Annotated in this window: 56 protein-coding genes and 1 tRNA gene (2 of these 57 only partly in view); 19 read left to right on the plus strand and 38 right to left on the minus strand. The window is 70.1% G+C overall.

Annotated features, from left to right (window positions below; translation table 11 throughout):
- Positions 1-2,360 carry the 5' portion of a DNA-directed RNA polymerase subunit beta gene (gene rpoB, locus AC6CH0_RS01375; RefSeq protein ID WP_498097839.1) on the minus strand. It extends 1,132 nt beyond the left edge of the window, so the window shows 2,360 of its 3,492 coding nt (coding positions 1-2,360); its start codon is at positions 2,358-2,360; the stop codon falls past the left edge of the window.
- A 317-nt stretch (positions 2,361-2,677) separates the two neighbouring features.
- Here rpoB and AC6CH0_RS01380 point away from each other — a divergent pair, with 317 nt between their 5' ends.
- The 4 genes from AC6CH0_RS01380 to AC6CH0_RS01395 are packed head-to-tail and all read left to right on the plus strand — an operon-like array spanning position 2,678 to position 5,223.
- Positions 2,678-3,412 carry a spermidine synthase gene (locus AC6CH0_RS01380; RefSeq protein WP_498097841.1) on the plus strand — a complete coding sequence of 245 codons (735 nt, stop codon included), beginning with the start codon at positions 2,678-2,680 and terminating at the stop codon, positions 3,410-3,412.
- 39 nt (positions 3,413-3,451) lie between these two features.
- A complete protein-coding gene (locus AC6CH0_RS01385; protein ID WP_498097843.1) occupies positions 3,452-3,886 on the plus strand; it encodes a hypothetical protein in 435 nt (144 codons plus the stop codon).
- Positions 3,883-4,332, plus strand: coding sequence for a hypothetical protein (locus tag AC6CH0_RS01390; RefSeq protein WP_498097845.1), 450 nt, complete (start codon positions 3,883-3,885; stop codon positions 4,330-4,332). Before AC6CH0_RS01385 ends, AC6CH0_RS01390 begins: the two co-directional genes overlap by 4 nt.
- A 36-nt stretch (positions 4,333-4,368) precedes the next feature.
- Positions 4,369-5,223, plus strand: a complete 855-nt coding sequence (locus AC6CH0_RS01395; RefSeq protein WP_498097847.1) for a spermidine synthase — start codon at positions 4,369-4,371, stop codon at positions 5,221-5,223.
- 25 nt (positions 5,224-5,248) lie between these two features.
- Here the strand turns inward: AC6CH0_RS01395 and AC6CH0_RS01400 are convergent, their stop codons facing one another.
- From AC6CH0_RS01400 to AC6CH0_RS01415, 4 genes are all read right to left on the minus strand, one after another.
- The gene (locus AC6CH0_RS01400; protein WP_498097849.1) at positions 5,249-6,904 is read right to left on the minus strand and encodes a glycoside hydrolase family 10-like protein; all 1,656 of its coding nucleotides are present in this window, start codon (positions 6,902-6,904) and stop codon (positions 5,249-5,251) included.
- Positions 6,905-6,982: 78 nt separating this feature from the next.
- Positions 6,983-7,843: a 5-oxoprolinase subunit C family protein gene (locus AC6CH0_RS01405; protein ID WP_498097851.1), complete on the minus strand. Its 861-nt coding sequence runs from the start codon at positions 7,841-7,843 to the stop codon at positions 6,983-6,985.
- Positions 7,840-8,472: a 5-oxoprolinase subunit B family protein gene (locus tag AC6CH0_RS01410; RefSeq protein WP_498097853.1), complete on the minus strand. Its 633-nt coding sequence runs from the start codon at positions 8,470-8,472 to the stop codon at positions 7,840-7,842. The genes AC6CH0_RS01405 and AC6CH0_RS01410 overlap by 4 nt, the downstream gene beginning before the upstream one ends.
- Positions 8,469-9,230: a LamB/YcsF family protein gene (locus AC6CH0_RS01415; RefSeq protein WP_498097855.1), complete on the minus strand. Its 762-nt coding sequence runs from the start codon at positions 9,228-9,230 to the stop codon at positions 8,469-8,471. The genes AC6CH0_RS01410 and AC6CH0_RS01415 overlap by 4 nt, the downstream gene beginning before the upstream one ends.
- 107 nt (positions 9,231-9,337) lie before the next feature.
- On the opposite strand from AC6CH0_RS01415, the gene AC6CH0_RS01420 reads away from it, so the two are divergent.
- The 3 genes from AC6CH0_RS01420 (at position 9,338) to AC6CH0_RS01430 (ending at position 11,716) form a co-directional block, all read left to right on the plus strand.
- Complete coding sequence (locus tag AC6CH0_RS01420; RefSeq protein WP_498097857.1) at positions 9,338-10,498, plus strand: PQQ-dependent sugar dehydrogenase; 1,161 nt, start codon at positions 9,338-9,340, stop codon at positions 10,496-10,498.
- 66 nt (positions 10,499-10,564) lie between these two features.
- Positions 10,565-11,062: a SprT-like domain-containing protein gene (locus AC6CH0_RS01425; protein WP_498097859.1), complete on the plus strand. Its 498-nt coding sequence runs from the start codon at positions 10,565-10,567 to the stop codon at positions 11,060-11,062.
- A gap of 42 nt (positions 11,063-11,104) precedes the next feature.
- Positions 11,105-11,716 carry a CGNR zinc finger domain-containing protein gene (locus AC6CH0_RS01430; protein WP_498097861.1) on the plus strand — a complete coding sequence of 204 codons (612 nt, stop codon included), beginning with the start codon at positions 11,105-11,107 and terminating at the stop codon, positions 11,714-11,716.
- Between the two features lie 62 nt (positions 11,717-11,778).
- On the opposite strand, the gene AC6CH0_RS01435 is transcribed toward AC6CH0_RS01430, so the two are convergent.
- The 3 genes from AC6CH0_RS01435 to AC6CH0_RS01445 form a co-directional block, all read right to left on the minus strand.
- Positions 11,779-12,372: a 2-phosphosulfolactate phosphatase gene (locus tag AC6CH0_RS01435; protein ID WP_498097863.1), complete on the minus strand. Its 594-nt coding sequence runs from the start codon at positions 12,370-12,372 to the stop codon at positions 11,779-11,781.
- A gap of 102 nt (positions 12,373-12,474) precedes the next feature.
- Positions 12,475-13,419, minus strand: coding sequence for an N-acetylmuramic acid 6-phosphate etherase (locus AC6CH0_RS01440; RefSeq protein ID WP_498097865.1), 945 nt, complete (start codon positions 13,417-13,419; stop codon positions 12,475-12,477).
- A 142-nt stretch (positions 13,420-13,561) separates the two neighbouring features.
- Complete coding sequence (locus AC6CH0_RS01445; protein ID WP_498097867.1) at positions 13,562-14,815, minus strand: hypothetical protein; 1,254 nt, start codon at positions 14,813-14,815, stop codon at positions 13,562-13,564.
- A gap of 100 nt (positions 14,816-14,915) precedes the next feature.
- Between AC6CH0_RS01445 and AC6CH0_RS01450 the strand changes: the two genes are divergently transcribed.
- From AC6CH0_RS01450 to AC6CH0_RS01460, 3 genes are all read left to right on the plus strand, one after another.
- Entirely contained in the window at positions 14,916-15,449 is a 534-nt protein-coding gene (locus AC6CH0_RS01450; RefSeq protein ID WP_498097869.1) for a hypothetical protein, read from the plus strand.
- A complete protein-coding gene (locus tag AC6CH0_RS01455; RefSeq protein ID WP_498097871.1) occupies positions 15,446-16,075 on the plus strand; it encodes a DUF1684 domain-containing protein in 630 nt (209 codons plus the stop codon). The genes AC6CH0_RS01450 and AC6CH0_RS01455 overlap by 4 nt, the downstream gene beginning before the upstream one ends.
- Before the next feature lie 314 nt (positions 16,076-16,389).
- Positions 16,390-17,961 (plus strand): DEAD/DEAH box helicase, encoded by a 1,572-nt coding sequence (locus AC6CH0_RS01460; RefSeq protein WP_498097873.1) that lies wholly within the window; start codon positions 16,390-16,392, stop codon positions 17,959-17,961.
- Between the two features lie 102 nt (positions 17,962-18,063).
- Here AC6CH0_RS01460 and AC6CH0_RS01465 read toward each other — a convergent pair whose 3' ends face one another.
- The 17 genes from AC6CH0_RS01465 to AC6CH0_RS01545 all read right to left on the minus strand — a co-directional run bounded on the left by AC6CH0_RS01465 (position 18,064) and on the right by AC6CH0_RS01545 (position 36,629).
- A complete protein-coding gene (locus tag AC6CH0_RS01465) occupies positions 18,064-18,474 on the minus strand; it encodes a VOC family protein (protein WP_498097875.1) in 411 nt (136 codons plus the stop codon).
- Positions 18,475-18,484: 10 nt separating this feature from the next.
- Positions 18,485-18,925: a helix-turn-helix transcriptional regulator gene (locus AC6CH0_RS01470; protein ID WP_498097877.1), complete on the minus strand. Its 441-nt coding sequence runs from the start codon at positions 18,923-18,925 to the stop codon at positions 18,485-18,487.
- A gap of 79 nt (positions 18,926-19,004) precedes the next feature.
- Entirely contained in the window at positions 19,005-20,498 is a 1,494-nt protein-coding gene (locus AC6CH0_RS01475; protein WP_498097879.1) for an aldehyde dehydrogenase (NADP(+)), read from the minus strand.
- A gap of 61 nt (positions 20,499-20,559) precedes the next feature.
- Positions 20,560-21,561 (minus strand): proline racemase family protein, encoded by a 1,002-nt coding sequence (locus tag AC6CH0_RS01480; protein WP_498097881.1) that lies wholly within the window; start codon positions 21,559-21,561, stop codon positions 20,560-20,562.
- 28 nt (positions 21,562-21,589) lie between these two features.
- A complete protein-coding gene (locus AC6CH0_RS01485) occupies positions 21,590-22,507 on the minus strand; it encodes a dihydrodipicolinate synthase family protein (protein ID WP_498097883.1) in 918 nt (305 codons plus the stop codon).
- A gap of 52 nt (positions 22,508-22,559) precedes the next feature.
- Positions 22,560-24,074 (minus strand): FAD-dependent oxidoreductase, encoded by a 1,515-nt coding sequence (locus AC6CH0_RS01490; RefSeq protein ID WP_498097885.1) that lies wholly within the window; start codon positions 24,072-24,074, stop codon positions 22,560-22,562.
- Positions 24,071-24,394: a (2Fe-2S)-binding protein gene (locus AC6CH0_RS01495; protein WP_498097887.1), complete on the minus strand. Its 324-nt coding sequence runs from the start codon at positions 24,392-24,394 to the stop codon at positions 24,071-24,073. Before AC6CH0_RS01495 ends, AC6CH0_RS01490 begins: the two co-directional genes overlap by 4 nt.
- Positions 24,394-25,578, minus strand: coding sequence for an NAD(P)/FAD-dependent oxidoreductase (locus AC6CH0_RS01500; RefSeq protein WP_498097889.1), 1,185 nt, complete (start codon positions 25,576-25,578; stop codon positions 24,394-24,396). The genes AC6CH0_RS01495 and AC6CH0_RS01500 overlap by 1 nt, the downstream gene beginning before the upstream one ends.
- A 122-nt stretch (positions 25,579-25,700) precedes the next feature.
- Complete coding sequence (locus tag AC6CH0_RS01505; RefSeq protein WP_498097891.1) at positions 25,701-26,372, minus strand: GntR family transcriptional regulator; 672 nt, start codon at positions 26,370-26,372, stop codon at positions 25,701-25,703.
- A 39-nt stretch (positions 26,373-26,411) separates the two neighbouring features.
- On the minus strand, positions 26,412-27,890 hold the full coding sequence (locus AC6CH0_RS01510) for an aminopeptidase P family protein (RefSeq protein ID WP_498097893.1): 1,479 nt from the start codon (positions 27,888-27,890) through the stop codon (positions 26,412-26,414).
- The gene (locus AC6CH0_RS01515; protein WP_498097895.1) at positions 27,887-29,242 is read right to left on the minus strand and encodes an alpha/beta fold hydrolase; all 1,356 of its coding nucleotides are present in this window, start codon (positions 29,240-29,242) and stop codon (positions 27,887-27,889) included. Before AC6CH0_RS01515 ends, AC6CH0_RS01510 begins: the two co-directional genes overlap by 4 nt.
- Positions 29,239-30,087 (minus strand): ABC transporter ATP-binding protein, encoded by an 849-nt coding sequence (locus AC6CH0_RS01520; protein ID WP_498097897.1) that lies wholly within the window; start codon positions 30,085-30,087, stop codon positions 29,239-29,241. Before AC6CH0_RS01520 ends, AC6CH0_RS01515 begins: the two co-directional genes overlap by 4 nt.
- Positions 30,084-30,944, minus strand: a complete 861-nt coding sequence (locus tag AC6CH0_RS01525; protein ID WP_498097899.1) for an ABC transporter ATP-binding protein — start codon at positions 30,942-30,944, stop codon at positions 30,084-30,086. The genes AC6CH0_RS01520 and AC6CH0_RS01525 overlap by 4 nt, the downstream gene beginning before the upstream one ends.
- Positions 30,941-31,936 (minus strand): ABC transporter permease, encoded by a 996-nt coding sequence (locus tag AC6CH0_RS01530; RefSeq protein WP_498097901.1) that lies wholly within the window; start codon positions 31,934-31,936, stop codon positions 30,941-30,943. The genes AC6CH0_RS01525 and AC6CH0_RS01530 overlap by 4 nt, the downstream gene beginning before the upstream one ends.
- Entirely contained in the window at positions 31,936-32,895 is a 960-nt protein-coding gene (locus AC6CH0_RS01535; RefSeq protein ID WP_498097903.1) for an ABC transporter permease, read from the minus strand. The genes AC6CH0_RS01530 and AC6CH0_RS01535 overlap by 1 nt, the downstream gene beginning before the upstream one ends.
- 4 nt (positions 32,896-32,899) lie before the next feature.
- Positions 32,900-34,597 carry an ABC transporter substrate-binding protein gene (locus AC6CH0_RS01540; RefSeq protein ID WP_498097905.1) on the minus strand — a complete coding sequence of 566 codons (1,698 nt, stop codon included), beginning with the start codon at positions 34,595-34,597 and terminating at the stop codon, positions 32,900-32,902.
- A 43-nt stretch (positions 34,598-34,640) separates the two neighbouring features.
- Positions 34,641-36,629 (minus strand): glycoside hydrolase family 127 protein, encoded by a 1,989-nt coding sequence (locus AC6CH0_RS01545; protein ID WP_498097907.1) that lies wholly within the window; start codon positions 36,627-36,629, stop codon positions 34,641-34,643.
- Between the two features lie 221 nt (positions 36,630-36,850).
- Here AC6CH0_RS01545 and AC6CH0_RS01550 point away from each other — a divergent pair, with 221 nt between their 5' ends.
- Positions 36,851-37,354: a GNAT family N-acetyltransferase gene (locus tag AC6CH0_RS01550; RefSeq protein ID WP_498097908.1), complete on the plus strand. Its 504-nt coding sequence runs from the start codon at positions 36,851-36,853 to the stop codon at positions 37,352-37,354.
- A gap of 287 nt (positions 37,355-37,641) precedes the next feature.
- Positions 37,642-38,001, plus strand: a complete 360-nt coding sequence (locus tag AC6CH0_RS01555) for a nitroreductase/quinone reductase family protein (RefSeq protein WP_498097909.1) — start codon at positions 37,642-37,644, stop codon at positions 37,999-38,001.
- Here the strand turns inward: AC6CH0_RS01555 and AC6CH0_RS01560 are convergent.
- The gene (locus AC6CH0_RS01560) at positions 37,968-38,549 is read right to left on the minus strand and encodes an NUDIX hydrolase family protein (protein ID WP_498097910.1); all 582 of its coding nucleotides are present in this window, start codon (positions 38,547-38,549) and stop codon (positions 37,968-37,970) included. The two genes, AC6CH0_RS01555 and AC6CH0_RS01560, sit on opposite strands and share 34 nt — an antisense overlap.
- 36 nt (positions 38,550-38,585) lie before the next feature.
- Between AC6CH0_RS01560 and AC6CH0_RS01565 the strand changes: the two genes are divergently transcribed.
- Positions 38,586-39,239 (plus strand): alpha/beta hydrolase, encoded by a 654-nt coding sequence (locus AC6CH0_RS01565; RefSeq protein WP_498097911.1) that lies wholly within the window; start codon positions 38,586-38,588, stop codon positions 39,237-39,239.
- 65 nt (positions 39,240-39,304) lie between these two features.
- Here the strand turns inward: AC6CH0_RS01565 and AC6CH0_RS01570 are convergent, their stop codons facing one another.
- A complete protein-coding gene (locus AC6CH0_RS01570; protein WP_498100980.1) occupies positions 39,305-39,685 on the minus strand; it encodes a DUF5997 family protein in 381 nt (126 codons plus the stop codon).
- Positions 39,686-39,789: 104 nt separating this feature from the next.
- Here AC6CH0_RS01570 and AC6CH0_RS01575 point away from each other — a divergent pair, with 104 nt between their 5' ends.
- Both AC6CH0_RS01575 and AC6CH0_RS01580 read left to right on the plus strand, forming a co-directional pair.
- On the plus strand, positions 39,790-40,554 hold the full coding sequence (locus AC6CH0_RS01575) for a LysR family substrate-binding domain-containing protein (protein WP_498097912.1): 765 nt from the start codon (positions 39,790-39,792) through the stop codon (positions 40,552-40,554).
- On the plus strand, positions 40,551-41,300 hold the full coding sequence (locus AC6CH0_RS01580; RefSeq protein ID WP_498097913.1) for a glutamine amidotransferase: 750 nt from the start codon (positions 40,551-40,553) through the stop codon (positions 41,298-41,300). Before AC6CH0_RS01575 ends, AC6CH0_RS01580 begins: the two co-directional genes overlap by 4 nt.
- Before the next feature lie 116 nt (positions 41,301-41,416).
- On the opposite strand, the gene AC6CH0_RS01585 is transcribed toward AC6CH0_RS01580, so the two are convergent.
- The 4 genes from AC6CH0_RS01585 to AC6CH0_RS01600 all read right to left on the minus strand — a co-directional run bounded on the left by AC6CH0_RS01585 (position 41,417) and on the right by AC6CH0_RS01600 (position 43,797).
- Positions 41,417-41,689, minus strand: a complete 273-nt coding sequence (locus AC6CH0_RS01585) for a GlsB/YeaQ/YmgE family stress response membrane protein (RefSeq protein ID WP_498097914.1) — start codon at positions 41,687-41,689, stop codon at positions 41,417-41,419.
- A 158-nt stretch (positions 41,690-41,847) separates the two neighbouring features.
- Positions 41,848-42,663, minus strand: a complete 816-nt coding sequence (locus AC6CH0_RS01590; RefSeq protein ID WP_498097915.1) for a YidC/Oxa1 family membrane protein insertase — start codon at positions 42,661-42,663, stop codon at positions 41,848-41,850.
- A 105-nt stretch (positions 42,664-42,768) separates the two neighbouring features.
- Complete coding sequence (locus AC6CH0_RS01595; protein ID WP_498097916.1) at positions 42,769-43,062, minus strand: DUF6412 domain-containing protein; 294 nt, start codon at positions 43,060-43,062, stop codon at positions 42,769-42,771.
- Between the two features lie 69 nt (positions 43,063-43,131).
- Positions 43,132-43,797, minus strand: a complete 666-nt coding sequence (locus AC6CH0_RS01600) for a GNAT family N-acetyltransferase (protein ID WP_498097917.1) — start codon at positions 43,795-43,797, stop codon at positions 43,132-43,134.
- 37 nt (positions 43,798-43,834) lie between these two features.
- Here AC6CH0_RS01600 and AC6CH0_RS01605 point away from each other — a divergent pair, with 37 nt between their 5' ends.
- Positions 43,835-44,914 (plus strand): DNA polymerase IV, encoded by a 1,080-nt coding sequence (locus tag AC6CH0_RS01605; protein WP_498097918.1) that lies wholly within the window; start codon positions 43,835-43,837, stop codon positions 44,912-44,914.
- Between the two features lie 45 nt (positions 44,915-44,959).
- On the opposite strand, the gene AC6CH0_RS01610 is transcribed toward AC6CH0_RS01605, so the two are convergent.
- The 3 genes from AC6CH0_RS01610 to AC6CH0_RS01620 are packed head-to-tail and all read right to left on the minus strand — an operon-like array spanning position 44,960 to position 48,664.
- Complete coding sequence (locus tag AC6CH0_RS01610) at positions 44,960-47,326, minus strand: sulfatase-like hydrolase/transferase (protein WP_498097919.1); 2,367 nt, start codon at positions 47,324-47,326, stop codon at positions 44,960-44,962.
- A gap of 54 nt (positions 47,327-47,380) precedes the next feature.
- Complete coding sequence (locus tag AC6CH0_RS01615; RefSeq protein ID WP_498097920.1) at positions 47,381-48,349, minus strand: alpha/beta fold hydrolase; 969 nt, start codon at positions 48,347-48,349, stop codon at positions 47,381-47,383.
- 51 nt (positions 48,350-48,400) lie between these two features.
- A complete protein-coding gene (locus tag AC6CH0_RS01620; RefSeq protein WP_498097921.1) occupies positions 48,401-48,664 on the minus strand; it encodes a PLD nuclease N-terminal domain-containing protein in 264 nt (87 codons plus the stop codon).
- A gap of 193 nt (positions 48,665-48,857) precedes the next feature.
- On the opposite strand from AC6CH0_RS01620, the gene AC6CH0_RS01625 reads away from it, so the two are divergent.
- Complete coding sequence (locus AC6CH0_RS01625; protein ID WP_498097922.1) at positions 48,858-51,488, plus strand: winged helix-turn-helix domain-containing protein; 2,631 nt, start codon at positions 48,858-48,860, stop codon at positions 51,486-51,488.
- Here AC6CH0_RS01625 and AC6CH0_RS01630 read toward each other — a convergent pair.
- From AC6CH0_RS01630 to AC6CH0_RS01640, 3 genes are read right to left on the minus strand one after another with little or no spacing between them, the layout of a single operon-like run.
- On the minus strand, positions 51,460-51,678 hold the full coding sequence (locus tag AC6CH0_RS01630; protein WP_498097923.1) for a DUF8691 family protein: 219 nt from the start codon (positions 51,676-51,678) through the stop codon (positions 51,460-51,462). The genes AC6CH0_RS01625 and AC6CH0_RS01630 overlap by 29 nt on opposite strands.
- A 20-nt stretch (positions 51,679-51,698) precedes the next feature.
- Positions 51,699-51,860, minus strand: a complete 162-nt coding sequence (locus AC6CH0_RS01635) for a hypothetical protein (protein WP_498097924.1) — start codon at positions 51,858-51,860, stop codon at positions 51,699-51,701.
- Between the two features lies 1 nt (position 51,861).
- Positions 51,862-52,320 (minus strand): DUF6325 family protein, encoded by a 459-nt coding sequence (locus AC6CH0_RS01640; protein WP_498097925.1) that lies wholly within the window; start codon positions 52,318-52,320, stop codon positions 51,862-51,864.
- Positions 52,321-52,568: 248 nt separating this feature from the next.
- Between AC6CH0_RS01640 and AC6CH0_RS01645 the strand changes: the two genes are divergently transcribed.
- Entirely contained in the window at positions 52,569-52,958 is a 390-nt protein-coding gene (locus tag AC6CH0_RS01645) for an SHOCT domain-containing protein (RefSeq protein WP_498097926.1), read from the plus strand.
- A 61-nt stretch (positions 52,959-53,019) separates the two neighbouring features.
- Here AC6CH0_RS01645 and AC6CH0_RS01650 read toward each other — a convergent pair.
- Positions 53,020-53,109: transfer RNA gene (locus tag AC6CH0_RS01650), tRNA-Ser, on the minus strand.
- A 126-nt stretch (positions 53,110-53,235) separates the two neighbouring features.
- Here AC6CH0_RS01650 and AC6CH0_RS01655 point away from each other — a divergent pair.
- Positions 53,236-53,707 carry the 5' portion of an SGNH/GDSL hydrolase family protein gene (locus AC6CH0_RS01655; RefSeq protein WP_498097927.1) on the plus strand. Its footprint extends 323 nt past the window's final position, so the window shows 472 of its 795 coding nt (coding positions 1-472); it begins with the start codon at positions 53,236-53,238; its stop codon lies off the right edge, out of view.

Consider the following 53,707-nt stretch of genomic DNA (forward strand, 5'->3'; position numbering starts at 1 on the left):
CCGGGGCGAACCTCTGCGCCGATGCGGATGATGCCGCGCTCGTCGAGGTCGGCGAGCAGGTCGGGGCTGACGTTCGGGAGATCACGGGTGATCTCCTCCTTGCCGAGCTTCGTGTCGCGCGCGTCGACCTCGTACTCCTCGATGTGGATCGACGAGAGCACGTCGTCTTTCACGAGGTTCTGGCTGAGGATGATCGCATCCTCGAAGTTGTGACCCTCCCACGGCATGAACGCGACGAGCAGGTTCTTGCCGAGCGCGAGCTCGCCGTTGTCGGTCGCCGGGCCGTCGGCGACGACCTCGCCGACCTCGACGCGGTCGCCCGCGTTCACGAGCACACGGTTGTTGAAGCTCGTGCCCTGGTTGGACCGGTCGAACTTGCGCAGGAAGTAGGTCTGCGTGCCGCCCTCGTCGAGCTGCACGGTGACCGAGTCGGCCGAGACCTCTGCGACGACGCCCGCCTTGTCGGCGGTGATCACGTCACCGGCGTCGATCGCGGCGTAGCCCTCCATGCCGGTTCCGACGAACGGCGAGTCGCTGCGCAGCAGCGGCACCGCCTGACGCTGCATGTTGGCACCCATGAGGGCGCGGTTCGCATCGTCGTGCTCGAGGAACGGGATGAGCGAGGTACCCACCGACACCATCTGGCGCGGCGAGACGTCCATGTAGCCGATCGCGTCGGCCGGGAACAGGTCGACCTCGCCGCCCTTCTTGCGGGCGAGCACGCGCTCTTCGGCGAAGTGGGCGTCTTTCGTCAGCGGGGCGTTGGCCTGCGCGACGATGTACTCCTCTTCTTCCATGGCGGTGAGGTAGTCGATCTGATCGGTGACCTTGCCACCCTCGACCTTGCGGTACGGGGTTTCGATGAAACCGAAGGAGTTGATGCGCGCGAACGATGCGAGCGAACCGATCAGGCCGATGTTCGGGCCTTCCGGGGTCTCGATCGGGCACATGCGGCCGTAGTGCGAGGGGTGCACGTCTCGCACCTCGACGCCGGCGCGGTCTCGCGAGAGACCGCCGGGGCCGAGGGCAGAGAGGCGACGCTTATGGGTCAGGCCCGCGAGCGGGTTGTTCTGGTCCATGAACTGCGACAGCTGCGAGGTGCCGAAGAACTCCTTGATCGCGGCGACGACGGGTCGCACGTTGATCAGGGTCTGCGGGGTGATCGCCTCGATGTCCTGCGTCGTCATGCGCTCACGCACGACACGCTCCATGCGGCTGAGGCCGGTACGCACCTGGTTCTGGATGAGCTCGCCGACCGCGCGGATGCGACGGTTGCCGAAGTTGTCGATGTCGTCGACGTCGAGGCGCAGCTCGACGGCCTTGCCGGCGCGGCGGCCGGGCAGGGTCGTACGCTCGTCGTGCAGGGCGACCAGGTACTTGATCGTGGCGACGATGTCTTGCACCGTCAGCACCGAGTCGGTGAGGGGAGCCTCGAGGCCGAGCTTGTTGTTGATCTTGTACCGGCCGACCTTCGCGAGGTCGTAGCGCTTCGAGTTGAAGTAGAAGTTGTCGAGGAGCGCACGCGCGGCCTCGGCGGCAACCTGCTCGCCCGGACGGAGCTTGCGGTAGATGTCCTTGAGCGCCTCTTCCTTCGTGAGGATGTTGTCCTTCTCGAGGGTGAGGGCGATCGACTCGTAGCCGGCGAACTCCTCGAGGATCTCTTCCGAGGTCAGGCCGAGGGCCTTCAGGAACACCGTGACCGACTGCTTGCGCTTGCGGTCGATGCGAACGCCGACCTGGTCGCGCTTGTCGATCTCGAACTCGAGCCAGGCACCGCGGCTCGGGATGACACGAGCCGAGTAGATGTCCTTGTCGGAGGTCTTCTCAGGGGTGCGCTCGAAGTAGACGCCCGGCGAGCGAACGAGCTGCGACACGACGACACGCTCGGTGCCGTTGATGACGAAGGTGCCCTTCGGGGTCATCAGCGGGAAGTCGCCCATGAAGACGGTCTGCGTCTTGATCTCACCCGTGAGGTGGTTCATGAACTCCGCGTTCACGTACAGCGGTGCGGAGTAGGTCTTGGACTTCTCCTTGCACTCGTCGATCGTGTACTTCGGAGGCTCGAGCTCAGGGTTGGTGAACGAGAGCTGCATCGTCTCACCGAGGTCTTCGATGGGAGAGATCTCCTCGAAGATCTCCTCGAGACCGGTGGTCTCGGGCAGGTCTTGACGACCCGCCGCCTTGCCATCGGCGAGGCGTGACTTCCACGCCTCGTTCCCGACGAGCCAGTCGAAGCTCTCAGTCTGAAGAGCGAGCAGGTCGGGTACCGTGAGGGTATCGGTGACCTTGGCGAACGAGAGACGGCTTGCACCGCGTCCGTTCTTGGGGGTGGGCGTGGTTGCGTTGCGCGCAGCAGCCAAGTGAGTAACCTCCATGGCCCCGTCGGGCCGGTTCACTGTCGGTAGCGGAGAGTGGTACCCCACAGACGCATGCGAATGCCGAAATCGACGAGATCTCGACACGCACGAAAAGCCGACCGCAATATGAAGGCGTGGTGGGTCTGGGAGCGCAAAGGTTAACTATATGTCGCAAGACGCGCCGTGTCCAGTCGATTCTTGATTTGTCCGCGATTCTCCGGTATAACCCGATTTCAGGTGCCGCTTCCGGCCGAGATCGCCCGCTCGCGGTGCCGAACTGGCACTCCACCGGCCCGCGACATCCGTGACACCATGCCGTCATGGAGCCGCGCATCGAGTTCGAGACCGACGTCTTCTCGTCGACCGGACTGACCCTGCTCGTCGACGGCACGGCGCAGTCGCACGTCGACCCCATCGACCCGACCCGGCTCTTCTTCGAGTACACGCGTCGCATCGGCCACGTCATCGACGCGGCGGGTGCAGCGGGCTCACCGCTTCGCGTGCTGCATCTCGGGGGCGGTGCGCTCACGCTCGCCCGCTACGTCGCGGTCACCCGCCCAGGATCGGAGCAGCAGGTCGTCGAGCTCGACGGCGAACTGCTCGACGCGGTGCTCGCCCGACTGCCCATGCCCGCCGGCGCGGTCGTCGAGTTCCTCGTCGGCGACGCTGCATCCCTCTTCGGTGAGCTGACGGGCCCGTTCGACGTGGTGATCGTCGACCTGTACAGCCGGCTCGAGTCGCCGGCATTCGTTGCGACGGCCGAGTTCATGAGCGGATGCCTCGCGCTGACGACGCCCGATGGCGTGCTCGTCGCCAACGTGGCGGATGCCGCTGGACTCGACCGGCTGCGCGAGCAGGTGCGCGCGATCGCCCGAGCCGATCCCGCGACGACCCTGCTCGTCGCGGGCGACCCCTCGGTGCTCTCGGGCGCCGAGGAGGGCAACACCGTGCTCGTCGCAACTCGGGGCGGCCTGCCCGACGGTCTGCGCGAGCGGCTGCTCGCGCTCGGCCCGCATCCCGCGGGAATACTCGACTCCGCTACGCTGATCGGCTGATTCCCTTCCAACCGAAGTGCAGTGAGGTGAGGTGAGCAGATGTACCACTACGTCGACGCTGAGGTTCCCGGCGGGCTGAGTCAGGGCAGCACCTACGATCCGGCCGTGCGGGCAGCGGATTCCGGGCCGCTGCACCTCGTCTTCGACGGCTGGATGGGCGACGACCTCGTCACGACGTCTCCATTCTGGTTCGTGACCGAGCGGCTCGCCGAGGCGCTGCGCGCCGCCGCGATCACCGGGTTCGAGCTCGAGCCGGCCACGGCATCCACGGGAGAGCAGTTCGAGCTCACGACCGAGCGGACGCTGCCGTCCACCTGGCTCAGGCTCATCCCGGTCGGCTCCGTCGACGAGGCCGACGACGTGGTGCTCGAGGACACGACCGAGCTGCTCGTGAGCGATGCCGCCCTCGAGGTGCTGCGCGCGTTCGACCTCGAGGAGGCCGACATCTCCCCGGCCGGTGACGACCGACGATGACCCTCAGCGGTGAGATCGACGCACTCCTCGACGCTCTCGGCGAGAAGCCCGGCACTCCGGCGGTCGAGACGGCTGAGCGCTTGTTCGGGGACCTCACCGAACGACGGCTCAACCCAAAGGGCGGTGTGCTGAAGAAGGACTGGCTGACGCACGAGTATCGCGACACCGGCACCGCCTTCTTCTTCGGCGACGGGGAGCTCTGCAAGATCGTCGTCCGCATTCGGCCCGAGACCGGCTGGGGACGGTACCCGCGAGCGCACGAACTCATCGACGGGATGGATCTCTCGACCTCTCGCGAGATGCTCCCGACGCTGCTCGGCGAGCCGATGAAGGTGCGTCGTGGCGGTGACATGTGGCACGTGCGGGGCCGATACCTGAGTATCGGCTATTCCCCAGCGGGCTCGATCGGGCGCATCGCCGTGATGCTCACGACGAACGGGCAGTAGCCCGGCGCCCAGGCAGCGCGCGGTAGCGTGGCATCCGTGTCAGAGCTCGAACGCCGCCTCGCCGTCAGCGGCCACCTCGCCCGACTCGAGGAGTCGCGCCAGTCGCCGGGCTCCTGGACGCTGTACGTCGACGGCACGCCGCAGTCGCACGTCGAGATCGACCGACCCGACTGGCTCGGCTTCGAGTACGTGCGGCGCATCGGCCACGCGATCGACCTCGTGCGCCCCGAGGGGCAGGCGATCACGGCGGTGCACCTCGGCGGCGGCGCGTTCACCCTTCCCCGCTACGTGGCCGAGACCCGCCAGGGTTCGCGCCAGCAGGTGATCGAACTCGAGTCCGAGCTCGTCGAGCTGGTTCGCGAGCACCTGCCGCTCCCCCGCACCGCCCAGGTGCGCGTGCGCCACGGCGACGCGCGCGAGGTGCTCGCGAAGCTGCCGCCGGGGCTCGACGGCGCGGTCGACATCGCCGTGGTCGACATCTTCTCCGGCGCGCGCACGCCCGCACACGTGACGAGCACGGAGTTCTACGGTCTCGTGTCGCCGCGGCTCTCGCCCGGCGGCATCGTCGCCGTCAACGTCGCCGACGGCGCGGGACTCGCGTTCGCCCGCTCGCAGGCCGCGACCCTCGCGCACGTCTTCGAGCACGTCGCGATCGCCGCCGACACCTCGATGCTCAAGGGTCGACGATTCGGCAACGTCATCATGTACGCCTCGCACGACGAGCTGCCGTTCGCGGGACTCCCGCGCCGCCTCGCGAGCGACCCCGCCCCTGCGAAGCTCGTCGACGGCGAGGAACTGCGCCGCTTCATCGCGGGCGCGCCGGTCGTGACGGACGCCACGGCAGTGCCGTCGCCGCCGCCGGCGCGCTCGGTGTTCCTCGCGAAGCCGTGACGGGCCGAGGCCAGCACTCGCTGAATCAGGCGGGCGACTTCGCCCGGCTCGGGGCCGACTCATTCCAGATCCGGTCGAGCGCGGTCACCGCGTAGCTGTACGTCACGCCTGCGGCCGCGTCGCCATCGACGAACCGCTGCACGACGCCGCCCGAGGTGCGAACCGTCGCGACGAGGTTCGCGGCATCCTCGATATCGATCACCGGCGAAGCACCCTCGACCCGGTAGATCGCGAACGAGGTCGCCCGCCGGTTCGGCGGCGTTGCGTCGGACCACTGCAGTGCCACGCCGTCGGCCTGCCTGACGGGGTCGGCGAGCACGGGCGTGCGCATCGCGGTCGCGGGCAACCAGGGCATCGCCGGCACGATCGCGGGACGCGAGTAGTGATCGGCGAGCACGCGGGACATCGAGCCCTGCGGGTCGGCGGGCACGTGCTTCGCCGAGAAGTAGACGTTGCCGTGCACCGGTGCGCGAGTGGCGTCGATGTCGCGATCGAACGTCAGGTGATTCGAGAGCTCGGCCGGGTCGGTGAAGACGCCGGAGGTCACCTTGTAGAGCGCCTCGCCGATATAGAGGTGCGTTCCGGACGTCGCGGCGACATCGGCCCACCACGGCACGAGCTTCGCGTAGTCGGCAACCGCGAGGCCGAACTGCCAGTAGATCTGCGGGTTGATGTAGTCGAGCCAGCCCTCGAGCACCCACTTGCGGGTGTCGGCGAACTGCAGGTCGTACGACTGGGATCCGCCCGTCTCGGAGCCGAGCGGGTCGGTCGCGCGGTTCCGCCAGATGCCGAACGGGCTGATGCCGAACTTCACCCACGGCTTCAGGGCCTTGATGCGCTCGGACACGGAGTGCACGAAGGTGTCGACGTTGTGGCGCCGCCAGTCGGCGATGTCGTCGAAGCCCGCGCCGTGGGCCGCGAAGGTCGCGGCATCCGGAATCGTCTGCCCTGCGACCGGATAGGGATAGAAGTAGTCGTCGAAGTGCACGCCGTCGAGGTCGTAGTGCTCGACCGAGTGCAGGATCGCCTGCTGGATGTGCTCCTGCGCCTCGGGCAGCCCGGGGTCGAAGTACAGCTTGCCGCCGTACGCCCAGACCCACTCGGGGTGCACGCGCGCGGGGTGCTCGGGCACGAGCTTCGAGAGGTCTGCGCCCATCGAGACGCGGTAGGGGTTGTACCAGGCGTGCAGCTCGAGGTTGCGGAGATGCGCCTCGTCGACGATGAAGGCGAGCGGGTCGTAGCCCGGGTCCTGCCCCTGCACGCCCGTGAGGTACTGCGACCACGGTTCGAGCGGGCTCGGCCAGAACGCGTCGGCGGTCGGCCGCACCTGCACGAAGACGGCGTTGAGATTGAACTGCTCGGCGACGTCGAGCCAGTGCAGGAACTCGGCCTGCTGGTCGGTGGCGCTGAGTCCCGTGCGCGATGGCCAGTCGATGTTCACGACCGAGGAGATCCACATCGCGCGGAGTTCACGCTTGCGTGGCATGAGGGCGGCGGATGACTCGGCGGAAGCTCCGGTCGCGGCGAACGCGGGGCTCGGGCTCATCGTGCCGATGGTCACGGTGAACGCGGATGCCGCGGCGCCCGCGACGGCGAGCGTGAGGAATCCGCGGCGATCGAGCGCCGAGCGAGGCGTTCGGTCATCGGGCGAGTGGTCGTGCTGCATGCGGTCGAGGGGCATCGTCGATCCTCCGTGGTCATCCGTTTCGGAAGATACTTCCACACTCGACGCGCATTGTGAAGAGAAATTTCCACGCTTTCACGCGTGCCTGAACCGCACCGCCTGGCCAGGTCGCAGCTGCGCCACGGCGTCGAGGGACGCCGGTGCGATGATCGCGATCACGGGATAGCCGCCCGTGACCGGTCGATCGGCGAGGAGCATCGTCGGCCGGCCGTCCCCCGCGATCTGCATCGACCCCGGCACGGTCGCCTCGCTCGCGAGTTCGCCGGACACGCGCCGTTCGAGCGCCGGTCCCTCGAGGCGGGCGCCGATGCGGTCGGCCTGGCCGGAGAGACGCCAGGCGGCGTCGAAGAGCGTCGCTCGCGCGGCATCCGAGAACCAGTCGGCTCGCGGCCCCGGGAGGAGGGCGAGGGTCACCGCGTCGGCGGGCGGCGGGAAGGCGGCCTCGCGATCGAGCAGGGGCACGGATGCCGCGGGCGGGGCGCCGATCGGGAGCACTCTCCCGGCCGACACGGCTTCGGGACCGATCGCTGCGAGGGTGTCGCGCGACCGGGAGCCGAGCGTCACGGCCTCGTCAATACCGCCGCGCACCGCGAGCAGGTACCGCGCACCTCGCGCGGCGATGCCGATCTCGAGGGTCGCGCCCGCCGGCGCCCGTGCTGCGGTGTACGGCGCGACAGCGCGCCCGTCGACCGCCACCGGGCCCCAGGCGCCCGTCACCGCGAACCAGGTCTCGTCGTCGAACCGGGCTCGGAAACCGCCCATCAGGATCTCGAGTCCGGCCGCACCATCGCGGTTGCCGACGAGCCGGTTGGCGAGCGCCAGCGCGCCGCGATCGAGCGCCCCCGAAGCCGTGACGCCGATGTGCGCGAGTCCCGGTCGACCGAGATCCTCGACGAGCACGAGCGGCGCGGTCTCGATCACGGTGAGGCGGTTCATGCGTTCCCGACCTCGCGGAATCGCACCCGTCTCCCGGGTACCAGCAGCGCCGGCGACGGTGCCGACGGGTTCCAGAGTTCCGCGCCGGTGCGACCGATGAGGCGCCACCCGCCGGGGCTCTGCCTCGGATACACCCCCGCGAAGGCTCCGGCGAGCGCGACGGCACCACGCGGCACCCGGGCACGCGGCGCGTCGAGCCGCGGCACCTCGAACGGCCAATCGTCGCCGACCAGGTAACCGAAGCCCGGTGCGAACCCGATGAACGCGACCCGCCACCGCGCCGCCTGGTGCTGCGCCACGAGCGCTTCCGGCGAGACGCCGAGCAGGGCAGCCGTCTCGTGCAGGTCATCGCCGTCGTACGCGACGTCGATCACGACCTCGTCTGCGGCACGACCGGCACGCCGGCCGCCGGTCTCGGCCGGGATGCGGCGGATCCAGGTCGCGACCGACTCCAGCGGGAGCCGCTCGGGATCGACGACGACGAGGAGGGTGCGCGCCGCGGGAACGAGTTCGACGATCCCGGCCGGCAGATCTCGCGCGAGCGCGTCGTGGAGTGCCAGCACCTCGTCGAGCGAGTCGCACTCGACGAGCACCGCGGCGTCCCCGCTCGGCAGCAGGCGGCGGCTCACGCGAACGCCTCGACCGAGATGCCCGACCGCTCGAGCGCGGAACGCACGGCTCGCGCGATCGCGACGGCACCGGGCGTATCGCCGTGCAGGCACAGCGAGTCGGCCAGGAGCTCGACCCGGGTGCCGTCGTCGGCGGTGATGCCACCGGTCTCGGCGATCTCGAGCGCACGGTCGGATGCCGCGGCCGGATCGTCGACCACGGCGCCCGGCTCCCCGCGCGGCACGAGGCTCCCGTCGGCGACGTAGCCCCGGTCGACGAACGCCTCGCGGGCGTAGCGGAGGCCCGCGGCATCCGCTGCCCGTTCGATCGCGCTGCTCGGCGGGCCCAGCAGCGACAGGGCGGGGTCGTACGCGGCCACCGCCTCGACGAAGGCGTGCGCTGCCGATTCGTCGCCGGCGAGCCGGTGGTACAGCGCACCGTGCGCCTTCACGTACCGCACCCGGGTCCCGGCCGCACGAGCGACGCCGTCGAGCGCCCCGAGCTGGGCGAGCAGCTCGGCGGCGACCTCGGCCGGGCTCGTGTCGAGGGCGCGCCGACCGAAACCTGCGAGGTCTCGGTACCCGGGGTGCGCGCCGAGCGCGACCCCGTGGCTCGACGCCAGGCGTGCGCTCGCGAGCATCGTCATGGGATCGCCCGCGTGGAAGCCGCACGCGACGTTCGCGCTCGAGACGAGGGCGAACATGGCTGCGTCGTCACCGAGACGCCACGCGCCGAACGACTCGCCGAGGTCGCTGTTCAGGTCGATCGCATCGCGCATGTCTCCCATTCTCGCGCGGACTCGCGCAGACTGGAGTGGGAGGACGGATGACTCGGAGTCACGGGAACGCCGGCGGCGGCACGAGACGCCGGCCGGTCCGCTCGGTCATGCGGCGCGGGCCATCCCCTGCACTGCTCGCGCTCGCCCTGCCGCTGGCGCTGCTCGCCGCGTGCACCCCGGCCCCGCCCTTGCCGACTCCCACCCCACTGCCGAGTTCGGATGCCCCGTCGGTCTCGCCCGAAGGCCCGCCGGCGGTGCCCCCTCCCGTGCTGCAGCCCGCCGGAACGCCGGAGCCGATCGCGTCGGGTCTCGACGCGCCGTGGTCGATCCTGCCGCTCCCCAACGGCGGTGTGCTCATCAGCGAACGCGACAGCGGCGACATCGTCGAGGTGCTCGCCGACGGCTCGTTGCGAGTCGCCGCAACCGTGCCGGGCGTGGCCGAAGGGGGTGAGGGCGGGCTCCTCGGGCTCGCGTTCCTCGCCGGAGACGGTGAACGGGGCGACCTCGTCTACGCGTACCACACCGCTGCATCCGACAACCGGGTCGTGCGGATGCCCCTCAGCGGCACGCCGGGCGCGCTCGCACTCGGCGCCCCCGAGCCCGTGCTCACCGGAATCCCGCGCGGCGGCGCCAACCACAACGGCGGCCGCATCGCGTTCGGCCCCGACGGCCTGCTCTACGTGACGAGCGGTGATGCCGGCAACCGCGATGCCGCGCAGGATCCGGCCTCGCTGTCGGGCAAGATCCTGCGCGTGACGGCCGAGGGCGCCGCCGCCCCTGGCAACCCGTTCGGCAACGCCGTGTGGACGCTCGGACACCGCAACCCGCAGGGCATCGCGTGGGATGCGCGCGGCGACATGTGGGCTGCGGAGTTCGGCCAGAACGCACTCGACGAGCTCAATCGCATCTCTCGTGGCGGCAACTACGGCTGGCCGATCGTCGAGGGAGCCGCGGGCGACCCGCGCTTCATCGATCCCGTCTCACAGTGGTCGACGGCGGAGGCGAGCCCGAGCGGACTCGCGGTCGTCGGCGACACCCTCTTCCTCGCGGCGCTGCGCGGCGAGCGGGTCTGGAGCGTTGCGCCAGCGACCGCCGGCGGTGCGCTCACCGCCGCGCCGTGGTTCGCCGGCGAGCTCGGGCGCATCCGCGACGTCGCCGCCGCCCCCGATGGCTCGCTCTGGTTGCTCTCGAACAACACCGACGGGCGCGGATCGCCCGGTGACGGCGATGACCGCCTGTACCGGGTGCCGCTCGCGCCGGCGGGGTGACCGAGGGCGGAATCCCGCCGGGCGACCTCCTCGCCGGTGACGGCGGTCGGGACTATTCTCTGTTCCATGGCGGATCTCGAGCGCGTACGGCGATGGGCCGAGGCCCTCATCGTGCTGCATCTCGACGCCGCCACGTGGAGCTTCGGGTTCGACAACGCGAAGAAGCGCGCGGGCCTCTGCAACTACACCGACAAGCGCATCTCGGTCTCGCGCTACCTCGCCGCCCGCTACGACGACGACGAGATCCACCAGGTGCTGCTGCACGAGATCGCCCACGCGCTCGCCGGGCCGCGCGCCGGCCACGGCCCCAAGTGGGCATCGGTCGCCTCGGGCCTCGGCTACGTCGGCCGGCGCACCCACGACGGCGAGGTGGCGCACGAACTCGCACCGTGGCTGGGGCACTGCCCGGCGGGCCACGAGCACTTCCGCTACCGCGAGCCGCGGCGCCAGCTGAGCTGCGGCCTCTGCCAACGAGGCTTCGACCGCGCGAACCTCATCGTGTGGCGCCGGCGTGAGATCACCGCGGCCGTGCGACGCAAGGCCGCGAGCGCCGCAGCAGGCTGATCGCGGCGCGTCGGGCCCGACGTGAGCCAGTATCTTGGGTGCATGCCCGTCTCCACCGTTTCGATCGCCGTCGGGCAATGGTTCACCACCGGCGAGGGAATCCGCTGGTGGTTCGATTCGGGCTCGTTCGCGCTCGATTTCGCCTACACCGGCGCGATCGGCGGACTCCGCGCCGAGGACCTGCTCCACGCGCCCGACGACCTCACGCAGTGGCTGCACGAACGTTTCCCGGTGGCGGTCGGCGCCGCACGCTCGCGCGACCTGTTCGATGCGGTCGCCCTTCGCGATGCGATCAGCCGAATGGCGCTCGCCGCGAGCCGAGACGAACCGTTGCGCGCTGCCGACATCGATCTCGTGAACCTCTACGCGGCGACCCCCGACATCCCGCCCGCGCTCGCGGGCGGCACGATGCAGGCCGGCCGCTCGGTGCAGACGGTGCCGCAGACGCTGTCGACGATCGCCCGCGATGCCGTCGACCTCTTCGCCCCCGCCAACGCCGAGCGCATCCGCTGCTGCTCGGGCGCCGACTGCGACGTCGTCTACCTCGACACCTCGCGTGCCGCGAGCCGCCGCTGGTGTTCGATGCAACGCTGCGGCAACCGCGCGAAGGTGCGCGCGCACCGCGCCCGCAAGGCCGTGCGCGTCGCCGCCTGACCCAGCCGCCCGCGCCGGCGCGGGCTCCCTGCGTCTGCCGAGCAGCGCTTCAGCCGCCCTCGTCAGGCGAGCGGTGCCGGGTTCTTCGCACCACCGGGCCGCAGCACCCGCGCGGTGTCACTCGAGTCGAGCGCGGCGGCCGCGTGCAGCTCCTCGGCGCTCACCCCGGCGGCGGACGCAGCGCGGCCCGACGCCGACGCCGACGTGAGATGCCGCACGGCTCGGCGCAGGCCGCCGAACGCCGCTGCCGCCACCGCGGCCTCGGGTGAGGTGTCGTCGATGCCGAGCGCGGCGAGTGCGTCGATGACGGCGCCGGCGCCGAGCAGGTCGTCAGCGGTGTACGCACCGTCGGCGTCGCCGGCGGCGACCACGGCGATGAACGCGCGCCGGCCGAGTCGTTCCTGTTCGGCGAGGATCCAGCGCGCGGTCGCACTCGCGTCGATGAGGCCGGCGTCGAGTACTGCGGCTGCGGGGGCGAGTGCGGCGTCGTCGAAGCGCGCCTCGGGCGTCGGCGTCGACCCCGCGGCATCCGGCAGCACGTCGACTCGCACGAGCACGTCGATGCCCGCGGTGATGCGTGCGGCCCCTCGAGGCCCCCAGTCGAACCGCACCTGGTACTTCGCTTGGGCGTCGGGGTTCGCGATCCGCTCATTCACCCGCACAGGCTATCCCGCGAGACGGGCGCGTTCGATGCAGATGACGCCGCTCGACGGCAGCGCACATCAGACCCACCGGACGCGTCACGCGCGTCGGACGCGTCACGCGCCCCGGGCGGGCCGCAGCGACGCGAGCGCATCGCGCACGGAGTCGACGTTCGCGCCGAGCGCCGAACGCGCGCTCACGACGTCGACCCCCGCGAGGTGCGCGACGATCGCCGTCTTCAGCTCGCCGTCGGCCTCGGCGAGCACGCCCCGGGCGGTGTCGACGTCGAGGCCCGTCGCCTCCACGAGAATGCGCACGGTGCGTCGGCGCAGCTTGTCGTTCGTGGCGACGACCGACACCATGAGGTTCGACCAGGTGCGGCCGAGCGCCACCATCAGCGCGGTGGAGAAGCCGTTCAGCACGAGCTTCTCCGCGGTGCCGGCCTTCAGCCGCGTCGAGCCGGTGATCACCTCGGCGCCGGTGTCGAGCACGATGTCGCGATCGACCAGGCCGCCGAACGCCGAGTTCGGATTGCACGAGACGAGCGCGGTGTAGGCCCCGGCCTCCTTGGCCGCCGCGAGCGCCCCCCCGACGTAGGGAGTGTTGCCCGATGCCGCGAGGCCGATGACGAGGTCGAGCTTCGTGAGTCCTGCGGCATCCGTCCGACCCGCGTCTGCCGAGTCCTCGGCATCCTCCACCGCGCGCACGAGCGCGGGCGGCCCCCCGGCGAGGTGCGCCACTACGACGCCCTCGTCGAGGTTGAACGTGGGCAGCAGCTCGGCCGCGTCGAGCACGCCCAGCCGGCCGGAGGTGCCGGCGCCGAAGTAGTGCACCGCGCCGCCGCGGCGCACTCGCTCGGCCGCCTCCTCGACGAGGACTGCGAGGTCCGGCAGCGCCCCTGCAACGGCGTCGACGGCGATGCGGTCGTGGACGTTCAGGAGTCGGAGGAGTTCTTCGGTCGAGGCGTCGTCGAGACCGACCGATTCGGCGAGCCGCCCCTCGGTGGGCGAGGAGTCGAGTTCGCCGATCGAACCGTCGGCATGTGAGGGGGAGCGTGTCATGGAGCGAAGCGGTCCTTTTCAACCTGCGGGGCGAAGCGTGTTTCCGTCAGTATGGACAAAATTCCCGAAGAATGAAAGTCGTGTGAATATTTTTTCCGAGCCGGGCACCGTCGATCGGGCGCCCGTTCGTCGCCGGCCGCGCTCAGCGGCCGCGGTAGAGCGCCAGCGCCTCGGCGTCGCTCGCCCGTGATGTCGCCCGTCGCGCGGCATCGAGCGCCGCGACGGGATCGGGCTCCTGGTGGGCGATGACGAGCTGCCGCTCGGCCTCGGCGAGCCGGGTCCTGGCATCGGCACCGACGGCGTGGCCGCCTCGCTCGATCGCCGCCCGGGCGACCCGGAGCTGGCTTTCGGCGATGGCGATCGCGCCGCCGAGCGCTCCCCGCGCACCGTCGAGCCGACCCTGCGCGTTGCGTGCGGCAGCGCGAGCGACCTCGAGGCGGTCGCGGCACGCCCGCAGCCGGTCGCGGTCGGCGAACGGGTCGCCCACCAGGCTCGTGCGGCCGGCCATCGCCGCCGACCCATCGCCGACCGCCGAACCGAGCGTCGCTGCCGCGTCGGGATCGTCGTGGGCGTCGCGCTCGCGCCGGGCCGCCACGAGCTCGGCATCGAGCGCGGTGGCCTCCGCCGCGGCATCCGCCTGGGCGGCGGCGAGGTGCAATTCGACCCGATCGATCTCGTCGAGGTCGCGAGCCGCCCGGTCGAGCTCATCGCCGGCGACATTCAGCCGATCGGCGGCCGGCTCGGTTCGGGCGAGACGGGCCTCGGTGTCATCGAGGGCGGCGCCGGCCTCGGCGAGCGCGGCATCCACCCGGACCACAGCACCCTGCGCCTCGGCGAGCGCCGACGGTGCGAACCGTGTGGCCAGGCGGCCGAGCATGGCATCCGCCTCTGCGCGGCGACGACCGAGTCGCTCGGCCTGCCGTCGGAGCGTCGGCAGCTCGGAGTGCGCCCCGCGCTCGAAGCGTCGGCGCGACGTGATCGAGGTCTCGGCCTCGTCGAGCGCTCCGATCGCCGAGGCGCAGAGCCCCTCGATGCGGGCGCTCCACGTGCGGCGCTCGGCTGCGGTGTCGGCCTCGGCGTCGTCGAGTCGCTGCTGCAGGATGAAGGCCTCCCGCATCCAGCCTCGCGACCGCTCGAGCGCGACGCGCAACGCGGCGACCTCGTCGGTGCCGAACTGCGCCTCCGCGAATGCGAGTTCGCGCTCGGCGTCGCGCACGGCGTTGTCGGCCTGAACGATGAGCCCCTTCGCCCGCACCTCGGCCGCCGCCCCGGCGGTGAGCGCGGCGCGTTCCCGGCGGGCACCCCCTCGGCGAAGCGCCGACACGCCGGCGATGAGGGCCGCTGCGGCCGCGGCGAACACGACGAGGGAGGGCAACCACCAGAGTCCGTCGGGCATGAGCGGGAGTCTAGGCCTTCGGGGTAGCCGCGCGCCGTGCGTCGGCTCGGAGTCCGGCGCGGCGCTTGGCAGCGGCATCCGACCGCCCTACCCTCGGCTCATGCGGGTGCTTCTGAAACTCACGCTCGATTGCACTCCGGATGCCGCGTGGCGGGCGCTCCGGAGCCCGGCAGTGCTGCGCGAGGTGGTGGCGCCGTGGCTCGACTTCGACTCGCTCGAGGCAGGCGGGCTGCCGACCGTGTGGCCCGACGGGCCGCACCGCCTGCGGGTGCTCGCCTTCCGTCGCTACCCGATGGGTGAAGAGCGGGTCGACCTCAGCAGCCCCGGCGGCCAGCCCGCCGGAGTGCGGATGCTCCGCGACGCCGGTGGCGCCGAGACGGGGCCGTTCGCCCTGTACGAGCACTGGGACCACCGCATGGCGATCTCCGCGCTGCCCGACGGCCGCACCCTCTATCGCGACCAACTGCTCGCGAGCGCGGGGGCCGCCGACCTGCTCGCCTGGTACCCGACCTGGGCGTTCTGGCAGTGGCGGGGCATGCGGCTGCGGCAGCTCGCGCCGGGATGGCGATACGATCCGCCGGGAACGGCCGACGCCCACGTCGACACTCCGGTCGAGCCGGGAGGTGCAGCATGACCGACAGCATCGGAGCCCTGCAGCTCGCCGACTGGCGACGGCGCGTCTTCGGGCTCTACTCGGGGGTGCGGCAACTCAGCGTGCACTCGCCCGAGGCCGGCCACGAGCTCTGGAAGTCGGCGCGGGACGAGCTCTTCGCGGGGCATCCGCAATCGCCGCTGCTGCCCGACGACCGCGCCCGGTTCACGGGCCTCACCGTGGCCAGGTACGACCCGGACTGGCGTTTCGAGCTCGAGGTGCACCGCCCCGACGAGCCGATGCGGTTGAGCATCGACAGCGCGACCGACGGCGTGATCCCGTTCTCGCTCGTGGGTGCGGTGCGCATCCCGTACCTCGGCACGCTCGACGTGTGGCGGCTCACGGGGTACGGCGGCGGACTCTTCGTGCCGGTGAAGGACGCGCTCGCCGGTGCGCCCGGCGGCACCTACGGCGGCGGACGGTACCTGCTCGACACCGTGAAGGGCGCCGATCTCGGGCCGGGCGCCGAGCCCGACACGATCGTCGTCGACTTCAACTTCGCCTACAACCCGTCATGCGCCTACGACCCCTCGTGGTCGTGCCCGCTCGCCCAGCCGGGCAACACGCTGCGCCACGACGTGCCGGTCGGCGAGCGGATGCACCGCTGACCCGCTTGCTCGACGCCGCAACGACGTGAGCGGGCGAAGACACGCCGTGCACGGGCGCCGGGAGGGCGTGTCTGCGCCCATTCAGGGTGTGCGCAGGGGCATCCGCTACACTCAAGTACGGCGAGCGCGATGACCGCGCCGCCTGCGTCGTAGAAACGCTTCCGGGCACTGCACCTCGTGCGGTGGCCCGTTGACTCTCATACGGCGAACGGATGCGCCGACCGGCGCCTTCGCCAAACACCCACCGCCGGGTCGAGAACCCTCCGCAACGCGGAGCTCGAACCCAGCGGTGTGCTCTGCCCTGAAAGGCACCAGTGACCGACATCACCTTCAGCACGCTCGGCGTGCCAGCTCCCCTCGTCGCGGCCCTCGCCGCCGATGGCAAGACCACCGCGTTCCCGATCCAGGTCGACACGCTGCCCGACACGCTCGCCGGACGCGACGTGCTCGGCCGCGGCAAGACCGGCTCGGGCAAGACCATCGCCTTCGCGCTGCCCATGATCGCGCGCCTCGGCACCACGCTCGCCGGCGGCCGTCGCCGCCCGGGCCGCCCGCTTGCGCTCGTGCTCGCTCCGACCCGTGAGCTCGCCACCCAGATCGACGCGGTGCTCGCGCCGCTCGCCGCCGCCTACGACCTGAAGACCACGACGATCTTCGGCGGCATCAGCCAGAAGCGCCAGGTCGACGCGCTGCGCGCCGGCGTCGACATCGTCGTCGCCTGCCCCGGTCGCCTCGAAGACCTCATGAAGCAGGGCTTCGTCACGCTCGACGCGATCGAGATCACCGTGCTCGACGAGGCCGACCACATGGCCGACCTCGGCTTCCTGCCGGTCGTCACCCGCATCATGGACAAGACCCCCTCCGGCGGCCAGCGCCTGTTGTTCTCGGCCACGCTCGACAACGGCGTGGACAAGCTCGTCAAGCGCTTCCTCCACAACGAGGTGCTGCACTCGGTCGATGAGGCCACCTCGCACGTCGCCGCGATGACCCACCACGTGTTCGAGGTCGCCGACGTCGACGCGAAGAACGACCTCGTGAAGACGCTCGCGAGCGGCACCGGCCGCCGCATTCTCTTCATGCGCACGAAGCACCACGCGAAGAAGCTCGCGAAGAAGCTCACCGACCAGGGCATCCCCGCGGTCGACCTGCACGGCAACCTCTCGCAGCCGCAGCGCGACCGCAACCTCGCCGCGTTCTCCGACGGCACGGCCAACGTCATGGTCGCCACGGATGTCGCAGCGCGCGGCGTGCACGTCGACAACATCGAGCTCGTGATCCACGTCGACCCGCCCATGGAGCACAAGGCGTACCTGCACCGCTCGGGTCGCACCGCCCGCGCCGGCAGCGAGGGCGACGTCGTCACGATCAGCCTGCCGTCGCAGAAGCAGGACCTGAAGACGCTGCTCCGCAAGGCCGCGATCACGGTCACCCCGCAGCAGGTCACCGCGGTCTCGCCCGCCGTCACGAGCCTCGTCGGCGACGTCGCTGCCTACGTCAAGCCGTCGCCCCGTGCCGCGGTGCAGCAGCAGGGTGGCGGCGGTCGCTCGCAGGGCGCCAACGCCCAGCGCAAGCGCGCAGCTCGCGACGAGCGCGGCGGCGAGGCCCGCACGGGCGCCGGTGCCGGTCAGAGCCGTGGCCGCGGCCGCAGCCGCAGCGGCGAGGGGCAGTCGGATGTCGCCGGCGCACCGCGCCGCGACCGCTCGGGTCGCCCCGCCGAAGCGCGCGCCAACGCCCCCAAGCAGGGTGGCGGCCAGGGCCGTGGCGCGCAGACGACCGGCGCGCAGCGCGGGACGTCCGCTCGCTCCGGCGGCAAGCAGCCGCTTCGTGTCGGCAGCCTCGTCTCGCCGTCGGCCGGCGGACGCGGCAACCGGCGCGCACAGGGCTGACGCCCGATTCCGCAACTGAACGGCCCCGACGAGTTCGCTCGTCGGGGCCGTTCGCGTCTGCCCGGTGTCCGCGGCCCAGGCAGGTGCGGGATGCGGCTCCGGTCAGGCCGCGGGGGCCTGGGCGATGCGGACGGTGTTGCCCGAGGGGTCGCGGAACGCGCAGTCGCGCGGACCCCAGCCCTGGTCGATCGGCTCCTGCAGCACCTCGGCACCCGAGGCCCGCACGGTCTCGAAGGTGGCGTCGACGTCGTCGGAGCTGAAGACGAACAGCGGCAGCACCCCCTTGGTGAGGAGCTCCTGCAGGGCGTCGCCGTCGGCCTGCGACCGGCCGGCGTGCGGCACCGACAGCACGAGGCCGAGGCCGGGCTGGGCCTCGCTGCCCAAGGTGACCCAGCGGTACTCGCCCGAGGTCACGTCGTTCTGCACCTCGAGGCCGAGCGCGTCGCGATAGAAGCCGAGCGATTCGTCGACGTCGTTGACGGTGATGTTGGTGTACTGGAGTGCGATCGTCATGGCTTCGACACTATGCCGCGGTGCCGTCGGTCGCTTCTCCGATCCTGCTCGATGCCGGGCGTGCCGGTCGGGTGAGGGTTCTCGCGACGAACGGCGGCATCGCCTTGACCGCTTCGTGCCCGCGGCGCCGGTACTCGGTCGGCGTCTCGCCGACGATCTCGGTGAATCGCGAACTGAACGACCCGAGGGACGTACAGCCGACCTGCATGCACGCGTCGGTCACGCTCACGCCGGCCCGCAGCAGCGCCATCGCGCGCTCGATCCTGCGGGTCATCAGGTGGCTGTACGGCGTCTCTCCGTACGCGGCGCGGAACTGGCGGGAGAAGTGCGCAGGCGACATGAGCGCCTTCTCGGCCATCGTCGGCACGTCGAGCGGCTTCGCGTACTCGCGGTCGATCAGGTCTCGGGCGCGGCGCAGGTGCGCGAGGTTCTCGAGCTCCTGCGGCGTCATGGATTCACGGTAGCACCGGGATGCGCGGCCGGAGAGGGCGGCAGCGACCCCTGCGCCGACCGCGCCCGCGCCCGCAAGCTCACCCGACCGGGATCGACGCCCCCCAGCGTGCCGACTCCCCCGCTGGCGAGAACGTCTGCGGCACGCCCCATGGGTTCGCGGACCGCAGCGGGGCCGGCAGCAGCTGCTCCGTCGCGCCCTGATAGGCGACCGGGCGCAGGAAGCGCGTGATCGCCGCCGTGCCGACCGACGTCGACGAGTCGTTCGTCGTCGCGGGCCACGGCCCGCCGTGCTGCATCGCGGGCGTCACTGCGACGCCCGTCGGCCAGCCGCTGAAGAGCACCCGGCCGGCGTGCTCGGTGAGCACGCGCACGAGCGCTCGCAACGGGGCATCCGCTTCGCCCGACGCCGCGTGCACGGTCGCCGTGAGGTTGCCCTCGAAGAGCGTCGGCACCCGGTTCGCGAGGTCGGTGCCCGGCGCGTATTCGACGAGCACCGAGAGCGGCCCGAAGGCCTCGTCGAGCAGCACATCACGACCGGCCACGAGGTCGTCGAGCGCGACGGCGACGACCGTCGGAGTGGCCCAACCCTGCCCGTCGCCGTCGATCTCGATGCCGCCTTCCGCGACCACGCGCACGCCCGGTGCGGCGAGGATCTCATCGCGGCGCGCTCGATAGCCGGCGGCGATACGGGGATTCAGCAGGCGGTGGCGGTCGACGGATGCCGCGGCATCCGCGATCTCGCCGTCGAGACCGTGCCCGGCCGGTACGAACACGAAGCCCGGCTTGGTGCAGAGCTGTCCGGCCGAGCCTGCGACGCTCGCGACGTAGCCCGCGGCGATCTCGCCGCCGCGTTCGTCGACCGCGCCCTGGGTGACGAAGACCGGGTTGACGCTGCCGAGCTCGCCGTAGAACGGGATCGGCGCCGGGCGTGCGGCCGCGATGTCGGCCAGCAGCCGGCCCGCGGGGATGGAGCCGGTGAAGGAGCCGGCCTTGACCCGCGGATCTTTGAGGATCGCGACGCCCTCGGCCTGGCCGGTCACGAGCTGGAACACGCCGTCGGGCATGCCCGCAGCGGCGAGCGCCGCCGCGACGACCTCGGCGGTGCGGCGGGAGAGTTCGGGATGGCCGGAGTGACCCTTCAGGATGACGGGGCAGCCTGCGGCGAGCGCAGCGGCGGTGTCGCCGCCCGCGACAGAGAACGCGAACGGGAAGTTCGAGGCGGCGAAATTCACGATGGGGCCGACGGGCACGAGGTAGCGGCGCACGTCGGGGCGGGAGCCGAGCACGAAGTCGGGGTCGGCCGCGTCGATGCGCACGTCGAGGTAGGCGCCGTCGACGATCGTCTCGGCGAAGAGGCGCAGCTGCACCGCGGTGCGCGTGAGCTCGCCGCGCAGGCGCGCCTCGGTGAGCCCGGTCTCGGTCATGGCGATGCCGACGAGCTCGTCGCGGTGCGCCTCGAGCGCGTCGGCGACAGCGGCCAGCGCGGCTGCGCGCTCGCGCGGGTCGGTGTCGGCGAACGGGACCGCTGCTGCCGCAGCGTTCGCGGCGATGGTGTCGAGGTCGTGCGTCATGTGTCTCCTGGGGTACGTGGGCGGTCAGGGCTGCGCCGGTCGTCGAGCACCGGCGAGCCGCTCAGAACTGGAATCCGGTCGGGAACGGGTCTGCGGGATCGAGCGAGTACTGGGCCGTGCCGGTCACCCAGGCGCGGCCGGTGATGGTCGGGATGACGGCGGGCCGACCGTCGACCTCGGTCTCGGCGATGAGCCGGCCGATGAACCGGCTGCCGATGAACGACTCGTTCACGAAGTCGGTGTCGAGCGCCAGTTCCCCGCGGGCCCAGAGCTCGGCCATGCGGGCGGAAGTGCCCGTGCCGCACGGCGAGCGGTCGAACCAGCCGGGATGGATCGCCATCGCGTGGCGCGACAGCGTGGCATCCGACCCCGGCGCGATGAACTCGACGTGGTGGCAGTGATCGACGCCGTCGATGAACGGATGCCGCGGCGGCGCGGTCTCGTTGATCGCCGCCATGATCGCGAGACCCGCAGTGATGATCTCCTGCTGCCTGGAACGGTCGAACGGCAGGCCCACGGCATCGAGCTCGACCATGGCGTAGAAGTTGCCGCCGAACGCCATCGAGTAGGGCACCGTGCCGTACCCCGGCACCTCGATGGCGGTGTCGAGCGCGTCGACGTAGCTCGGCACGTTCTCGATCGTCACCGAGTCGGCGTGACCGTCGGTGACGGTGACCCGAGCGACGACGAGCCCCGCCGGGGTGTCGAGTCGGATCTCGGTGACGGGCTCGACGACCTCGACCATGCCCGTCTCGACGAGCACCGTCGCGACGCCGATCGTGCCGTGACCGCACATCGGGAGGCATCCGCTCACCTCGATGTACACGACGCCCCAGTCGCAGTCGGGGCGGGTCGAGGGCTGGAGGATGGCACCGCTCATCGCGGTGTGACCGCGCGGCTCGTTCATGAGGAAGAGTCGCAGCTCGTCCATGTGCGCCATGAAGTGCAGGCGCTTCTCGTTCATCGTCTCGCCCGGGATCACACCGACGCCGCCGGTGACGACGCGCGTCGGCATGCCCTCGGTGTGCGAGTCGACCGCAGAGATCATCCGCTTCGAACGCATGTCGTCCTCCTCCAGCCCGCTCGGGCGCCTAGCGGCTCGCGATGTAGTCGAGCGCCTTCTGGGTGTCTCGACGAACTCGTGCCTCGTGCTCGGCCGAGAGCGGGCCGCGCGGCGGGCGGGTCACTCCACCGTAGCTCTGCCCGGCGACGTCGATCGAGAGCTTGATGGCCTGCACGAACTCGGTCTTGGAGTCCCAGCGGAACACGGCGACGAGGTTCTTGTAGAGCTCGCGTGCCTCGTCGATGCGACCGGACTTCACGAGCTCGTAGATCTCGACGGCCTCCTTCGGGAAGGCGTTCGGGTAGCCCGCGAACCAGCCGGTCGCGCCCACCACGAGCGATTCGAAGAGCAGGTCGTCGGCCCCGGCGATCACGTCGATGTCGCAGAGCTCCTGGATCTCGAGCACGCGGCGGATGTCGGTCGTGAACTCCTTGATGGCCACGACGTTCTCGAGCTCGAAGAGCTCGGCGACGAGGTGGGGCGTCAGGTCGACCTTGGTGTCGATGGGGTTGTTGTAGAGCATGATCGGCAGGCCCACCTCGTTGAGGCGCGAGTAGTGCTCGATGACCTCGGCGCGGTTCGCGCGGTAGATGGTCGGGGGCAGTGCGAGCACGCCGTCCGCGCCGTCCTCCTTCGCGTACTCTGCCCACTGCACCGCCTGGTGCCAGCCGACGCCGTGCACGCCCGCGACGACGAGTCCGCGGCCGGCAACGGTCTCCACTGCGACCTGGATCACCGTGCGGCGCTCCTCGTCGGTGAGGCTCGAGTACTCGCCGAGGGAACCGTTGGGGCCGACGCCGCGGCATCCGTTCTCGATCAGGAAGTCGCAGTGCGCGGCGAACTTCTCGTAGTCGACGGCGAGGCCTGCAGGCGCCGAGGGGTCGTCCTTGAAGGCGAGGGTCGTGGCGACGACGACACCGCCGAGGTCGAACTTCTGGGTGGTCATGGGTGCCCTTTCTGGACGCTGGAGGTGGTGGTGACGATGAGGTTCGATGGGGTCACTCGGGCGGGAGGCCCGCGGCGAGCTCGCCGAGACGCACGGGCGAGGCGATGGGGCGGCGATCGGTCGTTGCGACTGCCCGCCGGTCGAGCGGGCCGCCCGCGGCCGTACCGAGACCCGCCGCCCCGCCCGCATCGATCAGCTCCTCGACCGTGCGCCCGCAGACCCGGCCCTGGCAGATGCCGAGCCCGGCGCGGGTCGTGAGCTTCATCGAGCGGAGCCCGCTGCCGCACGTCTCGGCTGCGGTCTCGCGGAGGCGCCCGAAGGGCACTTCCTCGCAGCGGCAGACCACGGTGTCGTCGTCGAGCCAGGCGGTCCAGCCTGGCCGTATGCCGTGCGCCGCCTCGATGCGGGCGGCGAAGCCGGTGAAGGTCGAGCGCGCGCGGCGTGCCCGGCGCACCGAGGCATCCGCCGCCGACCCACCCGCCGCGCAGTGGCCCGCGAGCTCGCCCTCGGCGAGCGCGGCGTCGACCCCGCCGATACCGGTGATCTCACCGGCGGCGTAGACCCCGGCCACGCTCGACTGCTGCGAGGCGTCGACCTCGACGAACCGTGTCGGGGAGATCGCGCAGCCGGCGGCGATGGGGAGTTCGAGACGCGGAGTGAAGCCGTGACTGACGCACACGGCGTCGGCGGCGATGCGCCGCTCGGTGCCGGGGACGGGCCGCCAGTTCGCGTCGACCCTGGCGATGGTGACGGCCTCGACGCGATCGAAGCCGTGCGCGGCGATCACGGCGCGCCCGGTCGAATACGGAATGCGGTGGCGCAGGTGCTTGCCGACATAGCCTGCGAGTTCGCCGCCCTTCTTGGCGGCGCCGAGCAGCTGCCACGGTTTCGGCAGCCAGCCGCGCACGAGTGCTGCGACCCGGTTCGCCTCGACGACGCCGAGCACCTTCGCGCCGGTCGCGGCGAGGGATGCCGCGACGGGAAGCAGGAACGGACCGGCTCCGGCGACGACGACCTGCTGGCCGACGGCGACGCGCTCGCCCTTGGCGAACGCCTGCGCCGCCCCTGCGGTGAAGACGCCGGGCAGGTCCCAACCCGGAAAGGGCAGGGTGCGGTCGTGCGCGCCCGTGGCGAGCACGAGTGCGTCGGGCAGGAACACCCGCGCGTCACGGCGGCTGCCATCGGGCGCGCCGACGAGGGCGTGCACGGTGACGGACGCGACGGCAGGCGCAGGCACGCGCGCCTGCGTCGGCGTCGGCGCCGGTGTCGGCGTCGGCGTCGGCGTCGGCGTCGAGGCATCGGCTCGTTCGATCGCCCAGACCTGCGCGCCCATCACGATCTCGCACTCGGGGTCGGCCTCCAGCGCCGCTCGCATCGCGGTGAAGCGTTCCCAGCCGTGGTGGAGCACGCGCTCGTTCGCCGAGGGGCGCTCGGCGGGCAGGTGTCGCCAGTACTGGCCGCCCGGTTCGTCTGAAGCGTCGAGCAGTGTCACGGATGCCCCGCGCGCCCGGGCCGCGAGCGCGGCGGCGAGTCCGGCGGGGCCGGCGCCCACGACGACGACGTTCATCGGCGCACCTCGGGCAGCTGGTCGTGCTGGCTCTCGACGACGTCGCCATCGCTCGCCCGACGCTGGCACGCGCGCACATCGCGCTCGCCGTTGACGGTGACGATGCAGTCGAAGCAGATGCCGATGCCGCAGAAGAGCCCGCGCGGGCGGCCATCGACCGAGGTGCGCCGCCACGCGAGCCGACCGCTCGCGAGCACCACCCCGGCGATCGTCTGGCCGGCGACCCCGCTGACCGACTCGCCGTCGAGGGAGATCTCGAGCGACCCGCTTGCCGAGGGCCGGATCGGGTCGGACGAGGCAGGCAGCAGTCGCGCGCCCATCACGCCACCGCCTCGAGGTGCGGCGCGAGCGAGGCGCGGCCGAGGCCGAACGGCGTCGCGTCGATCGCCGTGTCACGCCCGAGCAGCTCGGCGACGAGCAGCTCGGCGGTCGCGAGTGACAGACCGATGCCGGCGCCCTCGTGCCCACTGGCGTGCCAGAGGCCGGGCGCACGATGGTCGGCGCCGATGACCGGGAGATGATCGGGCATGAACGGCCGGAACCCGCCGTAGCTGCGCATGATGCTCGCACCGGCGAGGAAGGGGAAGAGTCGCAGGGCCTTCGCCGCGATCTCGCGGAGCACCTCGACCCGCAGGCGGTCGTCGAAGCCGATCTGCTCGCGGCTCGAGCCGATCAGCACCGTGCCGGCCGCCGTCGACTCGACCACGCTCGAGGTCTGCAGCGCGGCATCGCCCGACTGGGTCGCGCCGAAGTAGTCGCCGTCGTAGACCTTGTGGAACACCCGGTGCGGCATGCGCGTGGTGACGAGCACGTTGCCGCGGCGAGGCCGGACGGGCAGGTGCACGCCGAGTTCGGCGGCGACCTCCCCCGACCATGGGCCGGCCGCGACGACCACCGCCCCCGCGGGCATGTCGCCGGCGCTCGTGCTGACCCCGGCGACGCGGCCACGCGCGTCGCGCAGGGCACCGGTCACGGTGACGAACGGCCGGATGTCGGCGCCGTGGTTCCTCGCCGAGGCGAGCAGCGCCTCGGTCGCGATGACCGGCTGCACCTGCGCGTCGTCGGGGTAGTGCACGGCGGCGGTCATCTCGGGGTTCAGGTGCGGTTCGAGCGCGAGGGCCTCGTCGACCGAGACGGGAATGGCGTCGACGCCCGCGGCACGCTGTGAAGCGGCGAAGTCGAGGAGCGGGTCGGCCCCGTCGTTCGTGGTCGCCACGACGACGCCGCCCTTGCGCTCGTACTCGATGCTCGGGAAGGCGGTGCCGAGCTCGTCGGCGAGTTCCTCCGCGAGGCCCGGCCAGAGAGAGGCGGCGTACTGGGCGAGCTCGAGCTCGGCGCCGGGCCCCTTGTCGGAGACGAGCAGGTTCCCCTCGCCTTTCGCGCTCGTGCCTGAGGCCACTGCGTCGCGGTCGAGCACGGTGACGCGAAGGCCCGCCTGGGCGAACGCCCGCGCGCACGCGGCGCCGACGATGCCGGCTCCGACGACCACGACGTCGTTGACCATGGCGCGCTCCCTTCCCGTTGGATCGATCGTATCAGTAATATGTCACACATTGCGAGATGGAATGCCGGCTACCGAGCCGCCGTTGCCGCGCCCCGCCACGTGCGCCCGCGGCATCCGCTCGGCTACTCGGCTTCGGGATTTCCCGCCCACCATCCGAGCGTGTGGTGGATGTGCCGGTGCATGAGTTCGCGCGCTCCGGACGCGTCACCGGCCGCGAGCAGGCGCAACAGCTCGAGGTGCTCGGCCGCCGACTCGTCGAGGCGTTTGGTCTCGAGCATCGCGGAGAGGCCGACGAGCCTGGTGCGCGACCGCAGGTCGGCGACCGTGTCGACGAGCAGGCGATTGCCGAGCATTCGGGTCAACGTCAGGTGGAAGTGGACGTCGGCCTCGAGGTAGCTGCGGAGGTCACCGGTGCGCGCACCGACGACGATCTGCTCCGCGAGCTTCGTCAGAGCCGGCAGCTCTGCCGCCGGGAATCGCCGCGCGAGTTCCTCCATCGCCGGCGGCTCGAGCAATTGGCGGACCTCGACGATCTCGCGCAACACCTCGGGGCTCACCGTCGTGACCCGGAAGCCCTTGTTGCGTACCGGCTCGACGAACCCGCGCCCCTCGAGGTCGAGCATCGCCTCGCGCACCGGCGTCGCGGAGACGTCGAACTGCGACGCGAGCGTCGGCACGGTGAGCAGCGTGCCCGGCGCGAGCTCGCCGGAGATGATCGCCGCCGACAGTGCCTGCTCCACATGTGCGCGCAGGCTCTGCTGCTGCTCGACCGGACGAATCGCGGTGACCCCCATGGCGGTTCCGACCTCTCTCATCGATCGCGGACGACGCGACTAGCGCGACCGCATCCACTCTTCGAGGCCGACGGCATCGATCGGCAGGGCATCCGAGAGCACCTCGGATCCGCCGGTGGTGACCAAAATATCGTCTTCGATGCGAACTCCGATGCCACGCAACTCCGGGGGCACCGTTTCGTCGAAGGCATGGAAGTACAGACCGGGCTCGACCGTGAGCACCATGCCGGGCTGCATCCGGCCCCCCTGGTACGCCTCGTAGCTCGATCGGGCGCAGTCGTGCACGTCGAGACCGAGGTGGTGGCCGATGCCGCACACGAGATATCGGCGGTGGTGCTGTCCCTCCGGGGACAGCGCCTCGTCGACCGAGACGGGCAGCAGCCCCCAGTCGGAGAGGCCCGTCGCGATGACCTCCATCGACGCCGTGTGGAAGTCGATGAAGTCCCGCCCCGGGCGCACCGCGGCGAGACCGGCCCGGTGCGAGCGCTCGACGAGATCGTGCACCGCCCGCTGCGCCGTGCTGAAGGTGCCGGATGCCGGGAAGGTTCGCGTCACGTCGGCGGTGTAGTACGCCCGCGTCTCGACCCCCATGTCGAGCAGCAGCAGCTCGTCGGGCTTCACCGGTCCGTCGCAACGCACCCAGTGCAGGGTCGGCGCGTGCTCGGCCGACCCGACGATCGTCGAATAGCCTGGGCCGTTGCCGAAGGTGCGCGCGTGGCGGTCGAACGTGCCCTGCAGCCAGCGCTCGCCGCCGAGTGCGATCGCGTTCGGCACTTCGCGGATGACGCTCTCGAACCCGCCGATCGTCGCGTCGACGGCGCGGCGGAGCTCGGCGACCTCCCACTCGTCTTTCACCATGCGGAGCTCGGCGAGCACCCGACCGAGCTCGGGCGAGCGGCGCAGGCCCGCGAGCGCCGCGTGCTCGGAGTTCATGGTGCCCGTCACGAGCGGCTCCTGGCCGCGGCCGACCGTCTCGGCGAGCCGCGCGAGCGGCTGCACCTCGATGCCGAGCGCGCCCGACCAGTCCCCCATATCGGGTGCAGCGCCGACCCAGAGCTCGCCGTGCGCGGCGTTTCCGAAGAAGTCGGGGTCGCCCGGATATGCCGGCGACGGCAGGAACAGCGTCGCGTCATGGCCGCTGCCGGCCGGGGTCAGCACGACGACGGCGTCTTCGGCGGAGCATCCGCTCAACCAGAAGAAGTCGCTGTCGGGCCGGAAGTCGTAGTTCGTGTCATTCGCCCGCACCGGCGCGCGCCCCGCGGCGACCACGATCGTACGACCCGGAAGGGCCGCGCTGAGGCGCGCCCGGTGCGCGGCGGATGCCCCGGCCACGCCGGGCTCGACCGGCGGGGTGCGATCGGGGGTGCCCCAGCCGGTGCTCATGTACTCGAGGAACGCGGGCACCTCGCGCAGGCGCGGCAGCCGTGGATCGCGGGTCGCGGGCGCCGGCATCGACGACGCGGCCGTCGTCGAATGGCCGTGCCCCGCGGGCGCCGTTGTCGTCTGGGTCTCCGTCATGCTGTCCGTCCGTTCGTCTGGTGCGTCTGGGTCGTCTCGTGCGTCTGGTCTGCCCGGCCCACGATCGGGCCGCCCCGCTCGGCGACGAGTTGCACGAGCCGTGGAAAGACCCGGGCGGAGCCGATGCCGTCGTGTTCGTACTCGTTCGTCACCCAGACCTGGGTGTTGCCGACGTGTTCGGCCGTGGCGAGCTGCAGCCCGGCATCGACGTACATGTCGTCGTGGTAGACCGCGGCCGCGAGCGGCACCTCGTTGGCGGCGAGTCGATCGAGGTCGTAGAGCGCGCTCCATTCGGTGCGCTCCGCGAGGAGTTCGACCGCAGCCTCGAACGGCGCGAGTGCACGGATCTCGCGGAACATCCAGGGGTACATCATCTCCCCGGTCATGAGCAGAGGCCGGGCCGTCTCGGCGAACTGCGGCAGGCGGTCGCGCTCGGCCTGTGCAGCCCACCCCGTCGCCCCCGTCTCCGACGAGGCGTAGATCGACTCCTGCATGACCGCGAAGAGCGGATTGTCGCTGTACGAGCTGCGCGCCTCCACCTGCGCGAGGAACGCCTCGGTGAAGTCGTCGGATGCTCCGGCGAAGGCCTCGTCGATGAGGAAGTGCATGCGCTCGAACCCCGGCTTCATGCCGTAGTCGATGCCGAGGCTCTGGAAGCGGCGCACCGTGAGTGCGTCGCCGCCGGGCAGCACCACGTCGCCGGCCGCGAGGCGGTCAGCGATGCGCGACATCGTCGCGACGTGATGCGGGTACCGGCGGGAGAACTCGCGATTCTTCGCTTCGGTGCGCGGATAGGTGCGGCGATACACCTCGGCCGCGTCGGGCTGCACACTCGCGAGCCCACCCGTGACGTAACTCGCGGCGAGGCCTTCAGGCGCGTGCGAGAGGTAGCTCAGCGTGATGAAGCCGCCGTAGCTCTGCCCGAGCGTCGACCAACGGGCTCCCCCGAACACCGTCTTGCGCAGGTGCTCGGCGTCGGCGACGATCGAGTCCGCGCGGAAGCAGGCGAGGTAGTCGGCCTGCGCCGCCGCGTCCCCGACGGCCGAGATGACCGCGCCGTCGATTCGCGAGCTCCGCCCGGTGCCCCGCTGGTCGAGCAGCACGACGCGATGTGTCGCCAACGCTGCACCGACCCAGCCGTCGGGGCTGGTCGGGCGCGGCCCCTTGCCGCCCGGGCCGCCCTGGAGGTAGACGAGCACCGGGAGCTCGTCACGTCGTTTCACGGGGTCGACGAGTTCGCGGGCGAACACCGTGATCGTGTGCGTCGCGGCCTCGTCGAACCAGTCGAGCGGCACCTCGACGAGATGATCGCGCACGTGCATTCCGGGGAGGGTGTACTCGGCCTGGATCATTCGACGGCTCCTTCCGCGGCGAGCATGCGCACTCGCTCGAGCTCCCATTCGGGGTTGATCTGCGGCACCGCGGCGAGCAGCGACTTCGTGTACTCGTGCTGAGGGTGCTCGAAGATCGTGTTGCGGTCGCCCTGTTCGACGATACGGCCCCGGCTCATCACCGCGACGGTATCGGCGATCTGACGGACGACCGCGAGGTCGTGGGCGATGAAGACGTAGCTGAGGCCCAGTTCGGCCTGCAGTTCGTTCAGGAGGTTGATCACGCGAGCCTGCACCGAGACGTCGAGGGCAGACACCGCCTCGTCGCAGATCACGAGCTTGGGGCTCACCGCGAGGGCCCGGGCGATGCCGATGCGCTGCGCCTGACCGCCCGAGAACTGCGCGGGGTAGCGCTGGGCGTGGTCGGGATTCAGCCCGACCCGTTCGAGCAGTTCGCGGACGAGCGCCCGCTTGCCCTGCTTCGGGGTGATTCCCTGGTACTCGAGCGGCGCCGCGATGATCTTCTCGATCGTGTGCCTCGGGTTCAACGAGGAGAACGGGTCCTGGAAGACGACCTGCACGTTCGACCGGAATGCGGCGAGCGCCCTGCCGCTCGCCTTCGTGACGTCGGCGCCCTCGAACTCGAGCATGCCCTCGCTCGGGTCGATGAGCTTCGCGACGATCCGTGCGGTCGTCGACTTGCCCGACCCCGACTCGCCGACGATGCCGAGCGTCTTGCCGAGCGGCACCTCGAAGCTCACGTCGTCGACGGCGGTGAAGCGGGTCTTCCCGGCGAAGACGGCGCCGTCGCCCCGGGTGACGAAGACCTTGCTGACATTCCTCGCGGTGAGGATGCTCTCGCTCATTCGCTCGTTCCCTTCAGCCGCTCGAACGGATCGTCGATGCGCGGCAGGGCCGCGAGCAGCGCCCGCGTGTAGGGCGCCTGCGGTCGTGAGAAGATCTGCTCGGCCGCGCCGCGCTCGACCTCCTCGCCGTCCTTCATGACGAGCACCTCGTGCGCGACCTGGCTCACGACCGCGAGGTCGTGGGTGATGAAGATCATGCCGGTCCCGGTTTCGCGCTGCAGCTCGGCGAGGAGCTCGAGGATCTGCGCCTGCACGGTCACGTCGAGTGCGGTCGTCGGCTCATCGGCGATCAGCAGCGCGGGCTCGAGGCACAGCGCCATGGCGATCATGATGCGCTGGCGCATCCCGCCCGAGAACTGGTGCGGATAGTGATCGACCCGCCGCGAGGCATCCGCGATTCGTACTCGCTCGAGCGCCTCGATCGTGACGTTTCTGGCGTTCTTGCTGCTGCCGCCGTTGTGCGCCCGATACGCCTCAGCGATCTGCAGGCCGACCGTGTAGTAGGGGTTCAGCGACGAGAGGGGGTCTTGGAAGACCATCGCGACCTTGTCGCCGCGAACCCGCCGCATCTCCCGGTCGCTGCGGCCGAGCAGTTCGTGACCGTTCAGCCGGATGCTGCCGGTCGCCGTGCCGCCGCGCGGCAGCAGCCCCATGACGGCGAGCGAGGTCATCGACTTGCCCGAGCCCGACTCGCCGACGATGCCGAGCGTGTCGCCCGACTCGACGCGGAACGAGGCGTCCTTCACGACCTCGACCGGCCCAGACGAGGTCGGGAACGTCACCGTCAGGTGCTCGACCTCGAGGAGCGTCGACCCGGGGATCGGGATGGAGATCGTGCGTGGTGATGAGAGACTCATGCGGACTTCACTCTCACTCTCGGGTCGAGGTAGGTGTAGGCGACGTCGACGAGCATGTTCGCGATGACGACGAGCGCGGCGGCGAGCAGCGTGACGCCCATGATCACGGGCTGGTCGTTCTTCGCGATCGAGTCGGCGGTCAACTTGCCGACGCCGTTGAGCCCGAACACCGTCTCGGTGATGAGCGCCCCGCCCAGGAGGCCCGCGAAGTCCATGCCGAAGAGGGTCACGACGGGCGTGAGCGAGGGCCGGAGCGCGTGCCGTCGCAGCACGAGCGGTGCATCGAGTCCCTTGGCGCGGGCGGTTCGCATGAAGTTCTGGCCGAGCGTGTCGATCACGTTGGTGCGCACGATGCGCGAGTACATCGCCGCGTAGCCGAACGCCAGCACGAGCCAGGGCATGAGGTAGGACTGGAACCACAGCAGCGGGTCTTCGGCGAACTGCACGGCCTGCGGGAACGGCAGCCAGCGCAGCTGCACGACGAGCACGTACTGCAGCAGCAGGGCGACGAAGTAGTTCGGCAGGCTGATGCCCGCGAGCGCCGTCATCATGACGCCCTTGTCCCAGCCGGTGCCCTGCTTGACCGCACTGAGAAGTCCGCCGCCGATGCCCGCGAGCATCCAGAGCACCGCGGCGCCGACCGCGACGGTGACGCTCACCGGCATGCGCGAGGTGATCATGTCGGTGACGGGCTCGTTCGTCTGGAAGCTGAAGCCGAGGCACGGCGCAGCGCACTCGATGGCCGCGGCACCCTCGCCGTAGGTGCGCCCGGTGAAGATGCCGGTGAGGAACTGCCAGTACTGCTGCCAGAACGGCAGGTCGAGTCCCAGCTGGGAGCGGATCTGGTCGATGCGTTCCGGGGTGCAGGTCTTGCCGCAGATCTGCACGGCGGGGTCGGGCGAGAGCAGGAAGAAGATCGCGTACGTGAACAGGCTGATCAGGAAGAGGATGCCGATGGCGGCGAGGATCCTGCGTGCGAAATAGAAGAGCATTACGCGGCATCCCCCGCATCGAGCGCGGTGCGCAGGTGGTCTCCGAGCACGGTGAACGCGAAGACCGTGAGGAAGAGGAAGGTGCCGGGAATGAGGAAGAACATCGGATCGACGGCGTACCAGCCGACGGCCGTCGAGATCATCTGACCCCATGACGGCGTGGGCGGCATGACGCCGACGCCGAGGAAGGAGAGGCCGGCCTCGGTGCCGATGTAGCCGGGCACGGCGAGCGTCGCGAGCACGATGATGGTGCCCCGCAGGTTGGGCAGCACCTCGCGGAAGGCGATGCGCACCGGGCTGGCACCCGAGGCGCGCGCCGCCTCGACGAATTCGCTGTTGCGCAACGACATCGTCTGCCCCCGGATGACTCGTGCCGTGTAGGGCCAGCCGAAGATGCTCAGCACCACCACGAGGAGCACCGGGCGGTTGCCCGCCGGCAGTGCGCTGAGCAGCGCGATCATGAAGATCAGGGTCGGGAAGGCCATGAGGAAGTCCATGACCCGGGAGATGATCTGGTCGGCGACGCCCCCGAAGAATCCGGCGACCATGCCGAGCACGACGCCGAGCGTCATCGTGACGAGCGTGGCCGAGAGGGCGATGGTGAGCGACACCTGCGCGCCGTAGGCGACGCGAACGAGGATGTCACGGCCGTTGCCGGGCTCGACACCGAGCCAGTGCTCCGCGCTGATGCCGCCGAGCGGGCCGATCGGGATGCCGCCGAGATCGGAGTCGATCGCGGACTTGTCGAAGTCGTACGGCCCCCAGCCGGTGATGGCCGCGAGGAGCGGCGCACCCACCGCGAGGAGCGCGATGAGCACGATGATGCAGACGCTCACGACGACTGCAGGGGACTTCATCAGCGTCGCGATGACACGCCGGGCCGGGGTGGGGGCGCCGCCGGTCGGCAGCGCCCCCTTCGCTTCCGACTCGACGGCCAGCTCGCTGGGGACCGTCGACATCTGCTTACTGCTCCGGGTTCGCGAGCCCGACCGACACGTAGTCGATGCCGCCCGAGAAGCCCGCGTGGGCGTAGGCGCCGGCGATGTTCGAGCCGACCACCATGACGGCCTTCTCGAACAGCAGCGGCACGGCCGGCGCGAGTTCCATGATCTGCTCGTCGAGCTCGCCCCACGCGGCGTTGGCCTCGACGACGTCGGTCATCGAGCGGATCTCCGCGATGCGGGCGTTCACGGCGGGGTCGTTCAGCTGGGCGACGTTCGAGTTGCCCTTCTCGTAGATCTGCGAGCCCTCGAAGAGCGGCGGCAGGAAGGTCGCACCCGACGCCCAGTCGGGGCACCAGCCGGTGATGGCGGCATCGTGCTGCTGCGAGGTGGTGCCGATGACCTCGTAGAAGGTCGACGTGTCGATGAGGTTGAACTCGACGGTGATCCCGGCCTTGGCGAGCGACTGCTGGATCGCTTCGGCCTGCGCCTGCATCTTCGGGTTGTTCCGGATGTCGAGCACGAAGGTGAACCCGTCGGGGTATCCGGCCTCGGCGAGCAAGTCCTTCGCGGCGTCCGGGTCGCCGGCGAAGTCGTCGGAGGGGTAGAGGTCGAACTCGGTGAACCCGGCGACCGTCGGCGGCATCATCGTCGTGGCGATGTCGGCGAGCTGGCTGCCACCGGTGCCGTCCTTGACCGCCTGCTTGTCGACCGCGAGGTTGATCGCCTGGCGCACGAGGGGGTTGTCCATGCCGGGCTTCGTGGTGTTCAGCGGCATGTACGTCGTGCATCCCTGCAGGCCCTGGATCGTGCGCTCCTGGATCTCGGGCGACTGGATGCGCGCGATCGACGCGGCCTGCACCGAGCCGGCGATCGCGTTGCGGTCGTCGCCCTGTCCGGCGATCATGCGCTCGTCGATCGTGGCACCGTCGAGTCCGAAGCTCCATTCGAACGAGTCGGGATACGCGCCGCGCACCTCGTCGCTCTCCTGGTTCCAGTGCTCGTTTCGTTCGAGCACGAGGGTGCTGCCGCGCTGGTACTCCGTGACCCGGTAGGGGCCCGAGGCGATCGGCTGCTGGTCGAGGCTCGTCGTCGTCACGCCGGCGTCGGCCGGGAACGGCGTGAACGGCGCCTGGCCGACGACGGCGTCGAAGTCGGCATACGGCTGGTTCAGGTGGAACACGATGGTCTGCTCATCGGGCGTCTCGATCGTGTCGAGTGGACCGGAGATGTAGTACCCCTGGTAGTCCTCGGGCATGTCGAGCACGATCTTCGCGTACGGGGAGCCGATCGAGATCGACGGGTCGAGCGAGCGCTCGACGCCGAACTTGACGTCGGCGCTCGTGATGGGCGTGCCGTCTTCGAACGCGATGTCGTCTTTCAGCGTGTAGGTCCAGACGGTCGCATCCTCGTTGGGCGTACCGAGGGCGGTGGCGAGGTCGGGCACGATCTCGGTTCCCTCGGCGCCCTCACCGGTGCTCTGGGTCGTGAGGGTGCGGTAGATGAGCCGGTAGAAGTTGTTCACGCCGCCGTCGAATCCCTGGGCCGGATCGAGGTGCGAGAAGTCGGCGTTCTGCAGCACTCGGAGGGTGCCGCCGGCGGTCGGAGTGCCGCCGACGCCGTCACCGCCAGAGTCGGGGGCATCGGATGCGGCGCTGCAGCCGGCGAGCGCGAGCGAGCCCGCGAGCGTCAGGGCGAGGAGCGCAGTGCGTTGCTTCATTGCTGTCTTCCTTCGTGTCAGGGAATGCCGGGCGGTGCTGTGTTCAGGCCGTGCGCAACCACACGCGCATGGCCGCCGCACCGCGGTTCCCCCAGAGGTGGTAGGGAACGAGCGTTGCGGTGGTGGCGACGGATGCCGCGGCATCCGTCACCGCATCGATGCCGAGCTCGGGGTACAGGCCGCCCTCGTGGGGCGGTGCGATCCGTGCCGGCAGGGTGATGATCTGGGTGGCGTCACGACTGAACGGCGTGACGGCGTTCGGGGAGGAGACCGCGCGGTCCACGTCGGCGGGACCGACCAGCAGCTCGTCGATGGCGATGTCGTTGTCGGCCTGCTCTGCGCAGTAGACGATCGGACCCCGGGCGACGGCGACCGACCCGCGAAGCGCGTCGACGCGAGGATCCGCGCCGTGAGCGCGCACGGGCATCGGGAGATCGAACTCGATGCGATCTCCCTCGACCAGTGCCCGCTCGATGCGCAGCCATCCGGCCGGCGCGTCGACGACGATCGGCTCGCCGTTGATCGCGAGCCGCGCCCCGCGGCACCATCCGGGCACGCGCAACGCGAGGCGGTGCGCGTCGGCGGTGGCGCTCGCGACGTCGATCGTGACCCGTTCCGTCCACGGGTACTCGGTGGCGACGTCGAGGCGGAGTCCGCCGTGCTCGAGAGCGGCGCCGGTGAACTGGGCAAGGTACAGCGTGTCCTCGTCGGCGAGCGCGAGATGATCCTGCAGCTCGGACGTCCAGCGGATGATGTTCGGCGGGCAGCACGGGCAGACGAACCATCCGCGGCGCAGCAGTTCACCCTCGGGCTCGGCGCCGGTGCGCTGCTGGTGGTCGGGCCGGCGCTGCAGCGGGTTGTCGTAGAAGAACGCCCGACCGTCGTCGGAGAGTCCAGCGGCATAGGCGTTGTAGAGCACGGTCTCGAAGGCGTCGAGGTAGTTCGTCTCGCCGGTGGCGAGGTGCATGCGCCACGCCCACTGCATCGTCGCGATCGCGGCGCAGGTCTCGCTGTAGGAGCGTTCGGAGGGCAGTTCGAAGCGATCGCCGATCGCCTCGTCCGAGTGTCGGCTGCCGAGCCCGCCGGTGAGGTAGAGCTTCGTGTCGACCATGTCGTTCCACAGGCGCTCGAGGGCGGCACCGAGTGTTTCGTCGCCCCGCTCGAGCACCACGTCGGCCGCGCCGGCCGCGAGGTAGGTCATGCGCACGGCGTGGCCGGTGACCGAGTCGAGCTCGCGCAGCGGGGCGTTGTCCTGGAAGTACTCGGCGGGGAACACGCTGAGTTCGACGGTTCCGCGGCCTCGGCGATCGATGAAGAGACTCGCGAGCTCGAGGTACCGCTCGTCACCGGTCTCTCGGAAGAGTTCGACGAGCGACATCTCGACTTCGGGGTGACCGCACACGATGTCGTCGCCGTTCGGGCCGAATCGCTCGTAGGCGAGGTCGGCGAAGCGTCGGGCGACCGTGAGCAGGCGGTCGTCGCCGAGCTGCCGGGATGCCGCGACTGCCGCCTGCACCAGATGGCCGAGGTTGTAGAGCTCATGACCCCAGGCGAGGTCCTGCCACGGCTCCTTCTCGATGTCGGGCGCCTGGAAGTAGGAGTTCAGGTAACCGTCGTCGCGTTGTGCGCGCTCGATGAGGTCGACGGCCTCGCGGTAGAACTCGGCGGTCTCGCCAGAGGGCCCGGCGTCACCGTCGGTGCGGCCGAGTTCGTACGCGAGACCCTCGAGGGTCTTGAAGATGTCGGTGTCGAGGAACGGGTAGCGTCCGCGGAACGGCCGAGCAGCAGCCTCCCCATCGGGGTCGGCGATCCGGCGGAGGTTGTCGAGATTGCCCGCGCGGCGCAGTTGCTCGATCGTGTGGGGGATGGTCGCGTCGCGGTTCCTCCGCTGCCAGTCGGCCAGCGTGCCCGCCGTCAAGCGCACCTCGTCCGAGCCGAGCGCTCGGCGTGCTGTGACCGCGACGGCGACCGCCGGCCGCTTCGTCAGCGGCGAGGTCGCAGCCGTTCCCGGTTCGACGACGGTGTCTTCCATGGACGATCAGACCCTTCTGTACCGTGTGATGCATCACACTACGTCATTTTGTAGTGGGTGACATATTACTTTTCCGCAACCGCCTCCCGTCAAGCCGAATCGGCCCATCGGCCGAAGACTTCACACGACGGAAACACCCGACCGCTGACGTGTGCTGCGCACTCGATTCGGCGAACGCTGCTCGATTTCGCCGCACGCGCAAGCTGGCTTAGTCTCGGGATATGAGCACCGAAGTCGCTGCCGATGTCGTCGTCCGCCCCATCAGGGACTCCGATGTGGAGGCTCTCGGTCGCGTCCACGCGACCTGCTGGCACGAGACCTACGACCACCTGATCAGCGCCGCGGCGTTCGAGCACCTCTCCCCTCGCCGCATGGCCGAGTTGTGGAATCACTACGCCGAACGCGGCGAGGAGTACTCGCAGTTCGCCGCCCTCGTCGACGGCGAGATCGTCGGGTTCGTCGGCTCAGGGCCGGCGCGCGATGACGGCGCCCCGCGTGAGCGCGAACTCTTCTTCATCTACCTGCTCGACGCCTACCACGGCACCGGAATCGGCCAGAAGCTCTTCGACGCCGCGGTGGGCGAGCGACCCGTCTATCTCTGGGTCGCCTCCGACAATCCTCGCGCCCACCGCTTCTACGCGCGCAACGGCTTCGTCGCCGACGGTGCGGAGCAAGTGCAGCCGTTCCTCGGCGAAGAGATCCACGAGGTTCGGCTCGTCCGCTGACCTCTCCACCGGCGCCTGACCGATGGGCTCCGCATCGGCCGATCGGCCGATTGACTCCGTCGGCGAACTACGGAAACGTTCGGAGTGCTCGCCGTACGCGCGAGTCAGGCCGGGAGGGACCGATGGACGACACGTCGAAGGACTCCTCGAGAACGACGACGAAGCGCCCACCTCGAATTCCGCCGCGGTGGTTCGTGCGCAGCGCGTGGGTCGTGCACCGAGGCCTCTACCGGATCACGCGGGGACGCAGGGGCCTCTGGCCGCCTCGCCCCGAGCGATGGGGCACCATGCGCCTGACCACGACCGGACGTCGCACCGGCCGTGAGCGTTCCGTCATCGTGGCCTACTTCGAGGACGGCCCGAACCTCGTCACGCTCGCGATGAACGGCTGGGCCGAACCCGAACCCGCCTGGTGGCTCAACCTGATCGCCGACCCGGATGCAGCGGTCGTGCTGCCCAGCGGTCCCCGCGACGTGCGGGCCCGCGCGGCGCTCGGCGCGGAGCGCGCACGCCTGTGGGCGGCGTGGCAGACGTACGGCGACGATGTCGACGGACTGTCCGCACTTCGCCACCGGGAGACCGCGGTGGTCGTGCTCGAGCCCCGTGCGGCAGGTCAGCGCAGCGCGCCCACCGACGCCAGCGCCTGACGCACGAGCAGGCCGCGCCCACCCTCGAACTCGTCACCGACCGCGTCGGAAGCCGCGTCGGCGGGCGACATCCACGTGACCTCGAGCGCATCCTGCCGCGGCTCGCACGTTCCGGTGACGGGCACGACGAACACGAGGGACACGGCGTGCTGACGGTCGTCCGAGAAGGGTGAGATGCCGGGCAGCGGAAAGTACTCGGCGACGCTGAACGGCACCGAGCTCGTCGGCAGCAAGGGGAACGCCATCGGGCCGAGATCTTTCTCGAGGTGACGGAAGAGTGCGTCGCGGATGGTCTCGCCGTACATGACGCGCCCCGAGACGAGGGTGCGGGTCATCTCGCCGACGGCGTTCGCTCGCAGCAGCACGCCGACCTCGGTGACCTGCCCGAGCCCGTCGACCCGCACCGGCACCGCCTCGACGTAGAGCAGCGGCAAGCGGCCGCGCACCTCGGCGAGTTCGAGGTCGGTGAGCCACCCCGGGTTCGCCGGCGGCCTGACGACGGAATCGTCGTCGGGATTCCAGTCGGGATCGGGAGTGCGTACGCTCATGCCTCGATTCTGCCTCACACCGCTAGCGTTGACGTCATGGCTTCTGTGCGGATCGACGACGACGCGGTGCTGTGGTCGGCGTCGACGGCCGATCGCGCCGGGCGTCCGCTGCTCGTGCTGCTGCACGGCTACAACTCCAACGAGGGCGACCTCTTCGGTCTCACCCCGTATCTGCCGCTCGCTCCGGCGGTGGCATCACTGCGCGCGCCGACGTTCACGGGCTACGGCCACGCCTGGTTCCCGCTCTCCGACGAGGGCGTCGAGCTCTCGATCGAGGGTGCGGATGTCGCGACGACGGCCGTCATCGACTGGCTCGACCGGGTCGCACCCGAGACCGCCTCGGTCGGCCTGCTCGGCTTCTCGCAGGGCGGTGCGATGGCGATCGAGCTGCTCAGGCGGGCGCCCGAGAGATTCGCGTTCGCCGTGAGTCTCGCCGGTTTCGCGCTGCCCGGCCACCGAGCGGGCGACGAGCGGATGTCGCAACTGCTCCCGCCCGTCTTCTGGGGGCGCGGCACGACCGATGACGTGATCCCTGCGGCATTCGTCGCCCGCACGCAGGCTTGGCTGCCGGCGCATTCAGCGCTCGACGAACGCATCTACGAGGGCCTCGGCCACTCGGTCTCCGAACTGGAACTCGCCGACGCCGCCGCGTTCCTCGCAGCCCGCTACACGTCGCCGCCGGTCGAGTAGCGGAGCACACACGCCGGTCGAGTAGCGGAGCACACCGCCGGTCGAGTAGCGGAGCGTATCGAGACCTAGACCCCTGAACCGCCGGCGCGGCGCTCGGCTCGCTCCTTGTCGCGCTCGCCGACGCGGATCTTCTCGGCGCGCACGGCCGCTTGGGTGGCACGCTCGGTGACGAGCCATGCCGGCGGCGCTTCGAGCAGCGACTTGATCTGGGCCGTGGTCAGCGACTCGTCGATACCGCTGCGGGCGAGGCCCGAGTTGGAGATGCCGAGCTTCGACGCGATGACCGTGCGCGGGTGCGGCCCTTCGCGGCGGAGCACCTCGAGCCACTCGGGCGGCTCCGCCATGAGCGCCGCGAGCTCGTCGCGCGTGACGAGTCGCTCGCGGAACTCCTCGGGCGCGGCCTCGAGGAGGATGCCGAGCTTCTTGGCTGCGGTCTCCGCCTTCATGGTCTGGGAGTTCTTCGACTGGCTCACCCTCACACCGTAGCTCGTCACGCGGCATCCGCCCACCGGGCGCCCGGCGGGCATCGTCTACGCTGGGAGCAGGCTGCATGCCTGCCGGAACGGGAACGGGGGCCGAGGTGACACTGCGACTCCGGTACGTCGCCGGCGTGAGCCCGTCGAAGTGGCTGCGCGTGTGGAACGAACGGCGCCCCGAGCTTCTGCTCGAGGCGATCGTCGTCGACGAGCCCGACCAGCTGACCGCCCTGCTCGCGGGCGAGGCCGACCTGGCATTCGTCCGTCTCCCGGTCGACACCGATGGACTGCACGCCGTCGCGCTCTGGGAGGAGTTGCCGGTCGTGGTGCTCCCGAAGGAGCATCCGCTCGCCGACGCCGAGTCGCTCACGCTCGCCGACCTCGAGGGCGATGCACCGGCACCCGTCCAGGCCGACGTGGCGATGACGATCGAGCTCGTCGCGGCGGGCACCGGGCACGCCATCGTGCCGCACTCGATCGCGCGACTGCATCGCCGCAAAGACGTCGTCGCGATTCCGGTGACGGATGCCGCGGCATCCCAGATCTCCCTGGTCTGGCGTCGCGATCGCGATGACGCCGACATCCAGGAGTTCGTGGCCGTCGTGCGCGGTCGCGGTGCGAAGAGCTCACGCGGGTCGGCCGATGATCCGCCCCCGATGAAGCCCGCGAAGGCGGCCAAGCTCGCCGCCGCCGAGCGCCGGGCCGCCGCTGCGAAGGCCGCAGGCAACGGCAAGGGCGGCAAGGGCGCGAAGGGCGGCAAGGGCGCCGGCAAGGGCGGCCGCCCTGCGCCGCGCACCGGAGCCGGTGCGAAGCAGCGCAGCCGCCGGAGAGGCCGATGAGTTCGAAGCCGTTCCTGTTCCTGTCGGCGCGCCCCGAGATCGAGGCCGTCGGCCCCGAATACGAATCGGTGCGACGCGCCATGAGCGTCGACGCCGGCCGGCTCGAGCACGTGCGACTCGACGTCGATCCCCTCGGCGACGTCACGTTGAGCGACTACGCGGGCATCGTGGTCGGCGGCAGTCCGTACAACGTCACCACCCCCGAGAACGGCAAGCACGAGGTGCAGCGACGCGTCGAGACCGACCTGACCCGGCTCGCCGAATCGGCGATCGCTGCCGACTTCCCACTGCTGCTCACGTGCTACGGCATCGGCGTGCTGACCCGGCTGCTCGGCGGCGAGGTGGGAACAGCGCATGGCGAAGCCGCGCAGGCCGTCGAGATCCGGCTCACCGACGAAGGCGTCGCCGACCGCCTGGTCGGTGCACTGCCCGAGCGGTTCCAGGCTCTCGTCGGTCACAAGGAGGCCACCGAACGGCTGCCAGCCGATGCGCACCTGCTCGCTTCGTCAGCCGGATGTCCCGTGCAGATCTATCGGGTCGGCACGAGCGTCTACGCGACCCAGTTCCACCCCGAGGTGTCGACCGGCGACTTCGTCGCTCGCGCCCAGGTGTACCGGCACCACGGCTACTTCCCGGCGAGCGAGCTGCGCGAAGTCGGCCGGCGGCTCGCCGCGGCCTCCGTCACCGAACCGCAGCGCCTACTGCGCCGCTTCGCCGAACTCGCGATCGAGCGAACGCGCGACTGAGGGTAGTGCGCGACAGGTCGATCGCCGAGCGGGAGCACGCGACAGCGCGGGTACACCGGCCACTCGAGCTGTGAGCCGAGCGGCCGGTGTGCCCGCGTGCGTCGTGCCGACCGCTGCTACGCGGTGCTCTTGCTGCGGCCTCGCGTGATGAGACCCCAGATGAGCAGCACGATGATGGCTCCGGCGATGGCGAGGAGCCAGGTGCCGAGATCCCAGAACTGGTCCATGCCAATGCCGAAGAGGGCACTGCCGATCCAGCCACCGAGCAGGGCGCCGACGACACCGAGCAGAAGGGTGACGAACCATCCGCCACCCTGCCGACCCGGCAGAATCAGCTTGGCGATCGCCCCGGCGATGAGGCCGAGGATCAGAAACGCGAGGAAACTCATGCTGTGCTCCTTCGTTCAGGTACACCAACCAAACCACTGGGGCCCCACCGCAGCAACCCCTTGCGCGTGTGTCGCGGAACACGGTATTCGTGCGGGCGACCGCGTGCACCGGCCGTTTTCGTATCCGCCGCAGCAGCAGCGGCCCCTCGTCGGCGGCGTCAGGCCGTTGCGGCGGCGGCGAGCGGGTAGCGCCGACGCAGCAGCATCCGCTGCACGAGCGTCCAGGCCACGGTGACCAAGAGGTAGAGCGCGGCAGCGAGTGGCACGAAGATCGCGATGACGGCGGTGATGAACTGCAGTGCGCCGAGGGCCTTGGCGACCCCCGGCCCGGCGAGCGGGTTCGCCGGTGCCCCAGCGGAAGCGGTACGCGCCGCGGCATCCGCTCGGCTCTGCGCCACCGGCCCGGTGACCGGAGCTTGCGGCTGGAGCACGCGACGGGTGACCTCGCCGACGGCGGCGATGCCCACGATCACGGCACCGAACACGAGCAGCGACCCGGGAGTGACGATGCCTGCAGCGAGTTGGCCCGCGAGACTCGAGCCGAGGGGCACTCCGAAGAAGGTCTGCTCGAGCAGTGCGTTCGGGTGCCCGGCGATCGTCGGCAGGATGAAGAGCGCGTAGATCACGCCGACGATCGGGGCTTGCACGAGCATCGGCAGGCAGCCCGCGAACGGCGTCGTCCCCTCTTCGCCGTACAACGCCATCGTCTCCCGCTGGAGTCGTTCGGGATTCTTCTTGTGCTTCAGCTGCAGTGCGGCGAGCTTGGGGGCGAGTCGCGAGCGCACCTGCTCGGCCTTCGCCTGCGAGACACCGACCGGAATGAGCGCGGCGCGCACGAGCAGGGTGACGAGCACGACGGCCGCCGCTGCGCTCGCGATGCCGATCAGCGGCTCGAGCAGCCCGGCGAGGGCCATGAGCACGGCGTGCGCCCCGTCGAGCAGGGCGGCGATGGGCGGGAAGGCGTAGAGATCCATGTGGAGGGTTCCTTGCGGTCGAGGGACAGACGGGTCCGTCTGGCCGCGAGGACTGGAGTCGCCGAACGCCCGCCCGGTGGGCGAGGCGGCGCTGGTCGGATGTCGCTACGCGGCCGCGATGCCGCGTGTCGGCGCCCTCGGGCGTGCACGGCCCGGTGCGTCGGGGTCGCTCTGCGCGAGCAGGCGCCACGGGTCGGCCGTCTGCCGGAACCGGGTGGCTGCGCCGCTCGCGTCGGCGGCGACGATCGACGGCATCGCCTGGCAGGCGACGACCACCACGGCGACGGCGGCCGCGCCGACGACCCCGAGCAGCACGACCGACACCTGCGCGTTCGAGGTGAGGGCGATCTCGAGCGAGCCCTGCGCCACGCGCAGGAGGGAGACGATGAGTTCGAGCATGTCGTCTCCTCTCTGGCCGCGCGAGTTCGCGTGCTCGCTTCGGTCAACGGTAACACCGGAGCCGACGAGCTACTCGAGTTGCTCGAGCTCCTCGAGCTCCTCGTCGAGCAGGCGCGCGAAGAGCACGTGATCCTGCCACTCCCCCGCGATGCGCAGGTACCGGCGGGCGAGGCCGAACCGCTCGAAGCCGTTGCGGGTGAGCACCGCCTGCGATGCGGCGTTGTGCACGAGCGTTCCCGCCTGCACCCGGTGCAGCCCGGCGTCGCGCGCGGCGTGCACGGCCAGGCCGACGGCCGTGGTGGCGAGCCCGCGACCGGTGTACCGGACGTCGATCCAATAGCCCAGGTGCGCGTTCTGGAACGCCCCGCGCACGAGGTCGGAGAGGTTGACCCGACCGACGATCTCGTCGCCGTGCGCGAGCACGAACGGCATCGCCAGCCCGGCCTCGCGGCGAGTCAGTGAGGCCTCGACATCGCGCTCGTGCGTCTCGGCTGTGAAGAAGGCGTCGGTGCGGGCCGGCTCCCAGGGTGCGAGGTGTTCGCGGTTCCGCGTGTACGCCTCGGCGAGCGCAGGGCCGTCGCCGACGGCGAGTTCGCGGAACACGAGGCCGTCATCGAGTTCGACCGCTTGATGCACGCGCCTGCCTCCACGTTCGACGAGGTCCACGTCGACGGATGCCGCGCGGCCGGGCATCCACGCTAGCACCGGGCCCGCAGCAGAAGTCGGCGGCGCCATCCGTGCACGATGACACGGCACGCGGCAGACTGGTGCGGTGACCGGACACCGCGCGTCCTGGGTACTCCACGTCGACCTCGACCAGTTCGTGGCCGCCGTCGAGGTGCTGCGCCGCCCCGAGCTCGCGGGCAAGCCCGTGATCGTCGGCGGCCGCGGTGACCCGAGCGAGCGAGCCGTGGTCTCGACGGCATCGTACGAGGCTCGTGAGTTCGGTGTCGGCTCGGGCATGCCGTTGCGCATCGCCGCACGCAAGGCGCCGGATGCGATCTTCCTCCCGGTCGATGCCGAGGCCTACTCCGCGGCATCCGCCGAGGTCATGGCGACGCTGCGCGCCCAGCCCGGCGCCGTCGTGCAGGTGCTCGGCTGGGACGAGGCGTTCGTCGGTGTACGCACCGAAGATCCCGAGGCATTCGCCCGACAGCTGCATGGGGCCGTGCTCGAGCGAACTCGGCTGCACTGCAGCGTCGGCATCGGCGACACGCTCGTGCGCGCGAAGATCGCCACCGGGTTCGGCAAGCCGCGCGGCGTCTTCCGGCTCACCGCCGAGAACTGGCTCGACGTGATGGGCGGTCGACCGACGATCGACCTCTGGGGCGTCGGCTCGAAGATCTCCCGTCGACTGGCCGCGCTCGGCATCTCGACGGTCGCCGAGCTCGCCGCGATCGACCCCGCCGAACTGGTGGCCGAGTTCGGCCCGAAGATGGGCCCGTGGTACGCCCAGCTCGGCCGCGGCGAAGGCTCGGCGGTCGTCGACGACACCCCGTGGGTGGCGCGCGGGCACAGCCGGGAGACCACCTTCCAGCAGGACCTCACCGAACGCTCCCAGATCGAGGAGGCCCTGCGCGAACTCACGACTCGCGTGCTCGGCGACATCGAAGCCGAGGGCAGGCCGGTCATCGGTCTCACGCTCAAGGTGCGCTATGCGCCGTTCACCACCAAGGTCCTCACCAAGAAGATCGCCGAGACCGCCGACCCCGCTGTGGTGCTCGCCCGCGTGCTGGAGCTCGCCGCTCGCATCGAACCCGAACGGCCGATCCGGCTGCTCGGGCTGCGCGCCGAGATGCCCATGCCAGACGATGCCCGCGACGGCCACACGCCGACCCGTAGCGGCTGGTGAGCGAGGGCGGCGCGCTTCACCACTGATGTGCGGCGGCGCCTGCGCTCACTGCCTGGCCATCGCCACCCGGAGTCGCTCCTCGGGGTCGATCAGGTGCTCGTGGTCGTCGTCGCCCGTGTCGATCTTCACCCAGTGGATCTTGCCGGTGAACCGGCTCGACTGCGTCGTGTAGTCGGAGCTGACGGGGGTGCCCGACTCGTAGCCGACGTCGGTCGTCTCGTCGGCGGAGAAGATGAGCGGCTGTGTAGCCCCGACGCGGCCGCTGCCGACCTCGTCGCCGTCGTAGTACAGCGTGACGTCGCCCCCCTTGGCGAGCCCGCCGCCGTCGTAGGCGAACTCCATGCGCACCTGGTGCGTGCCGGCCGGGATCTGAGACCGGGCGTCGGTCGCGAATGATTGGATGCCGAGCACGTTGTAGACGAACTTGGCCTTTCCGCCGCTCACGAAGACGCTCCAGCCGCCGAAGCGGCCGCCCTGGGCGATGATGACCCCGTCGGCTCCACCCTGGGGTACCTCGATCTCTGCGGTAACGGAGAACGACTTGTTCTTGATGCTCACGACGCTGCTCTCCGAAAGCCTCCCCATACCGGCATAGAGCAGCTGGGACTTCCCGCGGATGAGGGTCGGCCGACCCGCCAACTCCGGGTTCAGCCGCTCTGCCGTGCGGTCGTCGATCGGTAGCACGTTGTACTTGACCGCCTCGATCAGCCAGAGCCGCTGCAGTTCGTGCAGCCGGTCGGGCTGCTCGGCCGAGAGGTCGCGCGCCTGGCTGAAGTCGACGCTGCCGTCGTAGAGCTCCCACACGTCGTCATCGAACGCCGGCACCGTGCCACCCACCATGATCCATGGCGTGCGGTGCTTCGTGACGGCACTCCAACCCTTGTGGTAGATGCCGCGGTTGCCGAACATCTCGAAGTACTGCAGTTCGTGCCGTTCGGGGGTGTCGGCCTCGTTGAAGGAGTAGAGCATGCTCGTGCCCTCGATGGGCGACTGCTGCACGCCGTTCACCATGGTGGGCTCGGGCAGCCCGGCCGCCTCGAGGATCGTAGGTGCCACGTCGATGCAGTGCGTGAACTGGGTGCGCAGCCCGCCCTTCTCCTCGATGCCATTCGGCCAGTGCAGGATGGTGCCGTTGCGGGTGCCGCCCCAGTGCGAGGCGACCTGCTTGGTCCACTGCAGCGGGGAGTTCATCGCCCACGCCCAGCCGACGGCGTAGTGGTTGTACGAGCTGGGCGTGCCCAGCTCATCGATCTTCGAGGCCATGAACTCGGGCGTCTCGAGCGCAGCCATGCCGTTGAAGTTCGCCATCTCGTTGAAGGCGCCGTTCACGGTCCCCTCGGCCGAGGCACCGTTGTCTCCGATGATGTAGTAGATCAGGGTGTTGTCGAGCACGCCGAGCTCCTCGATGGCATCGAGCACGCGCCCGACGTGGAAGTCGGTGTGCTCGAGGAATCCGGCATATACCTCCATCTGACGCTCCAGCACCGGCTTGAGCTCGTCGGGCATGTCGTCCCAGGCGGGGATCTCGCCGTGCCGTTCCGTCAGCTCGGCATCGGCCGGGACCACCCCGAGTTCCTTCTGCCGCGCGAACGTCTTCTCACGCTGCACGTCCCACCCGTCGGCGAACTTCCCCGTGTACTTGTCCGCCCACTCCGTCGGCACGTGGTGCGGCGCATGCGTCGCACCCGGCGCGAAGTACACGAAGAACGGCTTGTCGGGCATCAGAGCCTTCTGCGTGTGGATCCAGCTGACAGCGTGGTCGGCGAGATCCTCGGTCAGGTGGTACCCCTCCTCGGGGGTCGCCGGCGGCTCGACCGGGGTCGTCCCGCTGTACAGAGCAGGCTCCCACTGGTTGTTCTCACCCCCGATGAAGCCGTAGAACGTCTCGAACCCGCCGCCGGCCGACGGCCACGCGTCGAACGGACCCATGGGCGAGGACTGCCACACCGGAACCTCGTGGCACTTGCCGAACTGCGCCGTCGCATACCCGTTCAACTTCAGGGTCATCGCGAGCGGCGCCTTCGTATTCGGCCGCAGCGAGCTATTGCCAGGTGCCGACGTCGCGGTCTCGGTGATGCTGCCCATGCCGACCGAGTGATGGTTGCGACCGGTCAGCATCGCCTGGCGTGTCGGCGCGCAGAGCGCGGTGGTGTGGAAGCGGTTGTACTTCAAGCCTCGGGAGGCGAGCCGTTCGGCGCTGGGCATGTCGCACGGTCCCCCGAACGCACTGGAGGCGCCGAACCCGACATCATCGATGAGCACGATCAGCACGTTGGGTGCGCCGTCGGGCGGGTTGAGGGGCTCGATCGGCGGATACGCCGTATCGGGGTCCTTCGCGTCGTAGGTCGTGAGGCCCGGGGCCGGCTGGTCCGGGATCGGCAGCATGCTGCGCGCGTGGCGGTCTGGTCTCATGGTCTTCCTCCACGATCTCGATTGGCGGCGACGTCGCGACTCACGGTACCGACGTCATTCCTGCGCCGAATCATCCGGTTCGGGTGATGTCGGACCGGCCTCTTCTCGACCCTCCGACCTGGCATGTGCCGGGGGATGATGCGTACCCCGATGTATCTCATGCGAGCGCGAGTGGCCCGGCGAGTCGGGGTCGTCGATGATCGGCTCGTCGGCCATGAACAGGCGGATGACGTGCGCCAGTTCGCCCGGGTGGCTGAAGTTGATCGCGTGGGCTGCGCCCTCGATCATGACGAGCAGCACGTGGTTGTCGGTGCGGCTCGCGACATCCTGTACGCGTGCCGGCGGGGGCATCAGCGGATCCCGGTCGCCGATGACCACCAGCGTCGGGATGCGCAGGTCCAGCAGGCGCTCGAGCGACGGATACCGGGTGAGCGCACGGAACATCTTGACGGTGCTGGGCACGCCGAAGCGGAGGTAGTCGGGGGTCGCCACGCGCATCATCCGGCCGGGTTCACGCCCGCCGTCCCGGGCGAGCTGTCCGACGGCGCGGCGCAGCGGCTGGTTGTGGACGCCACCGGCCGGCGAGACGAGGATGGCGCGATCGAGACGCTCGGGATAGTGATGCGCGAACTCGAGGATGACGGGGCATCCCATCGAGTTGCCCACCAGCGTGGCCGAATCGGCTCCGCGATCTTCGAGGAAGCGGGCAGCGGCGTGCGCGAGATCCGGCACGTCGAGTTGATCGGGTGACTTCCCGCTGCGTCCGAATCCCGGAAGGTCGGGGACGAGTGTGTGGAACTCGTCGCTGAGCCGTTCAGCCGTCGGGAGGAGGTATCGACCGGACAGACCGAAGCCGTGGAGATGCATCATCACCGGCGCGTCGGGCGGCACGGGCGACTCACGGTAGAAGACGTCGATGCCGTCGATCGTCGTCCATCGTTCGGCCAGGCTCGACGCGGGGCGCCGCGGGAGCCGGCGTGGTGTCGGCCGCCCTCCTCCTGCCCCGTTCGAACCGGCGGACATCATCGACTCGCACTCGGCCGCGGGCCCGCTCGCACGGGTTCGGGAGCGGTGTCAGCCGCGAACGAAGCCGTCTGCCTCGGTGACATATTCCCGGTCCCGGGCTCGTCGTGCCGAAATGCTGCTGCCGCGCGCGATCAGGTACACGATGGCGCCGAGGAACGGCAACACCACAAGGAACAGCACCCAGATCGCCTTCATCGCCCCGCTCAGCGTCTCGTCCCTGAAGAGGTCGATGAGCACGGTGATGAAGAGGTAGATGCAGGAGACGGCGACGTAGAACCAGAAGAACCAGCTGAAGAAGTCCCAGAGCGTCATGGTTACTGCCCTTCACTCGATGGCGTGGGTTACACCCGTCTCGAGCCGACGCTATTACCGACCGCCGCTCCGCGCGTCACCCGGATCGGATGACGTCGGGTCACCCCCGTACTGGGGGTGCGTGGCATGGTGGCGCCCTTCTCGCGCTGTCATACTGGCCGTTGGGCGGTCGGGGTCCGTCCGTGGGGGTGGCGTGGTCGAGCTTCTCGTTCCCGAGTACCTGGTCGATCGTCCTGCGCTGAAGCACAGGATGAGCGACGCGTTGTCACTCCCGCTCACCCTCGTCGTGGCGCAGGCCGGAGCCGGCAAGACCGTGCTGTTGAAGCAGTGGGCGGCCGACAATCCGAACCTCCCGTTCGCGTGGGTCGATGTGGACTTCACCGATGACGACCCAGTGACGTTCGCGCGACGACTGCTCGCCGCACTCGGCACGGTGCAGTCCGAGCTCGGGGAGCTCGCACCTCTCGCAGCGCTCAATGCGGGAGCCTTCGGTGCCCCGCTGCTGGAGACGCTGGGCTCAGCCCTCGAGTCGCTTCCCGAGTGCGTCATCGTGCTCGACGATCTTCACCATCTCTCCAATGGGTCCCTGCTGGCAGACATCGGCCGGATGATCGTCGCCGCTCCCTCGAAGGTGCATTTCGTCATCTCGACGCGGGTCGATCCTCCGATCCACTGGAGCAGGCTCCGGCTGCGGAATCGGCTTCACGAGGTGCGGCAGTCAGACCTCGCCATGTCGCTCGAGGAGGCCGAAGAGCTCCTGGCGATGATCACGCGACGTCACCTCGCCCCCGACGTTCTCGACGTCCTCGTGAATCGCACCGAAGGATGGGCTGTCGGACTCCAACTCGCCGGCCTCACCCTGAGATTCCACGAAGATCCCGAGGCGTTCGTCGCACACTTCGGCGGTACCGACCGGCTCATCGCGGAGTACCTGACGGAGGAGGTGCTCGAGGCGCTCCCCGAGCACGACCGGGCCCTGCTGCTTCGGATGGCGCTGCTCGACACCATGACGGCGGGACTCGTCGACGACGTCCTCGACCGATCCGACTCGCATCTGGTTCTGGAGCGACTCGAGCACGAATCCATGTTCCTGGTCGCGTTGGACGCCCACCGCGATCGTTTCAGATTCCACCACCTCTTCCGCGATCTTCTCCGGTACCGGCTGCGGGCGGAGAATGCGGCGGAAGAGGCGCGCCTACTCGGCCGGGCAGCGGACCACCATCTCGCCCGCGGAGAACTGGCGCCGGCGGTCGAGTACCTCCTCCGTGCCCGCGATTGGGACCGCGCTCTCGATGCGATCATGACGCGAGGACGAGATGTGTTCGAGCGAGGCGAGATGCACACGGTCATCCGATGGATCACGACGGTCCCCGAGGCCGCTCGTGCGGACCGCCTCGAGGTCGTGCTCGAACTCGCGATCCTCGAAGGCATGCAGGGCGAAGCAGCACGCGCCCGAGACGCGCTGAGCGGAGTGGCGCGGCACCCACGCGCGACGGTGGGCCAACGAATGATCGCGGAAGCCTGGAACGCCGCGACGACGCAGTGGAATGCTCACCCGCACGAGAACATCCGTTCCGCCGAGCGCGCGATCAGACTGCTCGAATCGAACCCGAACGTGACCGTTCCCGATCTCATGAGCATCACGTCGCGGGAACTGCTGGAGACGCTCGCGACCGGGTCGCTCGGCCGGTCGCACTTCCTCGCCGGCAACACATCGGATTCCGAAACGTGGATCACCCGCGCCCTCAGAACCGACGGAGTGGCGTACCCACCCTTCCGAGTCGGGCTGCTCGGCTCCCTCGCCCTGCTCCGCATCTGGCGCGGTCACGCGATCGAGGCCGAACTGCTCGCCGCCGAAGCATGCGAGATCGCGGCTCGCGCCGGGCTTCTCTCGCATCCGGTGCTGGCCGATGCGCATCTCGCGAGGGCGCTGGTCGCCTACGAACGCGGCATGCCTGAGTCGGCGACGGCGCCGCTCCAGCACGGCAGCAGCCTGGCCGAGGCGAACCACCGCACGCAGCTGGAGTGGATCTCGCGCTACCTGCGAGCCCTCCTCGCCGCCGCGGCGGGTCGCTATGAGGACGCGCTCGCGCTGGTGGACCTGGCCAGGCCGGGATCCACGGCCCCCGCTCCCGGAGTGCTCGACCGAATCGTCTCGGTGCACATGGGCGTGCTGCGTCGCACCGGGCGCAGCGCCACGTCGCTTCGCCTGCACGGCAGCGCGACGCCGTCGACCGCCGGGGTCGCATACGAGACGGTGGCCGCGCACCTGACGATCGCAGACCGTGAATCGGCCACCCGGATACTCACCGCGACGCAACCCCTGTTCACGGCTGGTGGCACTCGCGACGAGATCCGGTCGCTGATCCTGTCGGCGTGGACGGCCGAGCTGGGCGGCGACCACCGGACGGCGCTCGACCTGGTGGTCGCGGCGCTCGATCGTGCCGAGCCCGACGGTCTCGTCGAGGTGTTCATCGAAAGCGATCCGATCGTGCTCGACCTGGTCGCTGAACTGTCGTCGGTTCGCGGTGGCCTGGCCGCTTCGCTCGTCAGGCGATGGCACGCGATCGTGCCGCCGGACGCCAATTCCACTCTCCCGGAACCTCTCACCGTCCGTGAACTGGAGATACTCGCCGTACTCCCCGGCCATTCGACGAGCGCCGAGTTGGCGAAGGAATTCTACGTGTCGGTGAACACGCTCAAGACGCACACGGCGCACATCTACCGGAAGCTGGGCGTCTCGGACCGGAGCTCGGCCATCGCCAAGGCCCGGGCGCTGGGGCTGCTCGAGCGGGTCAATCGGATGGAGCAGGCACGTGCGTGACGGATTCGATCTCGACGTTGAATCCACGTAGCAAGTCCAGGAGACCGACCAGCCGCGCCTGATCCGGCACCGTTCCGCGGAGTCGGGTCGACCCCGCCTCGCTCGGGACGACTTGGAAGCCCTCGAGCTCATCGGTGATGAGCTGGCCGACTTCGCCTCGCACGACGACGTCGAACATCTCGGCGTTCATTGTCCCCCCGCACCTGTCCCTTAGAAGCGACGGCGGCGTCCGGGCGTGACGGCTGCGCCGATGACCGCGGCCTTCGCGACCGGGGCCGGACCCGGTCGCACCGCCTTGCTCACGACGACGGCCCGTGCCACGGGCGCACCGACGACTCCGACTCGACCGATCCGTGCAGCTCTGAGTGGCATCTCATACTCCTGTCGTCTCGCGGGCGTCGTCGGCTTCGAGAGAAGCGATGATCGCCTGAATGGGGATCCGGCCGTTGGCGATCAACTGACCGCCGGCCCGTCGGGCTGCTGACGCGAACGGTGCGGCCCAGAGATTCTCGTATACCAAGACACCGGCCACGCTGCCGGGCTCCATCGCGTGCGCGAGCCGCTCGATGTCCTCGCCGGCGAGCAGCTCCGCCAACTGCGCTTCGAGCTCGACCAGTTGGCCGAGCTCGCCGGCGTCGGCCAGCTCCATGGCGTCCACGACGCCGTCGTCGTCCTTCGTGAGGATGACCGCATCGATCAGCCGAATCGTGCCTGCGTCGACGAGCCGAACGAGCTCCTCGGCGAGCTCGCCCGTGAAGTTCGCCTGACCGACGGGGAACTCGATGACGAGGAAGTCCACCGGCCCCAATTCCGCCAGCTCCTGTTCGATCATGTGATCCGTCCTTCAATCTGTACTTCGGAAAGTGCGGTCTCGCACCGAGCCCAAGAGTCCTCGCCGGCCGGTCGAGCCGCATCACCCGAACAGGATGATCCGCGAAACCACCATCTCCACACGCTTCGAATGACGAAGATCGGTGCGATGAATCATCCTGATCGGGTGACGCGTGGCGATGCGCGGGGGCCATAGCTTCGAGGCGACGCGGGCGTGACCGTCACCTCCATCGTTGAAAGGAAGCAACCATGAGCATCTGGGACTTCTTCGTCTGGTTCTTCTGGTTCTACGTGACCATCTCGTGCATCTGGATCTTCATCACGGTGCTGATCGACGTGTTCCGAGACGACACGCTGAACGGTTGGGCGAAAGCACTATGGGTCGTGTTCCTCGTCGTGCTGCCGTTCCTCGCGGCATTCATCTACCTGATCGCGCGAGGCCGCAGCATGTCCGCGCGCAGCGCAGCGCAGGCCCGAGCCACCTCGGAGAGCACGAACGAGTACATCCGCTCGGTCGCCGGCACGACCTCGGCGACATCGGAGATCGAGTCCGCCAAGCGTCTGCTCGACTCCGGCGCGATCACGGCCGAGGAGTTCAGCGTGCTGAAGGCGAACGCCCTCCGTGCACCGACCGCCTGAGTAGCGCAGAACGCGAAACGCCCCGATTCCCCTGTGGACAGGAGACTCGGGGCGTTCGACGTGGCGGTACCGGTGGGATTTGAACCCACGGTGGGCTTTCACCCACACAACTTTTCGAGAGTTGCACCTTCGGCCGCTCGGACACGGTACCGAGGACGATCTTAGACGACGAGCGGGCCAGCACCAAAACGCCCCGTGCCTCGAGACGAGCGGATGCCTCAGCTGACGCTCAGCCGGCATGCAGGCCACTTGAAGCGGGGCATCCTAGGTTCGGCTCGTGACCGTCTCTCGTGCCTCCTCGCCCAACGCCCCGCGCATCGCCGCGGGCGTTCGGCTCGCCGCGTCGACCGTGCTCGGCACGTACGGCGTGCGCCCGTTCCGCGATCGGGTGCTCGAGAACAAGGCGACGCTGAACGACACGCTGCCCGTGCACTCCAAGTGGTGGCGCGACCATGCGAAGGTGCAGGGCGAACTGCTCTACGTCGCGATCGGCGACAGCGCAGCGCAGGGCATCGGGGCATCCCGGCCCGACCGCAGCTACGTCGGCGTCATCGCCGACGAGCTGCGCGAAGCGACGGGCCGAAGCGTGCGGGTCGTGAACCTCAGCGTCTCGGGCGCGACGACCACGCTCGCGGTGCGCGACCAGCTGCCGCGCTTCCGGACCCTCGAGCCCGACATCGTCACGGTCGCGATCGGTGCGAACGACATCGCCGACTGGAACCCCGCGACGTTCGAACGCAACATCCGCT

It is taken from the genome of Agromyces sp. GQ35 (assembly GCF_059758475.1).

What these genes read in the sequence shown, in the direction of transcription:
- AC6CH0_RS01380 (WP_498097841.1), top strand. Translation starts at nt 2,678, where the DNA reads ATGGAGCCGCGCATCGAGTTCGAGACCGACGTCTTCTCGTCGACCGGA.
- AC6CH0_RS01385 (WP_498097843.1), top strand. Translation starts at nt 3,452, where the DNA reads ATGTACCACTACGTCGACGCTGAGGTTCCCGGCGGGCTGAGTCAGGGC.
- AC6CH0_RS01390 (WP_498097845.1), top strand. Translation starts at nt 3,883, where the DNA reads ATGACCCTCAGCGGTGAGATCGACGCACTCCTCGACGCTCTCGGCGAG.
- AC6CH0_RS01400 (WP_498097849.1), bottom strand. Translation starts at nt 6,904, where the DNA reads ATGCCCCTCGACCGCATGCAGCACGACCACTCGCCCGATGACCGAACG.
- AC6CH0_RS01405 (WP_498097851.1), bottom strand. Translation starts at nt 7,843, where the DNA reads ATGAACCGCCTCACCGTGATCGAGACCGCGCCGCTCGTGCTCGTCGAG.
- AC6CH0_RS01415 (WP_498097855.1), bottom strand. Translation starts at nt 9,230, where the DNA reads ATGCGCGATGCGATCGACCTGAACAGCGACCTCGGCGAGTCGTTCGGC.
- AC6CH0_RS01420 (WP_498097857.1), top strand. Translation starts at nt 9,338, where the DNA reads ATGCGGCGCGGGCCATCCCCTGCACTGCTCGCGCTCGCCCTGCCGCTG.
- AC6CH0_RS01425 (WP_498097859.1), top strand. Translation starts at nt 10,565, where the DNA reads ATGGCGGATCTCGAGCGCGTACGGCGATGGGCCGAGGCCCTCATCGTG.
- AC6CH0_RS01430 (WP_498097861.1), top strand. Translation starts at nt 11,105, where the DNA reads ATGCCCGTCTCCACCGTTTCGATCGCCGTCGGGCAATGGTTCACCACC.
- AC6CH0_RS01440 (WP_498097865.1), bottom strand. Translation starts at nt 13,419, where the DNA reads ATGACACGCTCCCCCTCACATGCCGACGGTTCGATCGGCGAACTCGAC.
- AC6CH0_RS01445 (WP_498097867.1), bottom strand. Translation starts at nt 14,815, where the DNA reads ATGCCCGACGGACTCTGGTGGTTGCCCTCCCTCGTCGTGTTCGCCGCG.
- AC6CH0_RS01450 (WP_498097869.1), top strand. Translation starts at nt 14,916, where the DNA reads ATGCGGGTGCTTCTGAAACTCACGCTCGATTGCACTCCGGATGCCGCG.
- AC6CH0_RS01455 (WP_498097871.1), top strand. Translation starts at nt 15,446, where the DNA reads ATGACCGACAGCATCGGAGCCCTGCAGCTCGCCGACTGGCGACGGCGC.
- AC6CH0_RS01465 (WP_498097875.1), bottom strand. Translation starts at nt 18,474, where the DNA reads ATGACGATCGCACTCCAGTACACCAACATCACCGTCAACGACGTCGAC.
- AC6CH0_RS01470 (WP_498097877.1), bottom strand. Translation starts at nt 18,925, where the DNA reads ATGACGCCGCAGGAGCTCGAGAACCTCGCGCACCTGCGCCGCGCCCGA.
- AC6CH0_RS01475 (WP_498097879.1), bottom strand. Translation starts at nt 20,498, where the DNA reads ATGACGCACGACCTCGACACCATCGCCGCGAACGCTGCGGCAGCAGCG.
- AC6CH0_RS01480 (WP_498097881.1), bottom strand. Translation starts at nt 21,561, where the DNA reads ATGCGTTCGAAGCGGATGATCTCTGCGGTCGACTCGCACACCGAGGGC.
- AC6CH0_RS01485 (WP_498097883.1), bottom strand. Translation starts at nt 22,507, where the DNA reads ATGACCACCCAGAAGTTCGACCTCGGCGGTGTCGTCGTCGCCACGACC.
- AC6CH0_RS01490 (WP_498097885.1), bottom strand. Translation starts at nt 24,074, where the DNA reads ATGAACGTCGTCGTCGTGGGCGCCGGCCCCGCCGGACTCGCCGCCGCG.
- AC6CH0_RS01495 (WP_498097887.1), bottom strand. Translation starts at nt 24,394, where the DNA reads ATGGGCGCGCGACTGCTGCCTGCCTCGTCCGACCCGATCCGGCCCTCG.
- AC6CH0_RS01500 (WP_498097889.1), bottom strand. Translation starts at nt 25,578, where the DNA reads ATGGTCAACGACGTCGTGGTCGTCGGAGCCGGCATCGTCGGCGCCGCG.
- AC6CH0_RS01505 (WP_498097891.1), bottom strand. Translation starts at nt 26,372, where the DNA reads ATGGGGGTCACCGCGATTCGTCCGGTCGAGCAGCAGCAGAGCCTGCGC.
- AC6CH0_RS01510 (WP_498097893.1), bottom strand. Translation starts at nt 27,890, where the DNA reads ATGACGGAGACCCAGACGACAACGGCGCCCGCGGGGCACGGCCATTCG.
- AC6CH0_RS01515 (WP_498097895.1), bottom strand. Translation starts at nt 29,242, where the DNA reads ATGATCCAGGCCGAGTACACCCTCCCCGGAATGCACGTGCGCGATCAT.
- AC6CH0_RS01520 (WP_498097897.1), bottom strand. Translation starts at nt 30,087, where the DNA reads ATGAGCGAGAGCATCCTCACCGCGAGGAATGTCAGCAAGGTCTTCGTC.
- AC6CH0_RS01525 (WP_498097899.1), bottom strand. Translation starts at nt 30,944, where the DNA reads ATGAGTCTCTCATCACCACGCACGATCTCCATCCCGATCCCCGGGTCG.
- AC6CH0_RS01530 (WP_498097901.1), bottom strand. Translation starts at nt 31,936, where the DNA reads ATGCTCTTCTATTTCGCACGCAGGATCCTCGCCGCCATCGGCATCCTC.
- AC6CH0_RS01535 (WP_498097903.1), bottom strand. Translation starts at nt 32,895, where the DNA reads ATGTCGACGGTCCCCAGCGAGCTGGCCGTCGAGTCGGAAGCGAAGGGG.
- AC6CH0_RS01540 (WP_498097905.1), bottom strand. Translation starts at nt 34,597, where the DNA reads ATGAAGCAACGCACTGCGCTCCTCGCCCTGACGCTCGCGGGCTCGCTC.
- AC6CH0_RS01545 (WP_498097907.1), bottom strand. Translation starts at nt 36,629, where the DNA reads ATGGAAGACACCGTCGTCGAACCGGGAACGGCTGCGACCTCGCCGCTG.
- AC6CH0_RS01550 (WP_498097908.1), top strand. Translation starts at nt 36,851, where the DNA reads ATGAGCACCGAAGTCGCTGCCGATGTCGTCGTCCGCCCCATCAGGGAC.
- AC6CH0_RS01555 (WP_498097909.1), top strand. Translation starts at nt 37,642, where the DNA reads ATGCGCCTGACCACGACCGGACGTCGCACCGGCCGTGAGCGTTCCGTC.
- AC6CH0_RS01560 (WP_498097910.1), bottom strand. Translation starts at nt 38,549, where the DNA reads ATGAGCGTACGCACTCCCGATCCCGACTGGAATCCCGACGACGATTCC.
- AC6CH0_RS01565 (WP_498097911.1), top strand. Translation starts at nt 38,586, where the DNA reads ATGGCTTCTGTGCGGATCGACGACGACGCGGTGCTGTGGTCGGCGTCG.
- AC6CH0_RS01570 (WP_498100980.1), bottom strand. Translation starts at nt 39,685, where the DNA reads ATGAAGGCGGAGACCGCAGCCAAGAAGCTCGGCATCCTCCTCGAGGCC.
- AC6CH0_RS01575 (WP_498097912.1), top strand. Translation starts at nt 39,790, where the DNA reads ATGCCTGCCGGAACGGGAACGGGGGCCGAGGTGACACTGCGACTCCGG.
- AC6CH0_RS01580 (WP_498097913.1), top strand. Translation starts at nt 40,551, where the DNA reads ATGAGTTCGAAGCCGTTCCTGTTCCTGTCGGCGCGCCCCGAGATCGAG.
- AC6CH0_RS01585 (WP_498097914.1), bottom strand. Translation starts at nt 41,689, where the DNA reads ATGAGTTTCCTCGCGTTTCTGATCCTCGGCCTCATCGCCGGGGCGATC.
- AC6CH0_RS01590 (WP_498097915.1), bottom strand. Translation starts at nt 42,663, where the DNA reads ATGGATCTCTACGCCTTCCCGCCCATCGCCGCCCTGCTCGACGGGGCG.
- AC6CH0_RS01595 (WP_498097916.1), bottom strand. Translation starts at nt 43,062, where the DNA reads ATGCTCGAACTCATCGTCTCCCTCCTGCGCGTGGCGCAGGGCTCGCTC.
- AC6CH0_RS01600 (WP_498097917.1), bottom strand. Translation starts at nt 43,797, where the DNA reads ATGGCGCCGCCGACTTCTGCTGCGGGCCCGGTGCTAGCGTGGATGCCC.
- AC6CH0_RS01610 (WP_498097919.1), bottom strand. Translation starts at nt 47,326, where the DNA reads ATGAGACCAGACCGCCACGCGCGCAGCATGCTGCCGATCCCGGACCAG.
- AC6CH0_RS01615 (WP_498097920.1), bottom strand. Translation starts at nt 48,349, where the DNA reads ATGTCCGCCGGTTCGAACGGGGCAGGAGGAGGGCGGCCGACACCACGC.
- AC6CH0_RS01620 (WP_498097921.1), bottom strand. Translation starts at nt 48,664, where the DNA reads ATGACGCTCTGGGACTTCTTCAGCTGGTTCTTCTGGTTCTACGTCGCC.
- AC6CH0_RS01630 (WP_498097923.1), bottom strand. Translation starts at nt 51,678, where the DNA reads ATGAACGCCGAGATGTTCGACGTCGTCGTGCGAGGCGAAGTCGGCCAG.
- AC6CH0_RS01635 (WP_498097924.1), bottom strand. Translation starts at nt 51,860, where the DNA reads ATGCCACTCAGAGCTGCACGGATCGGTCGAGTCGGAGTCGTCGGTGCG.
- AC6CH0_RS01640 (WP_498097925.1), bottom strand. Translation starts at nt 52,320, where the DNA reads ATGATCGAACAGGAGCTGGCGGAATTGGGGCCGGTGGACTTCCTCGTC.
- AC6CH0_RS01645 (WP_498097926.1), top strand. Translation starts at nt 52,569, where the DNA reads ATGAGCATCTGGGACTTCTTCGTCTGGTTCTTCTGGTTCTACGTGACC.